Origin of the sequence: Spirosoma sp. (assembly GCF_026391055.1) — a bacterium.
Lineage (GTDB): Bacteria > Bacteroidota > Bacteroidia > Cytophagales > Spirosomataceae > Spirosoma.
This window is the reverse complement of sequence record NZ_JAPLET010000015.1, coordinates 634,385-692,055: the sequence shown is the minus strand read 5'-3', so window position 1 is coordinate 692,055 and position 57,671 is coordinate 634,385. Positions and strand designations below refer to the sequence as shown.

The following is a 57,671-nucleotide window of genomic DNA, read 5'->3' as shown; positions in this document are numbered from 1 at the left end:
AGCTCTTCTGCAACGGACCACCATCGTTGTCGGGCAAGTGCAACGTTAACGTCGTGGTGCCTTGTACAATAATGGCTGGATTCTTCGCTTTATCGCGGCTTTCGATGATTACTTTCTCCTGGAAGCCAGTCTGTTCATCGAACTCCTCGCGGTACGTAATACCATCTTCAATCGCGTCGAAGTTCAGCGTACCGGTCAATTCAGACAGGATAACGGCGTTATATGGGTCCCAGGCGCAAATATCGTCGCCCTTCTTCACCATGTCGCCATCTTTTACCCGCAGGAAGGCACCATAAGGTACGTTATTGCTGATGAGTACGACGCTCCGATCGCTTGGGTTCACAATCCGAACTTCGCCCGAACGGCCCATTACGATCGTTTGTGCATTGCCTTCATTGTCTTCCGACTGAACCGTCCGCATTTCTTCGAACTCGATCAGACCATCGAATTTAGCTTTGATAGACGCATCAACCGCAATGTTCGATGCCGTACCACCTACGTGGAACGTACGAAGGGTTAACTGCGTACCCGGCTCACCGATTGACTGCGAGGCAATAACACCTACAGCTTCACCGATGTCGACCATGCGGCCCGATGCCAGGTTGCGACCATAACACTTGGCGCAAACACCCTGACGCGATTCGCAGGTCAGTACCGAACGAATTTCGACTGTTTCAATGCTTGTCTCGTCAATCTGAGCAGCTACTTCTTCAGTGATCAACTCACCGGAAGCAAGGATCAGTAATGGTCTACCATCCTCACCCTTCAGCAGCGGATCATAAATATCGTGAACCGTAGTACGGCCCAGGATACGCTCTGACAGAGGCTCAACGATATCTTCGTTATCTTTCAAAGCCGACACCTGTAGGCCGCGAAGCGTACCACAGTCGTCTTCACTGATAATAACATCCTGCGCTACGTCGTGCAGACGACGGGTCAGGTAACCGGCATCAGCCGTTTTCAGAGCCGTATCGGCCAGACCTTTACGAGCACCGTGGGTTGAGATAAAGTACTCCAGTACGTCGAGACCTTCTTTGAAGTTCGACAGAATCGGGTTTTCGATGATCTCGCCAACTGACCCCTGCAGGTTTTTCTGCGGCTTGGCCATCAGACCCCGCATACCACCCAACTGACGAATCTGCTCACGCGAACCACGGGCTCCCGAGTGCATCATCATGTAGATCGAGTTGAATCCGCCCTGATCGGCTTCGAGTTGCTTCATAAGCGTCTCGGTCAAACGAGAGTTCACACGCGTCCAGATATCGATAACCTGGTTGTAGCGTTCGTTCTCCGTAATCAGACCCATCAGGTAGTTATCCCAAACAGCCTGTACTTCAGCTTTCGCTTCTTCAACAAGGCCTTGTTTGGCTTCCGGGATCATAACGTCACTCAGACCGATTGACAGACCACCCCGGAAGGCCATCTGGAAACCAAGTTCTTTGATTTCGTCAAGGAACTGAGCCGTGCGCGCACCACCCGAAATTTTGAAGATGAGTGCAATGATCTGCTGAAGCTTTTTCTTAGTCAGCAGTTCATTAATATAACCCACTTCTTCCGGAACAGCCTGGTTGAACAACAACCGACCCGCCACCGTGTCGATAACTTTATAAACCAGCTCCCCATTTTCGTCCCGGACTTTCACCCGGCACTTGATGTTGGCGTGCTTAGAAATTTTACCTTCGTTAATACCGATCACCACTTCTTCTGTACCGTAGAAGGTCATGCCTTCACCCGAAATTGGGTACTCGGGAGTGCTCTTACGACCTTTTGTCACGTAGTACAGCCCAAGTACCATGTCCTGCGATGGCACCGTGATTGGCGCACCGTTGGCAGGGTTCAGGATGTTATGCGACGCCAGCATCAGCAGTGACGCTTCAAGAACAGCTTCCTGGCCCAGTGGCACGTGAACGGCCATCTGGTCACCGTCAAAGTCAGCGTTGAAGGCGGTACAAACAAGTGGGTGTAGCTGAATAGCTTTACCCTCGATCAGTTTCGGCTGGAACGCCTGGATACCCAAACGGTGAAGCGTTGGAGCCCGGTTCAGTAGAACAGGGTGACCTTTCAATACGTTTTCCAAAATATCCCATATAACAGGATCTTTCCGGTCAACGATTTTCTTAGCCGATTTCACCGTTTTAACGATACCCCGCTCAATCAGTTTGCGGATAACAAACGGCTTGAACAACTCGGCAGCCATGTCTTTCGGCAGACCACACTCATGGAGCTTCAGTTCAGGACCAACCACAATAACCGAACGACCTGAATAGTCGACACGCTTACCGAGCAGGTTTTGACGGAAACGACCTTGCTTGCCCTTCAGCATGTCGGACAGCGACTTCAGAGCACGATTACCTTCCGAACGAACGGCGTTCACTTTCCGTGAGTTGTCGAACAGCGAATCGACGGCTTCCTGCAACATCCGCTTTTCGTTACGGAGAATTACTTCGGGAGCCTTGATTTCGATAAGACGCTTCAAACGGTTATTCCGAATGATAACCCGACGGTACAGGTCATTCAAATCGGACGTAGCGAAACGACCACCATCCAGGGGGACGAGCGGGCGCAACTCGGGTGGAATAACCGGTACCATTTTGATCACCATCCACTCAGGGCGGTTCTCGATACGGCCGTTGGCTTCCCGGAACGCTTCAACGACTTTAAGACGTTTCAGCGCTTCTGCTTTCCGTTGCTGTGAGGTATCCGTTGCAGCAGCGTGACGAAGCGAATAAGACAGTTCGTCCAGCTCAACCCGCGACAACAACATCTCCAGCGCTTCAGCCCCCATCTTGGCGATGAATTTATTCGGGTCTTTGTCGTCAAGATGCTGGTTGGTACCAGGCAGTTTGTCAATAATATCCAGGTACTCGTCTTCCGTCAGAAAGTCGAGCTGGTTGATACCATCTTCTGCTTTTACGCCGGGCTGTACAACAACATAGCGTTCGTAGTAGATGACCTGATCAAGTTTTTTGGTCGAAAGGCCCAGCAGATAACCAATTTTGTTTGGCAGGCTGCGGAAATACCAGATGTGCGCAACAGGCACCACCAGTTCGATGTGGCCCATACGCTCCCGGCGTACTTTCTTCTCGGTTACTTCAACACCACAACGATCGCAGATAATGCCTTTATAGCGAATCCGCTTGTACTTACCGCAGTGACATTCCCAGTCCTTAACGGGCCCGAAAATGCGCTCGCAGAACAAGCCGCCCATTTCGGGTTTGTAGGTCCGGTAGTTGATCGTCTCCGGCTGTGTTACCTCGCCGTAGGAACTCTCCAAAATAGACTCCGGCGATGCCAGACTGATCGTCACGCTGGCAAAGTCGCTGTTGAGCTTTTTGTTCTTTTTGAACGACATTGGTTGGAGATTATAGGTTAAAACGAGAAGTGAGGAGTTAGGAGTGAGAAGCGAGAAGTTGTTGCTGATGCATTACTTCTCACTTCTCCCTCCTCGCTCCTAACTCCTATTATTCAAGTGTAATTTCAAGTGCAAGACCGCGCAACTCGTGAACGAGTACGTTGAATGACTCCGGAATGTTCGGCTTCGGCAGGTTTTCACCTTTTACGATAGCCTCGTATGCCTTCGCACGACCAACCACGTCATCCGATTTTACGGTCAGGATTTCCTGCAGGATGTTCGAGGCACCGAAAGCTTCCAGTGCCCATACTTCCATCTCACCGAAACGCTGACCACCAAACTGCGCTTTACCACCCAGCGGCTGCTGTGTAATGAGCGAGTAGGGTCCGATCGAACGGGCGTGCATCTTATCGTCGACCAAGTGGCCGAGTTTAAGCATGTAGATGATACCCACAGTTACCGGCTGGTCAAAACGGTCACCCGTCAGTCCGTTATAGAGGTATGTACGGCCAAATGAAGGCAAACCGGCTTCATTCAACTCGTCAGCTACTTGTTGCTCCGTTGCGCCATCGAAAATTGGCGTTGCATACTTCCGATCCAGTTTCTGACCTGCCCAGGCAAGTACAGTTTCGTAGATCTGGCCGAGGTTCATCCGGGAAGGTACACCAAGCGGGTTCAGTACGATGTCAACTTTCGTTCCGTCTTCCAGGAATGGCATGTCTTCGTCGCGCACGATCCGGGCTACAACCCCTTTGTTACCGTGACGGCCGGCCATTTTATCCCCTACTTTCAACTTCCGCTTCTTGGCGATATAAACTTTGGCCAGCTTCACGATACCAGCGGGTAATTCGTCACCCACTTCGAGGGTAAACCGTTCACGCTTGAACCGACCCGTGATTTCGCTACGACGGTTGTTGTAGCTCTTCACCAGTTCGACAACCATCAGGTTCACCTTCTCATCGTCCGTCCAACCTTCAAGGTTCATGTCCGACAACAGGTTGGCTTCTTCCGGCACAGCGTAGCTGCTCTCATCGCGGTAGGCATTGCGATCCGGGAAGAGGTTTTCCGTAATATTCTTACGGCTAAACTTCACACCCTTGCTTACAATTTCATCGCCAAACTTATGTTTGACACCCGCGCTTGTTTTACCATCCAGTAAAGCGACCAACTTCTCAATCATACGAGCGCGGAAGTCATTCAACTCACGGCCGTATTTCTTCATCAGTGCTTTTACCTCGTCTTTGTGCTTACCCCGGTCTTCTTTGGCCGGACGAGCAAACAACTTGGTATCGATAACAACCCCTTTGAGGGATGGTGGCGCTTTTTTGGAAGCATCTTTCACATCACCGGCTTTATCACCGAAAATGGCACGGAGAAGTTTTTCTTCCGGTGTCGGATCGCTTTCGCCTTTCGGTGTAATCTTACCGATCAGGATATCGCCTTCCTTCACTTCCGTACCCACGCGAACGATACCGTTCTCATCGAGGTTACGAACCGTTTCTTCGCTTACGTTCGGAATTTCGGAGGTTAATTCCTCTTCACCACGCTTGGTGTCGCGCACTTCAAGTTCAAACTCTTCAATGTGGATCGACGTGAAGATATCTTCACGCACAACGCGCTCCGAAATCACGATAGCATCCTCAAAGTTATATCCCTGCCAGGGCATGAACGCTACTTTCATGTTCCGGCCCAGAGCCAGTTCGCCCGCCTGCGTGGCATAGCCTTCGCACAATACATCACCTTTCTTCACCCGCTGCCCTTTCAGTACAGTTGGTTTAATGTTGATGCAAGTATCCTGGTTAGTCCGACGGAACTTGATGAGGTTGTACGTTTTCCGATCTTCATCGAACGTAACCGCCATCTGGTCTTCGTCGAGGTTGTACTTAACGATGATTTTAGTTGAGTCAACGAACTCAATAACACCATCGGCTTCGGCAATAACCAGCGTCCGTGAGTCAACAGCAACACGGCCTTCCAGACCTGTACCCACAATCGGGGCTTCCGGACGGAGCAGCGGTACCGCTTGACGTTGCATGTTCGAACCCATCAGGGCACGGTTAGCATCGTCATGCTCAAGGAACGGGATCATGGAAGCAGCTACCGATACAATCTGGTTCGGAGCAATATCCATGAAGGTTACGTTGGCAGGCTCAGCCATTGGGAAGTCACCTTCAAAACGTGCTTTCAGGCGATCTACCTGGAAGTTACCTTTCTTGTCGATGCCTGCATTAGCCTGCGCAATGTAATGCGTATCTTCTTCTTCAGCCGTCAAATACATGACCGGCTTATCCATCGATACCTTTCCGTTTTCAATAATTCGATACGGTGTCTCAATGAAGCCCATGCTGTTAATTTTAGCATAGACGCAAAGCGACGAGATCAAACCGATGTTTGGACCTTCCGGCGTTTCGATGGTACACAAACGACCGTAGTGCGTGTAGTGTACGTCACGAACTTCGAAACCAGCCCGTTCCCGCGATAGACCACCAGGTCCGAGTGCCGACATACGACGCTTGTGCGTCACTTCGGCCAGCGGGTTAGTCTGGTCCATAAACTGCGACAGCTGGTTGGTACCGAAGAACGAGTTAATGACCGACGAAAGTGTCCGGGCATTGATCAGGTCAACAGGTTTGAAATCCTCATTGTCCCGTACGTTCATCCGTTCTTTGATCGTCCGGGCCATACGAGCCAGACCGACACCGAACTGTGCATATAATTGCTCCCCTACCGTCCGAACACGTCGGTTGCTGAGGTGGTCAATGTCATCGACAACGGCTTTCGAGTTAATCAGACCAATTAGGTACTTCACAATAGACACAATGTCTTCTGTGGTCAGTACTTTCATATCCGACGAAATGTCAAGACCGAGTTTTTTATTGATCCGGTAACGGCCTACATCACCAAGATCATACCGCTTATCCGAGAAGAACAAGCTTTGAATGATCTCCCGAGCGGTTTGCTCGTCAGGTGCGTCAGCGTTCCGGAGCTGCCGGTAGATTTGCTCCACAGCCTCTTTTTCAGAGTTTGAGCTATCTTTCTGCAGCGTGTTGTAAATGATGTTGTAATCGGCCATGTTCATGTCTTCCTTATGTAGGATGACTGATTTCTGACCTGATTCCGTAATTACATCAATATCATCTGCCGAGATGGCCGAGTCACGCTCCAGGAGCACCTCGTTCCGGCTGATTGATACTACTTCGCCCGTATCCTCATCCACAAAGTCTTCCGTCCACGTGCGCAGTACCCGAGCCGCTAACCGACGACCAATAGCCTTTTTCAGGTTGGCAGGCGTTGCTGGTACTTCTTCTGATAAACCGAACAGATCAAGAATGTCTTTATCTGAACCGAAGCCAATAGCACGTAGCAAGGTAGTAACCGGAAATTTCTTCTTCCGGTCGATGTACGCGTACATGACATTGTTAACGTCGGTCGAGAATTCAATCCATGAGCCTTTGAATGGAATGATCCGCGCTGAATACAGCTTGGTACCATTCGTGTGTTTACTCATCGAAAAGAACACCCCTGGCGAACGGTGTAATTGAGAAACAATCACACGTTCAGCTCCGTTAATGACAAACGAGCCTTTCTCGGTCATATACGGAATGTTCCCTAAGAACACCTCCTGCTCAATAGTCTCAAAGTCCTCGTTATCGGGGTCATTGTTTGTCAGACGCAGTTTGGCTTTCAAAGGCACCGAATACGTCAAACCCCGGTCGATAGACTCGTCAACCGAGTATTTCGGGGGATCAACCAGATAGTCGATGAACTCCAGTTTGAAATTTTCACGGGAGTCTGAAATGGGGAAATTTTCCTGGAATACCTTGAACAAGCCTTCCTCCGACCGTTGGTTGGAGGGTGTATCAAGCTGGAAAAAATCTTTGAAGGATTTTACTTGAATATCCAGAAAATCTGGATACCCAATCACTGGCTGAATCGTCGCAAAATTTTTGCGTGTACTGATTTTCGCGTTTGTCGCCAAGATTGTGCTTCGTTTAGTTGCGTAACCGATTCTCAATGAGTGCGTTGCGAAGATTTGCCACGGCACTCGGACTAAGCGGCTATTCAGGCTCCGGGTGTCACCCGACCCAAGGAGCGTAAATAGACAACATAAGGCAATAAAAATAAGTTTGTCTTTTGCAAGAGCTTAGACAAAAAGTCTCCAAACAGGAAAAGACCAGACGTTGGTCTGGCCTCTCCTGCCTGGAGCGATATGCGAAAGAGCTATCTGCTTACTTAACTTCTACTTCAGCACCAGCTTCTTCGAGTTGCTTACGCAGTGCGTCAGCCTCGTCTTTGCTTACACCTTCTTTAACTGGCTTCGGCGCAGTGTCAACCAATTCCTTGGCTTCTTTCAGGCCCAGACCGGTCAGGTCTTTCACCAATTTAACTACAGCCAGTTTAGCAGCACCAGCCGACTTCAGAACAACGTCGAACGAAGTCTTCTCAGCAGCAGCTGGAGCAGCATCACCTGCACCTGCACCGCCACCAGCTACCATTACGGGAGCGGCTGCAGCCGGTTCGATACCATACTCATCCTTCAGGATCGTAGCCAGTTCGTTAACTTCTTTAACTGTCAGGCTTACAAGCTGCTCCGCGAACGCTTTCAAATCTGCCATTGTCGTATTTCTTTTATTTGATTGTGATACAAAAGTGAAAAAATAATGTCGGAAAAATTAAGCTGCTTCCTCGCGCTCCGACAGCGTTTTGAGGATACCGGCCAATTTGTTGCCACCACCTTGCAACGCCGAGATGACGTTTTTGGCAGGCGATTGCAGCAGACCGATGATTTCGCCAACCAGCTCTTCTTTGCTCTTCAGTGCGATGAGCGTGTCGAGTTGATCAGCACCAATAAACAGGCTATAATCAATAGAAGCAGCCTTCAATTGCAGCTTGTCGTTCGTTCTACGGAACTCCTTGATAAGCTTAGCCGGTGCTTTGCCGTTATCAGCGTGAAACATCACTGCTGACTGGCCGTGCAGCACCGTATCGTTGAACGGTGTATAATCCGTATCGAGGGTCTCGAGTGCTTTTTTGATGAAGCTGTTCTTCACCACTCTGTACTCAATACCCCGCTCAAAACACATCCGACGGAGGTTGTTTGTTTCAGCAACCGTCATGCCATTGGCTTCCGTGATGTAGAAGAAGGGAGTCGACTGGAACTTTCCAGTTAATTCCTCAATAATTGCTCCTTTGTCCTCGCGCTTCATGGCTTAAATTCCGGCTACTGTGCCTTTATCAATCGTTACTCCCGGACTCATCGTGCTCGACAGGTTGATCGTCTTTACGTATGTTCCTTTGGCCGACGAAGGCTTCAGACGCATCAGCGTAGCAATGATTTCCTGCGCGTTTTCGGCCAGTTTTTCTGGCGTAAACGATACTTTACCAATACTGGTGTGAATGATACCGGTCTTGTCAACTTTAAAGTCGATTTTACCAGCCTTCACCTCACGAACGGCTTTAGCTACATCGGGAGTTACCGTACCCGATTTCGGGTTTGGCATCAGCCCGCGTGGTCCAAGCACTTTACCCAGACGACCAACTTTGGCCATAACGTTCGGCATCGTGATAATCACGTCGATGTCCGTCCAGCCTTGTTCGATTTTCTGAATATAGTCATCCAGGCCCACGAAATCAGCACCAGCTTCTTTCGCTTCGTTTTCCTTGTCCGGGGTGCAAAGCACCAGAACGCGAACCGTCTTACCCGTACCATGTGGCAATGTGGCAACACCACGAACCATCTGGTCGGCTTTACGCGGGTCAACGCCCAACCGAACGTCAATATCCACAGAAGCATCAAACTTCGTGTACGAGATCTCCTTCAGAATCTCAGCAGCCTGTTGGAGCGAGTATTCTTTAGCAGCATCGTATTTCGATTGAGCTTCTTTTTGTTTTTTCGTTAACTTAGCCATGTCTGTGTTTGCTTCGGCAAGTCTATTAGTTCTCGAAGGGCGCTGTGCCCGTCACCGTGATTCCCATGCTGCGGGCCGTACCGGCCACCTGCTTCATTGCAGACTCTACTGTAAAGGCGTTCAAATCGGGCATCTTCGTTTCCGCGATCGTCCGAATTTGGTCCCATGTCACAGAGCCCACTTTGTTGCGGTTTGGTTGAGCAGAGCCGCCTTTCAGCTTAGCTGCTTCCAACAGCAGAATCGGTGCCGGTGGAGTTTTGATGACGAAATCAAAGGATTTATCCTTGTAATACGTGATCAAGACTGGCAGCACCGTACCCATTTTATCCTGCGTCCGGCCGTTGAATTGCTTGCAGAATTCCATGATATTTAAACCCTTGGAACCCAGTGCCGGACCGATCGGAGGTGAGGGATTGGCTTGCCCACCTTTGACTTGCAGCTTTACGTAGCCACCTACTTCTTTTGCCATTGTGGTAATTGAGTTACGATCTACAACTTACGTTGCCTGGGAGTTAGTCACATAACCGATCCAGGTTCCTTCATTATAAACCAACTTGTTTTGATCGTTTGTCCTCTGAGGGAAGCATAGGACGCCCGATCATGGAATCTGACGACTAATCAGAGTTCCTTTTCTACTTGCGCGTAACTGAGTTCTACCGGTGTGTTCCGGCCAAATATCTTAACAACGACGTTCACTTTCTTCCGGTCGTCGAATACTTCTTCTACTGTGCCAATGAAGCCACCAAATGGACCATCAACCACTTTAACGGACTCTCCCTTGATGTAAGCAACGGTTGGAGCAGCTACTTCCTGCGCTTCTTCGTCAACTTTACCCAGGATGCGGTTCACTTCGGCCTGCCGTAGTGGAACAGGCACTTTCGAGGTTGTCCCAACCTGCGAATTGCCTAGAAAGCCTAATACGCCCGGCATATTGAGAATCATATCGAGTGCCCGGTTATTACCCAGATCAGCCGAAATAAGGATGTATCCAGGAAAAAAAGATTTCTCCCGAACGCGTTTCTTACCGTTACGCATTTCGTACACCTTTTCCGCCGGAATAAGAACCTGCGGAATTACTTCGTCCAATTTTTGCCGGATGATTTCGTTATCAAGGTAGGATTTGATTTTCTTCTCCTGCCCCGATACCGCCCGTATGACGTACCACTGTATGCCGCTCATTTTTTTGCCATTTGTTGCCAAGTGTCGTCAAACCTTGTTAGGCACAGTCATGAAGTGCTTTTACAACTCATGACCATTTCTTGACTACCTATGACACGTTTTTAGAATGACTGATAGAATGCGTTCAGTCCGTTCTCAAATACTAAATCTATCAGACCAACCAATAGCGCAAAAATCAGCGATGCTACCAGTACCAGCGTTGAACTGGATTGCAGATCGCTGAATTTGGGCCAAGTCACGTTGTGCTGAACTTCCTCCCAGGAGGCTTTCAGAAACGAAATAAACTTGTCCATGTTAATGTAAGGGATTGGCACGGGTGGAGAGATTCGAACTCCCATCAACGGTTTTGGAGACCGCTATTCTACCCTTGAACTACACCCGTTTGTTACTTGTCCATTCGGCGTGCCCCGAATTGGACTGCAAAAGTACGAATTTATATCAAAAAAACAAGTGCATCTCTGGTAAGAAATGCACTTGTTTTCAATTATTTACCTTAGTCGAGGATTTCCGTTACCTGACCAGCACCTACGGTACGGCCACCTTCGCGAATAGCGAAACGAAGACCTTTTTCCATAGCGATTTTGTTGATCAGACTTACTTCGATGGTGATGTTATCACCTGGCATTACCATCTCAACGTTTGCAGGCAGGGTAATTTCGCCTGTTACGTCTGTGGTACGGAAATAGAACTGCGGACGGTATTTGTTGAAGAATGGGGTGTGACGACCACCTTCTTCTTTCGACAGAACGTAAACCTCAGCCTTGAACTTCAAGTGTGGGGTTACCGAACCTGGCTTACAAATAACCATACCACGACGGATATCGGTTTTTTCAATACCACGGAGCAGAAGACCTACGTTGTCACCGGCTTCACCACGGTCCAGAATTTTCCGGAACATTTCAACACCCGTTACAACTGATTTCAGGTTTTCAGCACCCATACCCAGGATCTCAACTTGTTCGCCCGAGTTGATGATACCCCGTTCGATACGACCGGTAGCAACTGTACCACGACCTGTGATCGAGAATACGTCCTCTACGGGCATAAGGAATGGAAGATCGGTCATACGAGGAGGCAGGGGAATGAAATCATCCACACTCTGCATCAGCTCTTCAATGGTTTTAACCCACTGTGCATCACCATTCAGACCACCAAGAGCCGAACCTTGAATAACTGGGATGTTGTCACCGTCGAAGTTGTAGAAGCTCAACAATTCGCGAATTTCCATTTCAACGAGTTCGAGCAGCTCTGGATCGTCCACCATGTCCACTTTGTTCATGAACACAACGAGCTGAGGAACACCTACCTGACGAGCAAGCAGGATGTGCTCACGCGTTTGTGGCATTGGTCCATCCGTTGCAGCTACCACGAGGATAGCACCGTCCATCTGCGCAGCACCAGTTACCATGTTTTTCACATAGTCGGCGTGACCTGGGCAGTCAACGTGTGCGTAGTGGCGGTTTGCCGTTGAATACTCAACGTGCGATGTATTGATGGTGATACCACGCTCTTTTTCTTCCGGAGCGTTGTCAATCGAGGAGAAGTCCCGAATTGCGGCCAGACCCTTTTCGGCCAGCACTTTCGTAATGGCAGCCGTCAGCGTCGTTTTACCGTGGTCAACGTGACCAATCGTACCGATGTTTACGTGCGGTTTCGAGCGGTCAAAATTCTCTTTTGCCATGTTTTTAAAACGCTATTGTGAACTGTTTTTGTTATTGGATGAACTCGCTGAACGTCAATTAAGCCGGACGAGATCACCCCAATTGAGGTCTGACGCCGTTTTGGCTTAAAACTCAAAAAGACTTCACGAAGAAGCCTTGAGCCGTTACGGGGACTTGAACCCCGGACCTCTTCCTTACCAAGGAAGTGCTCTACCGCTGAGCTATAACGGCTTGTTTCTAACAGTGTAATCAGCAAAGTAAAACGGACTGTATCACGCGTGATCCTGACCCATTCATAGCTTGTTGAAGGCTATTACTTTACTAATTGAGCGGAAGACGGGTCTCGAACCCGCAACCTATAGCTTGGAAGGCTATCGCTCTACCAATTGAGCTACTTCCGCAAACTTAGTGTCTGGTTAATAGTAGAGCAGTAACTGGTACAACTTATCACTAATTAACTACTCACTAAATGGTGGGGAGTGGAGGATTCGAACCTCCGAAGGCGTACGCCAGCAGATTTACAGTCTGATCCATTTGGCCACTCTGGAAACTCCCCAAAAAGCACTGTTAAAGAACATTTTCCGCCCCGTTTCCGGTTTGGAGTTGCAAAATTACACGATTTTACGGTGTTGTCAACAGATGCGTCAAAAATAATTTACAGAACCATAAATATTATTGAACAAGTTGAGTCAACAAGGTCCCATCAGGATAACGAATATCTGTGATGCGCCATCGACCCCCTATCTGATGCATGTCCGCTCTAATTTCCTCAGGTTTAGCCTTATTCTCAAATGTTACATAGACAATAGCTCGTGTTCCACCAACAACAGCAGGCAATACCCACGTCTTTTTTATAGCCTCATCGGGTGCATTATATAGACCGTTTATTTTTTTTCTATTTAGCTTACCTGTTGTTTTCTGAGCGTCGTTCCAGATGAGTTCTGCCGTTGATTTTGTAAAAAACTGTTCGATGAGCGCCCGATCTTTTGTTTCACGCAGAGGGTTTTCTTTTTTGTTATGCTCGAAATACAGAGCTCTCACCAGACGGTCGGCCGCAGAGCGGGGTGTATCAGGTCCGGGACGTTTCGATAGGGCAGTTGCGCTATCGTCTACGGCCGTTGTACTCGGTGTGTTCGCTTCCTGTTTCGGTTTGGTTTGACAGGAAAGCATAAGTATCAGGGCAGCAAGTATAAGTTGTGGCAATTTCATGACAGGAAATGTCTGGTTTAGGTGCTTAAGCTTTTAACCGGAGAAATCTACGCAAATAAAGCCCTCATTGGTATAGTGGCTTCGAGACCTCACCGAACGATTTGCTCCTATTTACAAATAATAGACCGCGCCTGATAAAGCTGGCGCGGTCTTCTTTATTCTGCAAGTCAATTCTACCAGACCTTAATCCGGTCTTCCGGTTTCTTATACATCTTGTCGCCCGGCTTCACATTAAACGCTTCGTACCATGCATTAATGTTTGCCAGAGGTCCGTTGCAACGGTAGACTCCCGGCGCATGGGGATCGGTCATGATCAACTGTGCCTGCGTTTCGGGTAGAACATTGATCCGCCATACCTGTGCCCACGACAGAAAAAAACGCTGATCGGGTGTGAAGCCATCAATCATGCTCTTTTTACCGCTCGACTTTCCCTGTGCCGTCTTCTTAAAAGCATCATAGGCAATGGCCAGCCCGCCCAGATCGGCCAGATTTTCGCCAAGGGTCAACTGACCGTTTACTTTGATTGAGTCCAATACCTTGAAGCCAAAGAACTGTTCCTTTACCTGATCGGCCCGTTTCTTAAAGTTATCAGCATCGGTTTTGGTCCACCAGTCACGCAGAGTTCCGTCGGCATCGTACTGACGGCCTGAGTCGTCGAATCCATGCGTCATTTCGTGGCCGATCACCGCTCCGATACCACCATAATTAATGGCATCGTCGGCATCAAAATCAAAGAAAGGAAACTGTAGGATAGCCGCCGGGAACGCTATTTCATTATTGACGGGATTATAGTAGGCGTTTACCGTTGGCGGGGTCATCCCCCACTCCGTTTTATCGACAGGCTTACCCAGACGGTTAACCATGTAGTTGTACGACCATTTGCTGGCCGACTTTACATTACCGTAGTAATCGTTACGGGTAATGGTAACGCCATCGTAGTTCTTCCATTTATCGGGATAACCAATCTTACGCTTGAAAGAAACTAACTTTGTGAGCGCTTTTTTCTTGGTATCCTCACTCATCCAGTCGAGATTTTTGATGTGCTCTTTGTAGGAATCTTCGAGATTACCGACCAATGTTAGCATGCGCTGTTTGGCTTCCGGTTTAAAGTAACGCTGCACATAAAGCTGCCCAAGCAAATCGCCCAGTGAATTGTCAATGAGCCCACTCACACGCTGCCAGCGCGGTGTCTGCTCTTTCTGACCGGTCAGCACTTTCGAGAAGGCGAAGTTTTGTTTTACAAACGCATCGCTCAGGAAGGGAGCGGCCCCTTTCAAAATGTTCCAGCGCATGTACGTCCGCAGGTCTTCAATGGGCGTAGCAGCTACCAGACTATCCAGCGAGCGGAAGAAAGCGGGGCTTTGTACCAGAACAGTATCCTGCCCTTTCGCGCCGAACTTAGTCAACTGATCAGTCCAGTTGATACCAGGCGTAAGTTTATTGAAGTCGGCGATGGTCAGTTTGTTATACGTCTTGTACGGATCGCGCATCTCCACACGGGGCATCTGGGCTTTGGCTAGGGCCGTTTCTACCCGCATAACCACATCGGCATCCTGCGAAGCTTGGGTTGGCTCCTCACCAATCAGGCCAAACATTTTGGTCAGGTTGTCCCGGTATGCATCCCGGATCTTTACACTGCGGGCATCATTTTTCAGATAATAATCGCGGTCGGGCAACGTGGTTCCACCCTGACTAAACTGCGGCAGGTACTTGGAAACATTTTTACGATCCTGGCTGACGAAAAAACCAAATAACATGCCGTTGCTCTGTGTCCGCTGATAAGCCAGCTCGTCTAGGAAAGCCGCTTTGTTATTGACTTTTTCGATACGCGCCAGTTCCGGTTTGATGGGATCAAACCCACGCTTCTCGATCGTCAGGCTGTCCATTCCACTCATGTAGTAGTCGCCTACCATCTGATACAGCCGACCTTTTGTCGTAGTCTTGGCAGCCTCTTCAAGCAGGGTTTTCATGGCATCCAGACTCTTATCCCGAAGTTCATTGAAACTGCCCCACGAGGTTTTGGAAGCCGGAATAGCATTTTGACGAAGCCAGTTACCGTTGGCATACTGATAGAAGTTATCGCCGGGCTTCACCGATAAATCCATGTTTTGCGGATCAATAAATTTTCGGGGCCCCGCAGCCATGAAGGCAATAGCCAGGGCACCTGTCACTATAAAACTTACTCGTTTTGTCATTGTATCGACAGTTGAGGTTGATGAAAGGATACAAATTTAACTAAAAATAGGAACGCGGGTTGAACAGGTGTAACGGATAAAAGCAGATAAATCCGCTCTGATCCGCTACACCTGTTCAACCCGCGTTCCTATCAGGTATTTGCTTATTTGCCTGCTGTCAGTGACGATTGATATTCTTTGTATGACCCTGTTTTGTATTGATCGAATGGTTCTTTCTGATGGTAGTTCTTCCCGAAATAGGTAATGATCTGGTGGAACGTTCTTGGCTCCAAGTAACCGGCGATGGGCTGAATCAGATTAAATTTCTCATCCAGAAAGACCGTCGTTGGGTAACTCATCTGATTTTTCAGCAAGGCAGCGGCCAGTTCATGAACACCCCGGCTCCCACCACTGATGTACTTAAAGGTTTGCTTTCCCAGGGTTACATCGCCAGTTTGCTCAGCGTTGAACCGAACAGCGTAGTAATTCTCGTTTACATAATCGACAATAGCGGGTTTCGAGAAAGTTTCCCGATCCATCACTTTGCACCAGCCGCACCAATCGGTGTACACGTCTACGACAAATTTTTTCGGCTTCTTTTGCGTCAGAGCATAAGCTTCCTGAATAGTCAGCCAGTTGATGTGCCTGGCTTCGGCAGGAGGTTTGACTATGGCTGGCTCAATAGGCAAATTGGTCCGAAATGCGCTGATCGTGAGCAAAACAAAAGCTGCGAAAAAGAGAAGCAGACGATTCATTGGGGCTATTGTTAGTTTAGTAAATAACGAACGGGGATTCATAAAATTAGCAACAGGGAGCCATTTTAATGTCAAGTCCGGCAAAGGTTTTCAGAACGACTCGGGCAACCATAAAATGCCGTCCGGTTAACCCATTTTTACGGCCCGGATAACATCCCGTTTGTGTAAAGGCCCGGAATGTTTTTCCACGCTAAGCCCGGCAGATCGCATATTGCGCTGCACGTAACTCCGCGAACAGTAGGTCGTTAACATACCACCCGGCAGCAATAAATGGGCCATTTTTTCGAAGATTTCCGGTTCCCAGAGTTCGGGTTGGGCCGTTGGTGCAAACGCATCAAAGTAGATGACATGAAACCGCTCAGGTAGAACCATATCCTGTACGTTACCTTCATATTTCGTTAGCGTAAAGCTGGAGTTTATATCAACGGGCTCGTTCCAGGGCGATTCATGAAGTTGGGGTAGGTAATCGGTACCAAAAAATGCATCATAATTAAGCTGACGGGCGTCTTCTAAAGCCATTGGATAGGCGTCGATAGCGGAGTAAAACACACGCCTTTGGTGCACCTGGGCTTCACGAGCCGTCAATAAGGCATTCAAACCTGTGCCGAAGCCCATTTCGAAAATACGCAGATCGGTGTCAGGAAATTTGTCGAAGGCTGGCAGCAAACCTAGCTCGATGTAAACACGTTGCGACTCCTGATAGGCACCATGAATGGAGTGGTATGGCTTATCGAGTGCCTGATTAACGGCGGTGTGCGACCCATCGGCGGTTACCATCAGGCGAATATCTGCTTTCATTATCTGTCGTTTTTGGCCTATTTTTGCGTCTAGTTCAGTAATGACTATTGGAAGATAGCTGTCAGCAACGCGATCAGGCATTCCCCGCACTTCGAGAGCATCAACCAATTTTCACTGACTCGTATCCATTATTCATTCAAATCAACAATGATTCAACGCGTTCAAACGATATTTTTGTTTCTTATTGTCGTTGCCATGGGCATCGCACTCAGTAATCCAATCTGGGAAAAAATAGGTACTCAATCACTCGAAACAGCAAAACTAACGGCTTTACAGTATAGTCAGCAGAAAGCAGTTGCGCCACAGGCGGGCGTTCCAGCTCAATCAGTTCCTGTTACTTTCGAAGTGTCCGTCTGGTATTTAGGCCTATTGCTGGGTTTGGTAGCCCTATCTTCTCTGTATGCTATTTTTCAGTTTAAAAATCGGCTTACTCAAACGGCCCTATGTGCAGTGAACGCCCTAATGCTGACCGCCATCATGGGTATTATACTCTACCGGACGTTATACGCTGGGAAGGAATTCGGCAATCCTGCCGATCAGGGAACGTTCCTCATTGGCTTTTACGCCATTGTGGGTGCCCTGCTTTTCAATGCACTCGCTAACCGATTCATCCGTCGAGACGAAAAGCTGGTACGAGGATCAGACCGTTTGCGATAGCGATACAGCTTCAACAAATAACTACAATAGCCCGTCAATACCACAGAAAGTATTGACGGGCTATCCTTTTATAAGCATATCTACTGCCTATACCCGCTTTTGCCGTAACTTGGCCCTGCATTACAACCTCACGTCAACATGTACAAAAAGGTACTTCCATTTCTTTATCTATTTCTTACCATCTCTTTCCTGCTCAAGGCGCAGCCAACGAGTACGACTGGTGCATCAGCAAACATCGCCACCTTTACCAATGGCATGGAGCGCAACCCCGGTTTCATGACCTATTACTGGGATGCGAAAAAAGGTAAAATCTGGCTCGAAATTTCCTCATTCGACACCGAATTTCTGTACTATCCAACGCTGGCGCAGGGCGTTGGGTCCAATGATATCGGCCTCGATCGGGGCCGGTTAGGCCAGGAACACGTTGTAAAATTTCAGCGGACAGGTCCTAAAGTACTGCTCATCGAACCCAATTATGCGTATCGTGCTATTACAAACGATCAACTCGAACGCCGGGCGGTCGAAGAATCGTTCGCTAAATCTGTTCATGCGGGTTTCGATATCGTGGCCGAAGAAAACGGTAAAGTCCTGGTCGACCTGACGCCCTTCCTGATACAGGATGCCGTAGGAGCCGTGCAGGCCATTGCCCGCACAAAACAGGGTGTGTTTCGGTTCGACCCGGCCCGCAGCTCGATGTACCTCCCCCGTACGAAAGCTTTCCCACAAAATACCGAGTTTGAAACCATTATTACCCTCACCGGCGATAATCCGGGGGCTTATCTACGCGAAGTGGTGCCAACGCCCTCGGCCGTGACCATGCACCAGCACCATTCCTTTGTGCAGCTTCCCGATGCCAACTATAAACCCCGGCTGTTCGACCCGCGCATTGGCTACGGCGGCATCGAGTATTTTGATTATGCCACGCCCGTGAGCCAGCCAATCATGAAGCGGTACATTTCCCGGCACCGGCTGGAGAAAAAAGACCCGTCGGCGGCCGTTAGCGAAGCCATAAAGCCTATTGTGTATTACCTGGACCCCGGCACGCCGGAACCCATTCGTTCGGCACTGATGGAAGGTACGGCCTGGTGGAATCAGGCGTTTGAAGCGGCTGGTTATAAAGATGCGTTTCAGGTGAAGCTGCTACCCGCCGATGCCGACCCCATGGATGTTCGGTACAATCTGGTGCAGTGGGTTCACCGTTCTACGCGGGGCTGGTCGTATGGCGGCAGCATCATAGATCCCCGTACCGGCGAAATCATCAAAGGAAAAGTTACGCTGGGCTCGTTACGGGTTCGGCAGGATTACCTGATCGCGCAGGGTCTGGTGGGTGATTTTGCCAGCGCGGCCAGTCCAACGTCGGACCCAATGTTGCAGATGTCGCTCGACAGGCTCCGGCAGTTGGCTGCACATGAAGTAGGCCATACGCTCGGCTTGCCACACAATTACATCGCCAGTACCCAGAACCGGGCATCGGTGATGGATTACCCAACGATGGTCGCCAAAATTAAAGGAGCCAGCATTGACCTGTCGGATGCGTACGCCAAAGGGATCGGCGACTACGACAAGTGGAGCATCCGCTACGGTTATGAGCAGTTTTCGGCCGGAACAGATGAAAAACAGGCATTGGAAAAAGTAGTGGCCGACATGCATAAAGCGGGGCTAACCTTCCTGACCGATCAGGATGCCCGGCCCGAAGGCTCGTCGCACCCCGGTACACACCTCTGGGATAACGGCGCCAATGCCGTCGATGAACTGAAGCGGGTATCCGATGTTCGTCGGATAGCACTGGCGAATTTCTCCGAGAAGAAAATCCCGGTTGGCACCCCCATGGCGACTTTGGAAGAAGTATTCGTTCCCATGTACATGTTCCACCGGTATCAGGTGGAGTCAGCGGCTAAGGTTGTAGGCGGACAAACCTATACCAATGCGCTGCGGGGCGATGGACAGCCGGTACTTTCAGCCGTTCCGGCAGCCGAGCAGAAACGGGCGATCGATGCACTGATGGCCACTATCGACCCGGCTTTTCTGGCCGTACCGGCACCGGTGTTAGCCATGATTCCCCCTCGCCCTTTCCGGTACGACCCGAATCCGCGTGAAGTTTTCAAACGTCGGACCGGCATTACGTTCGACCCGATGGGACCACCCGAAGCTGCGGCTGGCATGACCCTTCGGATGTTATTAAACCCCGAACGCTGCGCCCGGTTAGCCAGCCAGCAGTCAATTGTCAATGGTACGTTACCAAGCCTCGATCAGGTCATCGATCAGTTGATCACAACAACTTACCGTAGTTCTGCTTCCTACCGCCAGACGCTTAAAGACTTTACCTATACCGGTGCCATCCGTCGGATGCTCCAGCGGAAAGTACTGGAAAGTTTGATGCAGTTAGCCGTGGATAAAGACCTGGACGGCGCCGTACGGGCATCAGCCCATGAGGGAATCATGCGTATAAAAAGCCAATACGCAGGAAAACCATCCATCAATTTACCCGCCCGAAGCTCCTTGTCAACAGAAGCCTCACCGGGTGCTACCGGCGACTATTTATACTGGCTAATAGCCCAGTACGAAACAAACCCATCCTCCATTCCGGTAGCCGCAACACCCGCTCCGCCAGACGGCGCTCCTATCGATCCAGGCCAGGAATGGCTCGCGCCCGAATGCGACTGGAAGTAGTCGGTAAAGAAAAAGACAGTTTAGTATAATTTAAAGAAAGGCTATAACCTTCAGACGAAGGTTATAGCCTTTCGGCGTTTATAAACAGCCGTTTAGGTGATTTTAAAAAAAATTGATTTTCACGAAACAAATAAAATCTATCTTTGTTAGAAAATTTGAAAGACGTTAGAAAATGAGCGTTACTGACCGCCGTATCCGGCAGAAAGCCGAGATTCGCCAGCGAATATTAGATGCCGCCCGCCAAATTGCCCGCGAGAAGGACTGGAATGCCGTCACGATCCGAAGCATAGCTGACGCCATAGACTACACGCCCCCGATCGTATACGAGCATTTCGAAAATAAAGAAGATGTACTGCTCAACATTGTTAAGGAGGGACATCTCGAAAACCGTCGGGTGTTCGATGCTATTCTGGATATGGACTTAAACCCGGAAGAGAAAATTGTCCGGCTGTCGATGCGTCAGTGGGCGTTTGCCCATGAGCAGCCCGAAGTGTACCGGCTGATGCATAACCCCGAACGCATGGAGCAGCAGCGGGAGATGGTTCGTGAAGGCATGGAAGAAGCCAAAGAGAAAATCGAAAGCCTTTTCAGAGCCGTTAGCCAAGATACAGAGATCATCGGCGAAGTCATCTTCAGCTGGTTCTGCCTAATGCAGGGATACATCAACCTGATCACCAGCATTCAGCCGCAGCAGGGAGCCAAACTTCTTGAAGATGTACACGACCCGAAAATGGTAGCCCTCTTTAAACAACCAGACCAGTTATTTGAACGCGCTATCCGCCGATTTATCCGAAGCTTATAATTCCATTTTTCACTAGATATAGATTCCCAAACAGAATGAAAGGCATGAAGCAAACTACCCTGATGCTGCTGATGCTGAGCGCACTGGCTACGTGGGCCAACGCACAGACGGCACCCCCGGGAGGGTTTACGCTCGCTCAGTGCGTTGAGTACGCACGGGCTAATAACCCGAATATTAAAATAGCGCGGGTCAATGAGCAAATATCGCTGGCCCAGACACAGCAGGTTATCGGGCGAAATCTCCCACAGGTGGGGATATCCGGATCCGTACTCGACAACGTTAAAATTCCGGTGCAGCTGCTACCCGGCGAGTTTTTTGGTCAACCCGGCACCTTCTTACCCGTTCAATTCGGTACCCAGTATAGCTCCACGCTAACCGGGCGAGTAGACCAGAAGCTCTTCGACCCTTCTTTTGGACTGGCCCTGAAAGCGGCTAAAATTTCGACCCAGGTACAGGCACAGGCTACGCTACAGGCAGAACAAACCCAGGCTTATAACATCGCCAATGCCTATTACCAAACCCTTGTCATTGATTTACAGAAACGCCTGACCATTCGCAACCTGAACTCGTCGGATACGCTGTTGCAGCAGGAACAGGTTCGGTTAAAGAATGGTACAACCCGCGAGATTGACTTTGGGCGTATCCAACTGAATCGCAACAATTTACAGTCGCAGTTGGAGCAGTCGAACCGCAGTTACGAGCAGGCTATCAACCAACTGAAGTACCAGATGGGAATGCCCCTCAGCGAAACGCTAACCCTTCAGCCACTGGAGATTGAAAAGGAGTTACAGGTGAATGAGTTGCCCGCAGCCGACAGTCGTTTTTTCGAGAACCGGCCCGATTTCCGGCAGTTGGTTTTGAACACCCAGTTGCAGGACCTTAACAGGCAATCGAACAACCGGGGGTATTTTCCGTCACTGGGACTATATGGCACTTATGCCACCAACGCCCAGCGACAAACGTTCAGCTTTTTCGATGGAAGTCTGCCCTGGTTCAAAAGCTCGACTATTGGTCTGACGCTCAACTGGACGCCCTTCGATGGCAACCAACGTAAATATCGGGATCGGGAAAATCGGCTGAACCTGGAAACGCTGCGGCTCCAGCAGCTTCTGGCGCGCGAGTCGGCTCAGTTGAGTTTGAGTAACGCACAGGTCAGCTACCAAAATTTGGTCATCGACATCCAGCGCGAACGCGATAACATCGAACTAGCGCGCAAAATCCTGTCCGTTACTGAACTTGAGTACAAGGAAGGCATTGCGACATCCGTCACACTGATTGACGCTAAAGATGCTCTGACTACGGCTCAGAACAATTTGGCTAATAGACTCATTAGTCTGTATCAGGCACGTTTAGATTACGAAAATTCACAGGGAACTATTCTTCAATACGTCACTCAAAAATAAAACCAGTTACCATGAAACGACTATTAATTATTGGAGCGGTAGCTGCCCTGATTGCGCTGATTGCTTTCCGATTGATCAACAACAAAAAAGATATTGACGCGGCAAAAACGTCGTCCGTTCAGTTTCAGACAACGCCCGTTGTCGATGTGACGCCCGTTTCCTTTGAGCGCCTGGACCAGAGTCTGTCGCTGTTGGGAACCGTAGCCGCTCAGAACGAAGGCGATATCATTGCCGAGACACGGGGGAAACTCCAAAACTTTAAGCTGGTACTGGGCACCTATGTCAAAAAAGGCCAGCAGGTGGGTTACGTGCAGGATGACGTTCAGGGCATTGTGGTTCAGAACAACCAGACGGCCGTAGAAAATGCCAAACGCGAAATGGAACGTTACGAGCGTTTGCTTAAGGGCGGAGCTGTCACCCAGGAAACCTACCAGAAATACAAAGACCAGTACGCTACGGCCTTGCTGAACGAAAAACAGCAGCAACGGGTATTGGGCAACGGTGCGGTGGTGGCCCCCATCAGCGGCTATGTGTACGACAAGAAAGTGGAGAATGGCGAATATGTTGCCGTGGGTGCGGTGCTGGCATCGGTCATCAACCTTCAGGACTTGAAACTGGTTGTCAATGTACCGGAGCAGGCCGTTTACCAGCTTAAACTCGGCGACAAAGCCCGCATTACGGCTCAGGCTTTTCCGGGCGTGACTTTCTCCGGAACGGTGCATTACATCAGCCCGAAAGGCGATGCCCTGCATAATTACCCGGTTGAACTTTACCTGACGAATAACAACAAAAACCAGCTTAAAGCGGGAACACTGGCCAACGCCAGCTTCACCTTCAAACAGGGAATTGCCGGTTTGTTCATCCCGCGCCGGGCACTGGTTGGCGGTGCCGATAGTGCCAGCGTGTATGTGGTGCAGAATAACGTAGCCCGATTGCGTAAAATCCGGCTTGGCTACGATAACGGCGACCAGTATCAGGTGCTGGAAGGGCTGAAGCAGGGGGAACCCGTGGTAATCAATGGCCAGCTGAATTTGAGTAACGGTGCTAAAGTAACGGTCAGCTCAGGGGCTGCCGGGGCGAGTAAATCAGACACATCCGTAGCGGTCAATCCGTAAACCCTAAAACGAACTAGTACATGTCAGTAACTGAAATAGCCATAAAACGCCCAACGCTGGTTGTCGTGGCTTTTACGGTCCTGGGTCTGTTAGGCATTATATCCTATAAAAGCCTCAACTATACCCTTCTGCCTAAATTCGACGCGGCCGTTGTAACCGTCATTACGACCTATCCTGGTGCAGCCGCCGGTGAGGTAGAGAACTCGGTAACCCGTAAACTCGAAGATGCGGTATCGTCGCTTGAAAACCTGAAAAACATTAGCTCAACCAGTCAGGAAGGACTTTCTGTTATTCAGATTGAGCTGAGCGCCAGTGCCGATCCAAACCAGGCTTTGCAGGATGCCCAGCGAAAAGTCAACGCCGTGTTGTCGCAGCTACCGGATGAAGTAGAGTCGCCAACGCTGCAAAAATTCTCAACAGACGACGTTCCCGTTATTCGGATGGGAGTTCGGGCCAATCTGGAAGCGACCAAGCTCTATGACTTGGTCGATGATCAGATCCGGACGCAGCTGACGAAGGTCGACGGCGTTGGTCAGGTGACCTTAACGGGTGGACGCGAGCGCGAAATCCGGATCAGTGTTGATCCTAACAAGTTGAAACTGTATAACCTTTCGCTGGCGCAGGTAACGCAGGCGGTCAACTCGGCCAACCTCGACTACCCAACCGGTCGCATAGAGACGGATCAGGCGCAATACGCGATTCGGCTGGCCGGTAAGTTTACGGACATCAACCAGATACGGAATGCGGCTCTTATAACATCGACGAACGGCACGCAGGTGGCATTACAAGATGTAGCCACGGTGATTGACGGCGTTTCGGACGCCACAACAATCAACCGCATCAACGGGCGCGAATCCATCGGTATCTCTATCCAGAAACAAACCGACGCCAACGCAGTGGCCATTAGCCAGCAGGTACGGGGTATTCTGGGTAGCATCGAGAAAAAGTACGCTAACATCGGCCTTAAGTTCGAAGTCACCAGCGACTCATCGACCTATACGCTGGCATCGGCCGACGGGGTTATTTTCGACCTTGAGTTTGCCGTTGTGCTCGTAGCGCTGGTGATGCTGCTATTCCTGCACAGTATCCGGAACGCCTTTATTGTGATGGTATCGGTACCAGCGTCGATTATTTCGGTGTTTGTGCCGATGTATCTGCTGGGCTTTACCCTCAACCTGATGACGCTCATGGCGCTGTCGCTGGTAGTTGGTATTCTGGTCGATGACTCCATTGTGGTTCTGGAAAACATTTACCGCCACCTCGAAATGGGCAAAGACCGGCGAACGGCCTCGCTCGACGGACGGAATGAAATTGGCTTTACGGCCCTCGCTATTACAATGGTTGACGTAGTGGTGTTCCTGCCGCTCGTTTTCGTACAGGGACTGATTGCGAACATCATCCGGGAGTTCTCGCTGGTCGTCGTTTTCTCCACGCTGATGTCGCTGGTCGTATCGTTCACCATTACGCCCCTGCTGGCTTCGCGATTCGCTAAAGAAACGGACCTCAGCGGTCGTAGTCCCGGTAAGCGGTTCCTGGCCTGGTTCGAGCGGCAATTTGACTCACTCAAGCACGGCTACGCCCGACTGCTAGTCTGGGGCCTGGGTCATAAGCGCTGGGTGTATCTTACGGCCATTACGTTGCTGATCGGCTCATTCGGTCTCGTAGGCGGTGGTTTTATTGGTACTACCTTCTTCCCACAGAGTGATCAGGGCGAATTTATCGTACAGATCGAGGGAGAACCGTTCAACAGTCTGGCCGAAACGAACCGCATCTGTCAGGTTATCGAGAGGCAGCTGATGCAGAACAAACTGGTTACGAAAGTCAACAGCAACGTTGGGTATTCCAGCTCGGCTTCGGGTGGTGGTCTGGGATCGACGCCTTATCATAAAGCCGAGATTACGGTTACCATCGTGCCAAAAGGAGAGCGGGCGATTTCTATCGAACAGTTTGCCGCTCAGACGAAAGCCCAGATCATGAAAACGCCCGGCCTGAACGTGAAATCGGCACCGGTGGGCATTACGGGTGGTGCCAACGCAGCCCCGATTCAGATTCTGTTGTTAGGCAACTCACAACAGGATCTACAACAGGCAGCCGCTGTTGTGAAGCAGGTGGTGAAATCGGTGAGCGGCACAACTGACGTTGAGCTTGCCGTCGATGACCCAAAGCCCGAACTTAAAGTGAATCTGGACCGTCGCCAAATGGCGCAGTACGGTGTTTCGGTGGCCAATGTGGGGGCTACGCTCCAAACGGCCTTCTCGGGAAATACAGACAGTAAGTACCGGGTTGGCAGCCGCGACTATGACATACGGGTCGAACTCAACAAGTTCAACCGCCAGAGCAAGGATGATGTCGGTAACCTGACCGTGCCGGATGGACAGGGCAAATTGATCGAAATCCGTCAGATTGCTGATCTTGAATTGGGTACGGGAGCCACACAGTTGACCCGCTACAACCGGGTAGGCTCGTTGTTTGTCAATGCCAACGTGGTTGGCCGCCCAACGGGTACCGTGGGTACAGAAATTGACAACATACTCAAGACCAAGCAACTACCGGGTGGCGTAACCTACCAGCTCAAAGGTGATTTGGAGCGGCAGTCGGATGCATTCAGCAGCCTGGGTATTGCCCTGGGTCTGGCGATCACGTTCGTGTATCTGCTGATGGTAGCCCTGTATAACTCGTATTTCCGGCCGTTCGTTGTCCTGTTCTCCATTCCAATGGCCATTATCGGGGCCTTCCTCGCCCTGGCGCTGGCCGAGCAGGCCATCTCCTTCTTCGTTATGCTGGGGATGATCATGCTGATTGGTCTGGTAGCCAAGAACGCGATTCTGCTGGTCGACTTTGCCAACCAGCAGAAGGAAGAAGGCAAAAGTACCGTCGATGCCCTCGTAGAAGCAGGTCGCGAACGAATTCGCCCCATTTTGATGACAACCATTGCGATGGCCATTGGTCTGTTACCGATGGCGCTGGCAACGGGCGACGGTTCAGAATCGAAGAATGGTCTGGCCTGGGTAATCATCGGTGGTCTGATCAGCTCCCTGTTGCTGACGCTGGTTCTGGTGCCAACAGTTTATCTGACGTTTGAGAATGCTTTTAACGGTATGCGTCGGCTCTATGGCCGGATAACGGGTAAAAAAGACAAGCCGGTATCGGCAAAACACGCTGAAGTATAATGTAAGTAATGAACTGGAAGAGCCGCCTGTGTTATAAGCAGGCGGCTCTTTTTTTGCCAATTTCTAAGCGTTTTCAGGCAGATTAGCTACCCCTACCCTAAGTTTAATTACAATTTAACTGCTACACGCCTTCTGTTCCGGGTAACGGCGATAGCTTTGTTTATTACCATAGTTACCGATACATGAATACATCTATGAAACCTGTTTGGGTAAGTGCGTTGCTGTTGTCAAGTCAGTTAGCCTTTGCTCAGCAGTCCACCACCTTGCCCGCCGACACAACGAAGAAGCCAACACCATCAATCATCGTCTCTGAAAAAGCCAATCAGGCACCCGCCCCAAAGCCGGCAGCAGAGAAGAACGAGTTGAAGTACAACCTGAACGAATCGGGCTCTCATTTTTTTAAAGCGACGTTTTTAAACCAGACCTGGCTTCAGTTCAACCAAAGCAACCCCGGCTCAACGGTAATTGGCGTACCTAAAGACAACACCCTGTCTATTGGCCTTCGTCGCACCCGGATGCAATTATTCGGCCAGATCAGCGACCACGTCTTTCTGTACCTCCAGTTCGGAATGAACAATTTCAACTACCTGAATGGCGGCTTTAACCAGACCGGCTCATCGAACCGGAAAATTCAGGCTTTCTTCCACGATGCCGTGAGTGAATACGTGGTCTGGAAAAATAAAGATTACCTGAAAATTGGGGGTGGATTAACGATTGTCAACGGACTATCCCGCTTTTCATCCCCCAGTGTGAGCAGTATCATGACCATGGACGTACCCGTGTTTGCGCAGGCTACCGTCGACCAGACGGATGAGTTTTCCCGAAAGCTAAGTCTTTACGCCCGTGGTCAGGTTGGTCATCTCGACTACCGGGTTGTCATGAGCGATCCGTTTCCTATTCAGACAAACGGTGCTGCCCTGCCGACCTACGGCCCCAATTCTATTTTTGCGCTAAAAGGGCATAACAAGCAGTTTCAGGGCCTGTTCATGTGGCAGTTCCTCGACAAGGAGACGAATCAGGTTCCGGGCTATATTACGGGCACTTACCTCGGTGCCCGACGCATACTTAACCTCGAGGCCGGTTTCATTACCCAGAAAAAAGCAATGGTTCATCTGGCAGCACCGGGCGATACGGTTTATGAGAACATGAACTTATGGTCGGTAGCCGCGTACATGGACAGGCCGCTGAACAAAGCGAAAGGAACGGCCATCAACGCATACCTTGGCTATTTCCATACCGATTACGGCAATAATTACCTGCGTTTCAACGGAGCACTTAACCCCGCCAGCGACATTGCAGCGGCCCAGCGCCCCGGTGGCTTAGGCAACACCCAGGGCAATACGTTTCCAATGTTCGGCACGGGCAGTGTGGTATACGGCCAAGTCGGCTATCTGATGAGACGAGATTTATTCGGCGCGGGCAACGGCACGCTGATGCCTTATGTACAGGCTCAGCTAGCCAACTACCAGCGCGTTACCAATACGCTCGGCGTGTATAACGTCGGCCTGAACTACCTCATTAAAGGCCATAACGGCAAGTTCACGCTCGACTACCAGAACCGACCTTATTATGAACCCTCTTCATCTACGTCGCCACTCTCAGCCGGTGGCCGACGCGGACAATTGACGCTGCAATACCAGATTTTCATTTAATTGGCTATTGAATATCAGGCTGGCGGCTTTGTGACGGCAAGACCTAAAGTAAAAATTCCCCGCCGATGTTCTGGCGGGGGATTTTTACTTCATCGGCGATCAAGCTAATTTTTAAAATCCTTATCGTAAGGTAACTGCCGTGAAGCCTTACGCATTATTGTTGTAATGATGGTACCGGTATTGCTGCCAAACCCACGCGAAAGCGTTTTGTCGTATTTCCAAAGCAGTTCACCTGTTTTCCCATCGTTGATACTGATGGTTGCTTTTCCCGTATTTGTTGGGCCGCCATAACCAATGGTAAGCGCCATAGCCACAGCTGCCCCATTTGACATAGGTTGGGTGCTTTCGAACGTACCCGAAACGATGGCGTCAACGTTTAGTATCTTGGCTAATTCTTCAGCCGTAAATCCTGACAAGGTTTCGTAGGTAACAGCATTCCGTTCCAGTAAAGCATTGGTTCGTGCGGGGTCCTGCACATCAATGTTGAGGTCGTTACTTTCTTTTCGCTTTAAAAAGTATGAATGAACCGCGCTTTGTACGCCTAGTCCTTCGCGCTTTTCAAGCGCAGCGACACCTGCTGGTCCCCCGTTTTTTTCGACCTCTTTAGGTCGCAGTTGAAGGGCTGTTTTGAAAGGCAGAATCGCTAGCACTTTATGATCTTTGGCCAGCGTGCTGAAATTTGAATTGGTGTAGATTTCGCGGGTTTGGGCTATGCTGGCCACAGTTGTCCCTAGAATAAAAGCGGTTGTAATAAGGTATTTCATGAGGAAGAATTTTTTGAAAACCGATGCATAGTTAAATGTAACCGGTCCGTAAGACCATCGGTATTCTCATGAAAAGCCATTTTCGTGTGTTGAATCGCTAAAAAACAAAAACCGATCGTTCTGACCGGTTTTTGTTTTTTAGCGATGAAGGCGGGCTATCGACTACACACCAATGTTCAGCGTGCTCAGTACACCATGCATGTTCCGAACGACTAGCGCCATTCTATTCAAGTACTTGCTATTGGCTTTTGAATGGAACAATAAAATTCATGATTTTATTTTTGTCTTCGGCAAGCAGCGTGAACGTGCTGTCATTAAACCGAACAACTCGAAACGCGCTACTTTCGAAATTGCGAATTTTAGCTTCAACAAAGAGTTGACTCCCTTCCTCATAAACACGCAATATCCGTATATCAGTCTTAATATATTCAAGAGAATACTCCGCCTTATAAATAGCCATTCCCTTAAGCAAAACGATCTGCTTATCAGACACAAGAAAGTCAGCACCTGATAATCTGTCAATTAACTCCTGCTTTTTTAGCAGATTATTGGAGTAGGCAACGCCACTATATATTGTTTCAGCAGCTTTTGCTGACTGGAAGTACCCGCCATAACGATTGCCCTCTGTTTTCTGATAAGCCATGTAGATTAAGTTAGCTCCACGCATGACAGCTTCCATTTTCAGTTTATTCAATGCCCGTTCTTTTACTCGATCAACATTTGAATAAGCAGTACCACCACGAGAGGAAGAGCTGACTTCACCTATTTTATAAAGCCCTTTCAGTTCGCCCTCGACCTGTGTGATAGTCACCTTACCATAATCTTCGATACCGTCAATTTCTATTAAGGGCGACGATTCAGAAAAAACCTGTGTTCGCCCAGAGCGGAAGACCACTTTTTGTATTGTATTTTTATAAAGAGAATTTACTATTGTCTCGTTGGGATAAGTAAATTGAATAGCATCTGGAGTGACTTCCTTAACAGAACAGGCAATTTTTTCTTTATTCGTGTAGATAGTGTCGAGTTGGCCTTTTGCAAGACTAGCATGAAGACTAATATAAATGAATAATAAGTACCGCATATTAAAACGTTTAAGTGTGTGGCTACAATTAATCTTGACCGTAAAGAAGGCTAATAACGCGTAATAAGCAATATTGATGACCTAACTTGTCATAAAAAAGCGCTTTGCACAAATTTATGCAAAGCGCTTTTTTATGACAAGTAGTTACCGACTACACCCCAATATTCAGCGTGCTTAGTACGCCATTCATGTTCCGAACGGCGTCGGCCGATTTGTTGAAGGCGGCCTGCTCTTCGTCGGTTAGTTTGTAATCGATGATTTCTTCCCAACCATTACGGCCCAATACAACCGGAACGCCAAGGCAGATATCCGACTGTCCGTATTCGCCTTCCAGCAAAACGCAGGAGGGAATGATCCGCTTCTGGTCGCGCACGATGGCTTCCACCATATAAGCGCCAGCGGCACCCGGCGCGTACCAGGCCGATGTACCGATCAGGCCGGTCAGTGTGGCACCGCCTACCATCGTATCAGCAGCTACTTTCTTCAGCGTATCCTCATCCAGGAACTGGCTTACCGGCACACCGGCTTTCGTAGCCAGACGTGTCAGCGGGATCATGGTCGTGTCGCCGTGACCACCGATAACCGATGCCTGTAAATCGTTGGGCGAGCACTCCAGTGCCAGCGACAGGTACGTTTTGAAACGAGCCGAATCCAGCGCACCACCCAAACCAATAACCCGGTTCTTTGGCAAACCTGATGCTTTCAGCGCCAGGTAGGTCATCGTATCCATTGGGTTGGAGATGATAATGAAAATTGCATCGGGCGAGTATTTCAAAATGTTTTCGGTAACGCCTTTTACAATACCTGCGTTGATACCGATCAGATCTTCACGGGTCATGCCGGGCTTACGGGGCAAACCTGAGGTGATCACGACAACATCGGAACCGGCCGTTTTCTCATAATCATTGGTAGAGCCCGTCAGCTTTATATCGCAGTCGAGCAAGGTTGACGCCTGAAGCATATCCAGCGACTTACCTTCACTGATACCTTCTTTAATATCTAATAAAACGACTTCATGGGCGAGTTCCCGGCGGGCGATGTTATCGGCGCAGGTGGCTCCAACGGCCCCGGCGCCTACTACGGTAACTTTCATACAGTATTCGGAATTAAAGGGTTAACAAACGTTCGCAAAAGTACGTCTCACCATCAAGACAAACCACAATGCACCAATTAAAACTTATAGTCCGTTCCAACGTTTATTAATTATTCAGTGAATTATTTTTGTTAAACATTCACTATAATTTGCGTTGTCGGTTAGCTGCTGACACGAACCACACGAATAACAATGGCAAACAAAAGTCTTATTTCGAGGATTTTAACCTCTATTTTCTTTAAACGCGCTAACGTCGGCGCTGTTCGCTATGCCCGTAACTCCCGGAGTCTATATCAGTTAATCCGGGATGCACTGAACAAGAGCGGTGGCTTGTCGGGCAGCAACATAGCTGTCTTTCGTGAGCAACTGGGTATTGTAACACGTCTGCTGAAAGCTTATGCCTCGGGTGAGTATCGCCAGTTGCCCTGGAAGACCCTCATCCGCGTTATTGCCGTACTTATTTATTTTGTGTCGCCCATCGACATTCTTCCCGACTTCCTGCCAATTGTGGGGTTAACGGACGATATAGCCCTGATGCTCTGGCTGTTCAGCGGCATAAAAGATGATATTGAGAAGTTCCGCCAGTGGGAACAAACGACGGCCGCTACGGGAGAAATGACGACCCAGCCGGTCAAAACTATTAAGATTGGGTGAGTAAAACGGGGCAAATTTTCCGTTTAAGGTTTACAATAGCGTTGTTCTCATTTAATACCGGGAACATTGTTCAGGTAAATATCCGGCAACCGGATGCAACTTTAAACAGTAATTACAAAACCAAACGGAGGATTGCTGCGTAAGTTTCACTGAGTTTTAATAGATTGTACGAGAGAGTTTTGTTAATTTTGCATACATTCAAATCCCAGGTAACATGATTTCGGCAAACATTTTGGCATTTATGGGTTTGGGCGGTCAGGAAATGATTTTTATCTTCCTGGCATTGCTCCTGTTGTTTGGCGCTAAAAAGATTCCCGAACTCGCACGGGGACTTGGTAAAGGCATCAAAGAATTCAAAGACGCTACCAAAGACGTTCGCGAAAATATCGAAGAAGGTCTGAAAGAGTCGGAGAAATAATCCGCTTCATTTATAGACAGACAATTAAGCTGCCCCAAACCGGAGCCGCTTGGTTGTCTGTTTCTGCTTTATAGGGTTTTCAAGTCATATCCTCTGTTTTGACACTATACCGTAACTTCTCCACTGTTCAGGCCGACCTTCATAACGGCTCCCTTACCTGCCAGCAACTGGTAGAGCAGTACCTCGTCCGTATCGACGAGAATAGTCATCTCAATGTATTCACCGAAGTATATGCCAGCGAAGCCCGTCAACAGGCCGAAGCTGTAGATCAGAAACTAGCCGCCGGAACAGCCGGTCGGTTAGCCGGTATGGTCATTGGCATAAAAGATGTACTGAGTTATACTGGCCACGGTGTCCGGGCTGGCAGCAAAATTCTGGAAAATTTCACGGCTCAGTTTACGGCCACGGCTGTTCAGCGCCTGCTTGATGAAGATGTCATTATCATTGGCCGGCAAAACTGCGATGAGTTTGCGATGGGCTCATCAAATGAAAATTCCTCGTTTGGCCCTGTTCTTAATGCTGCCGATACCAGCCGCGTACCGGGCGGGTCGAGTGGCGGATCGGCGGTAGCGGTTCAGGCGGGACTTTGTCTGGCCAGCATTGGTTCCGATACTGGCGGCTCGGTTCGTCAGCCGGCCGCATTTTGTGGGGTTGTGGGCCTTAAACCAACCTATGGCCGCATTAGCCGGTGGGGCCTGATCGCCTATGCCTCCTCTTTCGATTGCATCGGCCCGATTGCCAATACCGTTGAGGATGCGGCTCTTTTGCTCGAAATCATGGCCGGTCCCGATGCGTTCGACAGCACCGTTTCGAGCCAGCCCGTTTCGGCTTACTCACGGGCAACCCTGCCAGATCGACCGCTCCGTATCGCTTATCTGCGCGATGGCATCGAAAGCTCGGGCGTCGATCAATCCATTCGGGAAGCGACCCGGACCAAGATTGATGCACTTCGGCAGGCCGGTCATACGGTAGAACCCGTTGATATATCGCTTATTAAATACCTGCTGCCGACGTATTATATCTTAACTACGGCCGAAGCCTCTTCCAACCTATCCCGCTTTGATGGCGTGCGGTATGGTTACAGAAGTCTATCCAACGACACACCAGCTTTGGACCTTTTGTCGTTGTACAAAAAAAGCCGCACTGAAGGATTCGGCGCTGAAGTTCGTAAACGCATTCTGCTGGGCACATTTGCGTTAAGTGCCAGCTATTATGATGCGTACTACACCAAAGCCCAGCAGGTTCGCCGACTAATTCGTCAGGAAACCGAACAGCTTTTTGAGCAATACGATTTTTTACTATCGCCCACCACACCGACACCCGCCTTTCGATTAGGCGAAAAGACTGGCGGAAGCGCCAACGATGACCCACTGCAAATGTACCTCGCCGATATTTTTACGGTGCAGGCTAATGTAATTGGTTACCCGGCCATATCTATTCCAGCCGGAGCAGATGCCAACGGGTTACCAATTGGGATACAACTGATGGCTCCACCTTTTGCAGAGGAAGCTTTAGTAGCTCTGGCAAAAAGTATGTAACACGGCTGGAAAGACGCTTTAATTGCTCAAAGCAAGTTTCCGGCAGGACGGAAGACCGTCTGCATTAAAAACGTAACTGAACGAAACCTATATGAACTACCTGAACCGTAGCCTGCTGATATTTGGGCTGATGAGTATGGTGCTGGTTGGCCTGACTACAGGCACCCAAGCCAAAACTCCGATTCAACTGGACAGTACAATCGTCAAGAAAGACACTATTGCCCTGGTACCAACGGTGCCCGACAGTTTGTTACGTGAGCGACTGGCCAAGTTGCAAAAGTCCATTCCATTGAATTATCACAAGGCTGTACAGGCTTATGTGGACTATTTCACGTTCCGTAAAGCCAGCACTACCAAGACAATGCTGGAGCGAATGCCGCTTTTTTTCCCGCTCTATGAGCGCATGCTGGCTCAATATGGTCTTCCGGATGAACTGAAATACTTATCCATTGTCGAGTCGGCTCTGAATCCGCGGGCCATTTCGAGGGCTGGTGCCGGAGGTCTGTGGCAGATCATGCCCGGCACCGGCCGCGATCTACGCCTGTATCAGGATGATTATGTAGATGAGCGGATGGATCCCGTTAAAGCAACCGAGGCTGCCTGTAAATACCTGCGCGATCTATACAATATCTTTGGCGACTGGGAACTGGCGATGGCCGGTTATAACTGTGGTCCTGGTGCCGTTAAACGCGCCATGCGCCGGTCGGGAGGAGATTCGTTTTACACCATTTACGATGCACTGCCGAAAGAGACCCGCGGATATGTACCGCAATTCGTGGCGTTTACCTATTTGATGAACCACGCTAACGATCACGGTATTGTGGCTGAGAATTACGAGTATCCCATTCCCCACGATACCATTCAGGTGAGCGGTTACTTCAACCTCGAAACCTTTGCCAAACACAGCACTATGCCGCTGGCCGATCTGCAAAAGATGAATCCGGCCATCACAACGACCATTTTACCTGACTATACAAACCGATACCCGCTGCGAGTACCACGGGAGCAGTACAGCTATTTCACCAGCCGCAGACGTGCTATTCTGGATTCCGCAAGCCGACGTCCAAATGTCATGGAACACATCCTGCTGGCAAGTGCTGAAGACGTTCGGTATGGCACCGATTCAATGGGTGCCTGGAAGGAACTAAGCAGAAACCCACTGGCGCGAATACGCCTGGAAGAAACGCTGACAGAAGAGATGCTGGCAGAGCGGGGAAAAGCGGGCGCGAAACTTGCCAATGCAGAATCGGCCGACGAACCCGAAGAAGACATCGAAACGGTGGTGTTGCGTAAGCCCCAAAAGCAAACCTACGTCGTTAGAAAAGGCGATAACTTATTGCAAATTGCCAACCGGTACAACGTTGAACCTTACGATCTTAAACGCTGGAACCATTTACGGTCTACGAGTATCCGGCGTGGGCAGAAACTGGTTATCCTGAAAGAGGTTGCCGAAACCCGTGCTGAGCGCCTGGCCGATCAGGGAACAGCCAAAAGCCGCAAAAAAGCCGAAGTATTGGCGAAGTCGAAGCATTACAAACCCCGCTACCATCGGGTACAAAGTGGCGATACCCTCTGGAACATCGTTCAGCGGTACGATCTGACTATCGACCAGCTTAAGCGAATGAACCACATTCGAAGCAATTCATTACGCCCCGGCCAGAAACTCATTGTGGGTTAAGTAAGCTCACTCCAACCGAACTAACCCACGACCTTTTACCCAAAAGTCGTGGGTTTTTCGTATCTTTACTCTACGATAACTACCTTAAAAACAAGCTTTTCCAGCTCACGAATGATCGCTTACCTAGACGGAACTCTGTCCTATAAAGAAGCTACCCATGCCATTATTGACGTCCATGGCATCGGCTATTTAGTACATATATCACTCCAGACATACACAGTGTTACCCGGTGGTGGCGACCGGATTAAACTCTTCATTCATCACCTTTTCCGTGAAGATTCACAATCCTTATATGGCTTCGCGAATGCGGATGAGAAAAGCTTATTCCTTGACCTGATCGGTGTGTCGGGCGTTGGCCCGAATACGGCGCTGGGTATGCTGTCGGCTATGCAGCCGGGCGATTTACGACTGGCGATTCTGGGCGAAAATGTCCGAGCGGTACAAGCCATCAAGGGCATTGGTGCTAAAACAGCCCAGCGTATTATTCTGGAACTGCGCGATAAGATGAAACGGGCAGGCGTGGTACCCGATGGGCCATCGTATCGCCAGCAACCGGCGGCTAACCCCATTCGGGAAGAATCGCTGGCGGCTTTGGTAGCCCTTGGTTTCCCCAAGCCAACCGCCGAAAAGAGTGTAGACGATGCCCTGCGAGCCGATCCAACGCTCAGCGTTGAAGATGTAATCCGGCGGGCATTGCGACAGCCTTAAACGTCTAGGTATAAGTAACATAAAAAGCGGAGGACGGCATTGCTGCTTTCCTCCGCTTTACTGTGTAAGTGAATGGGTAAATGAGTTTTGTACTTTCCGATAAAAGGGCCTTAGTTTACACCGGCAGCCTGCTTCTGCTTTTCTTTTGCAACAGCTTTCAATTCCTTGGCCTCTCCTTTTATTACTTTCTTCTCGGCTTTCTCCATTTTTCTATCCGCTTTGGCCATCCGGGTTTTAGGGTCCGAAATCCCTTTGACTTCCAGCCCTTTATGGGTCCGGGCTTCCATCTTGTATTCTTGTGCTTTAGCCACTTTCTTCTCAGCCTTCATCTCTTTCTTAGCAGCTTTTCCCTCCTGAACGGCCTGGGCATTGGTGGGTTGAGCTATTGCCAGCAGGGCGCAGGCAGCGGCAGCGATGATCAATTTTTTCATAACGTTTACAGTTTGTGTAGTAAGAAAACGAACCAAAAAGCAGTTCTGTAATGTCAAACCAGCACTGTATAAATATGTTCATCAGCAGAATAAATAAGTATTTATCCTACAAAAACTATAGAAATTAAGTATAAATTAATAAGTACTTGACAAACAGAACATAATCGACAAATAGTAGCAATTAAAAAAGCCCGGCTATTCAATAGCCGGGCTTTTCATTTTAATCCTATCTTAATTTAGAGGGCTCCCTTTCAAATTTGTTTCGAGGTAGGTTGTGTATTGCTGATAGAGCAACAATTGTGTACCCGAACTATAGGCAACCCCATGCGCACCGGGCGGATAAATGCGCAGGTCGGCATCCTTGCCAGCGTCCTCGAGGGCGTTCATTAGCTGGAACGTATTTCGAACGTGAACATTTTCGTCCATTGTCGAATGGGCAATGAACATTTTCCCGGCTAGGTTTTTAGCGTAAGACGTCACGGCACTGACTTTGTACTTTTCTTCATTTTCGGGAATCAGGCCCATATACCGCTCGGTATAAATGGAATCGTACAGACGCCAGTCGGTAACGGGGGCGCCAACCAGCGATACTTTAAAGACGCCGGGGTGGGTCAGCATCGTGTAGCTGCTCATGTATCCACCGTAGCTATGCCCACGAATGGCCATCCGGTTTCCATCTACCCACGATTGTTTGGCCAGATACGCGGCTGCTTCGGCGAAGTCAAGGCTCTCGTATTTACCTAGTTTTTCGTAAACGACTTTCTCAAATTCGCGGCCATAGCCCCCGCTGCCCCGGTTATTGACCCCCACAACAATGTAGCCCGTTTGAGCCAGCCACTGGTGCCAACCTGTTGTAGAAAACTCATTGTACACCGACTGCGCTCCCGGTCCACCGTAAATATCCATTACTACCGGATACTTTTTGTTAGGATCAAAGTCTGCTGGTTTGATGATCGAGATGTCAATCTGCTGCCCATCGGTGGTGGTAAAATGAGTCAACTCCTTGGGCGAATAGCCATGACTGGCCACATAATCTGACACCTTTTTGTTCGTTTCAAGCGCTTTGATCAACTGGCCTTTTACATCCCGCAGTTCGACCTGTGTAGGCGTTGATATATTCGAATACCGATCAATGAAATACTGACCGTTGGGCGAGAAGTTGACCGCGTGCTTACCCGGTACAGTTGTCAGCCGACGCTTGTTCTTGCCATCGACGTCGACGACAAACAACTGCCGCTCCAGGGGCGATGCCTCGGTTGAGGTGAAATAAACTTTCTTTGTTTTGGGATCGATGTGATGAACATAGCTCACCTCCCACTTGCCGCTGGTTACGGCATTGAGCAATTTGCCGGTATAATCGTAGCGATACAGATGTGCGAATCCATCCCGATCCGATACCCAGTAGAACTCCTGCACACCCGCCGGGAAATAGATCAGGTGATTGATCCCAGCAAAAAAGTCGAACACATCGACCCAGGTGGTCGACTTTTCTTCCATGATCTGCCGGGCTTCTCCTGTGCGGGCGTTTGTCATGAACAGCCGCAGGTGGTTCTGCTTCCGGTTCAGGTGCATCAGCGCCAGTTGGCCCTCCTGCGACGTCCAGTAGATGCGGGGGATATAGCCATCTCCTAAATCTACCTTCATCCACTGTTTTGCTTTATTGGCGATTTCAATGACACCAATCCGAACGGCTGGATTTTTGTCGCCTACGCGCGGGTAGGGCAATGAATCGAACTTTTCGTCAAAGCCTTTGTAATCAGTCAGTTTGTAGATAGGAACTTCCCGCTCGTCGGACTGCCAGAAGGCAATAAACTTGCTGTCCGGCGACCAGTCCCAGGCCTGCGCGAGGCCAAACTCTTCTTCGTAGGCCCAACCGAAGCGTCCGTTGTAGAAAGCGGCTTTGGCATCGTCGGTAAGCTGGGTCTCTTTTTGGGTGGCAAAATCGAAAACAAACAGGTTACCGCCCCGCTCGTAGCCCACTTTACTACCATCGGGAGCCAACTCGGCGGTTTGGGCGTCTTTGGCCACGAGCTTCAGGCTCTTGTCGGCTACGGCATATACGTAATAATCCGAAATACCCGACCGCCGGTAAACGGGCCGAAAGTTCGACTGAAACAGAATGTTCTTTGAATCCTTTGACCATTGAAATGAGCCGTAGGTAAAGGCTTTATCGGTGCCGGGAAACTTGAGCTGGCTCCCGTCAAAAACCACTTCTTCCTTCTGGTCTTTTGGGGAGAGCGTCTTTATAGTGCTTTGTCCGTCAATAAAGGAAAACTTGCTACCGCCTTCAATCCAGTTAACGGAGCGCGGCCCCGACGAGCCATTGAGCTGTCCTCCCGAAAAAATAGCCTGCTGAAGATTAGAATACGGCTGTTTGGCAGACTGTGCCGTTGCCAGATGGGTAAGCAGGATGGTTGCCCCAAGCAACCATCCGGATAGTTTGCGATTACTCATGAAGTATATAGAACTTATCAAAGAGTCAAAGCTACTAAAATTTAGGATTTGATGCTGATGCGACCGCTGCTCCTCAAAAGACATCTTGCGAACTCGTTTTGTGAGTATATTTCGATTTACAAAATACCAGTTTATTCATTTACCAATTTATTCTCCTATGACAAACAAGTACTTTCTTGTTGGCCGACACATGCATTGCTTATGGATGCTGGGGCTAACCTTGCTGCTTTGTACGAATGTTTTTGCGCAGAGCACTCGATACACATTGAAAGGACGGGTTACCGATCCTGAAAAACTGGCTATTCCTGGCACGACGGTTGTCCTTGTTGGCACTACAGTTGGTACGACCACCGATGCTGAAGGCAACTACACGCTTCCGGTTACTCTCAAGGCTGGTCCGATCATCCTTGCCTTTACGTCGATCGGTTATGAAACCCTGCGCCAGAATGTTACATTGGGCAATGCCGATGAAGTAACCGTGAACGCGCAACTTGTGGCGGCTGCAACAAACCTCGACGAAGTGGTGGTTACAGGCTCCACGCTGTCGGCTCCCAAACGCGAGTTAGGCAATGCCATCAGCACCATTAAAGCAGCTGATTTAACCCAGAGCGGCTCGGGTAACCTGATCAATTCCTTACAGGGTAAAGTGCCGGGCGCACAGATCACGCAGAACTCCGGCGATCCAGCGGGGGGTATCAGCATCCGTCTGCGCGGTATCAAATCACTGGTCGGCTCATCGGACCCACTCTACGTTGTAGACGGGGTGATTGTGAGTAACGCCAGCACCAACGTATCGCAACTGGCACTATCCAATGATGTGGGCAACGCCAACGTTGGCCAGAACCGACTGTCGGATATTAACCCGGACGACATTGCGACCATCAACGTCGTGAACGGCGCGGCTGCGGCTGCTCAATATGGTTCACGGGCGGCCAATGGTGTGGTGATCATTACCACTAAGCGCGGCCAGAGTGGCAAGGCGCAGGTTAGCTTTACCACGTCGTTCAACATCAACGAACTGCGGAAAGGGGTTCCCGTGAATACCTATGGCAAGCAGTTTGGGTTTGCGTCGCTTCGGCTGTATCCCATCGGAGTTATTTCGGCGGCTCAGATAGCAGCTAATCCGGGGACAACCACAACCAGTATTTACCGCGACGGAACCAATAACCTACTGGCGACCAACCTCGTCGATGTTCAGCGGTATAACTATTTCGACCAGATTTTCCGGACGGGCTACGGCACCGACAATAATCTGTCGATCTCGGGCGGACGCGACAACACGCAGTATTATGTGTCGTTTGGCTACCTCAAAAATCAGGGCATTATCAAGGACACGGATTTTACCCGGTATAACCTCCGCGCTCGTGTCGATCAGCGACTGGCTAACTGGGCCAAGATTTCGGTGGGTATCAGCTATTCGAATAGCCTCTCTAACGAGAAGGCCAACGGTAACGTATTCTACAGCCCCATCAACTCGGTCAACATCACCAACAACATCTACGACATCACAAAGCGCGATGCCGCCGGTAACTTACAGGCTGTTGAACCAACGCGCGTAAACCCACTCTCGACCATCGAAGATATGAAGTTTTCGCAGTCGGTGAGCCGGACAATCAATAGCCTTCAGCTGAACCTGACGCCATTGAAAGGTCTGACCATCGACTACATCGTGGGTGTCGATGCCTATTCGCAGTTCGGAAAAAACTACATCCGGCCTTATCCGTATCAGGCGGTTTCGGGTCTGCCAGCGGCCCGCTATCCGTTTGGATTTGCGGCCACGGCGACCAACCAGGTACTGCAATTCAATAACGACCTGAACGCTCAGTACGAAAACCAGTTCAGCGAGAAGTTCAAACTGAACGCGGCCATCGGCTATAGCTACCAGTATTATCAGGCCGATTACTCGGTTAATAGCGGCCAGAACCTGTCGCCGTTTATCGAAACGGTCAGCGGAGCAAGCAACACCACTTACGCTGTCCGATACGATCTGGACCGCTTTAGCCTGAGTGGTTTGTTTGCACAGGCTACGCTCGGCTATAAAAATCTGGCCTTTGTTACGGGTGCCGTCCGTCGCGACCAGTCGTCGAAATTCTCACCAACGCAGACCAACCAATATTATCCTAAAGTGAGCGGCTCGTTCATCGTGTCGGATCTTGATTTCTGGAAAAATCTGTCGTTCAGCAATGCCTTCAACAGCCTGAAACTACGGGCTAGCTACGGCGAAGCCGGTAACCTGTCGGGTATTGGTTCGTATGCCCGTTTTTACCAGTTCAGCCCGGTGGGTTTCCTGGGTAAGAACACGGTGGTACCCGGTACGCAGCTCGCCAACCCCGATGTGCAGCCCGAACGCATGGCCGAACTGGAAGGTGGTGTCGACCTGTCATTCCTGAATGGCCGGATTGGTCTGGGCGTAACGGCTTACAACCAGAAAATCACCAACCTGGTCGTGAACCGGACACTGGCCCCCACCACGGGCGGTACCAGCATCGTGAACAACGTGGGTTCGATGGAGAACAAAGGGTTTGAAATTGTGCTGGACGCGACACCCATCAAAACAAAAGACCTGAACTGGGATGTGACCTTTATTTACAACCACAACCGGAACAAAGTTCTTGATCTGGGTGGTCTGCCCATCATCAACCCCGATGCCTCCTCGGCGTCCGGAACACCTGTTAACCTGATCGTTGGCCAACCGGTGGGTGTTTTCTACGGTACGGGCTATGCCCGCAACCCGGACGGCTCGTTGCTGTTGTCGCCCTCGGGATTCCCACAGTCAGAACGGGCTTCGTCGCAGGCGAATGGTGCCGTTGATTACGTACCTGCCCGTAATTTGGATGGATCGTTCGATGTTACCAAGCCATTAGCCAACGTGATTATCGGCAACCCGAACCCAAAATGGACGGGCTCCTTCAGCACCAATCTGTCGTATAAAAAACTGAATTTGCACGTACTGCTGGATATGGTTCAGGGTGTCGATGTGTTCAACGCCGACAAACGGACCCGGCAGGGTGTAGGTCTGGGCGACTTTGCCGAACAGGAGCTGCGGGGAACGCTGAAGCGGGGTTATATCTTCGGTATTTACAACACGCAGGAGTTCCGGGTCGATCCGGGTTCGTACACCAAACTGCGCGAAGTATCGCTCAGCTATACGCTGCCAACCCTTATCAAGTCGATCAGCCGGTTAACGGTATCAGCGGTAGGCCGCAACCTGTATTCGTGGGATAAATACACGGGCTTCGATCCGGAAACCAACGCGGGTGGCAACAACGACCTGTTACGCGGCATCGACTTCGGAAACGTTCCTATTCCACGTACCTACCAGCTTAAACTATCAGCGACATTTTAATTTAGTTGATGAGTCAGTGAGTGTAATTAATGCCGTCTGTCAGTAACTGATATGTCTTACACGTATTCCTCGCCGACTGATCGCTTATCATTTATAACTATGAAAAAAATAGTCATTCCCATTCTTCTCACGGGCCTTCTGCTGACGCAGGCTGCCTGTAATAAGGAGTACCTGAACCCCAGTACCATCAGCCAGTCGCAGGCGGTTAGCTCGCCGGATGGTCTGATGACCCTCGCCAACGGGCTGCAGTACCGTTATACCACCGGGGGCGCGTTGAGTGTACTGTATGCCAGCACCGCAGGAGCGGGCCTAACTACCCGTGAACAAGCAGTCCTAAACGTGGGTAACCTCGACGAAGCCAACCTTGCGACCGGTGCCGGTAACGTGAGTAACATTAACAGTGTGGTGCGGAATCTGTGGACGCAGAGCCATCTGGTACGGTCCAATGCCGAACTGATTCTGGCTAATACGGGCGTTGTGTCCGATGCCGGTACAAAGAGCGGCATTATCGGTTATGCGTCAATTTTCCGAGCGTTGTCATTAGGGACACTCGGTATGTTTTTCGAGCAGTCGCCGGTTACAACGGGTACGAACGTGCCGTTTGTAACTCGGGCGCAGGTGTTCAAGGAAGCTATTTCAACCCTCGAAACAGCCGCAACACAACTGCCCAGCGCACCCGTTTCCGCTGACTTTACGGGTAAGATCGTAACGGGTATAGACATTCCAAACACGATTCAGGCCCTGATTGCACGGTATGCGCTGTTTTCCGGCGATTACGATAAGGCGCTGGCGGCTGCCGCTAAGGTGGATCTAACCAAAAGATCGGTCTTTAACTTTGACGACAACACCCGCAACCCGCTGTTCGAATATACCTTCGGAAACCTGAACGTGTTTCAGCCAACCAATGCCAATCTGGGTCTGCCAGCGACACTGGCTCCCGATGCAGCCGATAAGCGAATTGCGTTCCTGACAAAGCCGAGCACCAACACGGCTGTAGCGCCGGTAATTGCCACTGCGTTTTATACCGCCAACAATGCGGCCGTTCCCGTTTATCTGCCGGGTGAAATCCTGTTGATTCAGGCGGAAGCCTACGCTCGTAAAGGTGATCTGGTCAATGCCGTAGCGTCCTTGAACAAGGTACTGACAAAAACAGCGACTCAGGATGCATTTGGTTTGGGCGCGGCCTTGCCCGCTTATGCAGGTGCGCAAACGGCCGATGCCATTCTGGCAGAGATTTACCGAAATCGCCAGATTGAATTAGCCTATCAGGGTTTCCGACTGGAAGACAGCCGCCGGTTTAATCGGCCGGGGCCAGGAGCAACGGGTGCCGAGCGCAACCGAAACTTTTTCCCCTACCCGCTGACGGAGCGTAATAACAACACCAATACACCCGGCGATCCGGCGATTTAACCTAAAAGGAGTAAAGGGAAGAGAGGGATGTTGAAGAAGTCCCTTTCATCCCTTTGCTCCTTTTTTATAACTTAACCGGCAATCCCGTTCGTGTCGATTCGTAGATAGCCTGAAAAAGAGCGACTACGTTACGGCCTTCTTCGCCCGTTACAGCGGGGGCACGACCTTCCTGGATGGCGTCGCAGAACTCGGCGATTTGCAGACCGAAGTAGTAGACAGTAGCGTCGATGGTGTTGAAGAAGGCGGTATCTTCTTCGATAAACTTAGCTAATTGGGTTTCTTCGCCGGGCACCGTCCAGAGGTCATTGACCGGCGGGTCGGTAATGCTCGACATACCGGCAATAAACAGGGCTCCACCATCGGTCTGAACACCTACCGATGCACCATTCTGGCCGTGTACGTGTACTTTCCCGAAAATTCCCGGCTTCTGCGAGTTACTGACGATGATGTTGCCCAGTCCACCATTCTTAAATTTGACAATGGCCAGTGCCGTATCATCGACCTCAATATAGGGGTGGTTAAGGTTACGCCAGACACCAAAGACTTCGTCGACTTCGCCCATGTACCAGAGCAGTAAATCCAGTTGGTGGGGCGACTGGTTGACTAGTACTCCTCCCCCTTCGTCGGCCCAGGTGCCGCGCCAGGCGTCACTCTTGTAGTAGTTTTCATCCCGCCAGCCGAGCATCTGAACCGTGCCGAGTACCGGCTTTCCTATTTTTCCTGAATCGATCGCTTCCCGAATACGCTGGCTGGGGGCATAAAACCGCCGTTGGCTGATAACGCCCAGGTGCCGGTTGTTGCGTTTGGCGGCTTCCAGCATTGCATCGCAATCTTCGAGCGACGATGCCAGCGGTTTCTCCACCAGTACGTGCGAACCGGCATTCAAGGCCGCTACCGTTGGCTCCCGGTGGCCGGGGTGGGTGGTGCAGACCAGACAAAGGTCGACGTTCTCCCGGTCGACCATGTCGTAGACATCGCTATAGGCACGAATGCCGTACTGATTAGCGAAGTCTTCCGCTTTCTGATAGGTTCGACCGTAAACGGCGACCAGTTCGGCGTTAGGTATTTCCAGAGCGGCTTTGGCGTGCAGATGCGCCACTTTGCCGGGGCCAATAATGGCAATGCGTATGGGTTCAGGCATAGTTTTAAAACGTCTTCCAACGAAATGCGTTTTTGGTAGGTCTCCTACTCAAACGAAAATTTAATTATATGAAACATAGGCGGTAAGCGCACTGTTAACAGCGATCATTTCCGGTTCATGCCAGAAAACACACCAGACAGCCCGCCCGATTTGCTGTACAATCAGTAGCACCTCATCCAAACTTGTAAACGGGATAGCAACGTTTGGCAGACCCCAGATACCGCTGCCTATTACACAAGGAAATATCGACCGGACGGGCAGCCCGAAATTTATACCCCCTCTTCTTTTTTGTGACAACTAAACTGGAGACTATCCTTCAGCTAACCGATACTGTCCTCGAATTGAGTAATGGATATTCCGTAAGGCAATATGAAGCGGCTAATTGATTTCCTACGGTTTCAGCACCACCTTTATCAAGCCTTTCTCTTTGTTGTAAAGTCGTTTGAACCAGTCGGCCCCTTCCTCCAGCGGCACTTCGGCGCTTAGAATAGCTTCGACATTAACGCGTCCGGACGAGATCAAGGCCAGGGCCGCTTCGTATTCGCCGTTGATGGCGCAGGAACCCTGAAGCCGCAGCTGCCGGGTTACAATGGCCTGTAAGGGCATCTCAACGGTTGGTGCCAGATTCCCGACCAGCGTTACTGTGGCTCCTTTCCGAACGCAGTCGATAGCGGTTTTGACGGTTGGACCGGCCCCTACAACTTCAAAGGAAACGTCGGCTCCACGTCCGTGCGTCAGGTCCTGCACCTGTTTGGCCACGTCGCCACTTTTCGCGTTAATAATGTGGGTTGCTCCGAGTTTTTGAGCTAATGCGAGTCGATCATCGTCCAGGTCGATAGCGATGATGGTACCGCAGCCCGCCAGTTTCAGCACCTGAATAACGAACAGGCCAATCATACCCGACCCGACAACCACAGCCGAATCATTGACCTGAATGGGCGTCAGGTTAACGGCATGCAATGCCACGGCTACCGGCTCGACCAGCGCAGCCTGGGTGAAACTAACATTATCGGGAACGGCATACAAAATATGCTGGGGTATGGCCACGTACTCGGCAAAGGCACCATTTCGTTTGAAATCGGGTGTCGATACGCCTACGACTTCGCGGCCATCGCTCAGGTTGTATTGTCCCCGGCGGCTGTACCAGTCGTCGAGTACGTACACCGTCGAGTCAAAGGTGACGCGGTCGCCGGTAGCCCAGTTTTTTACCTCGCTGCCTACTTCGGCAATAATGCCGCTGGCTTCGTGTCCCATCACAATGGGCGGAATACGTCGGCCACTGCTGCCATCCATACCGTGTACGTCGGAGCCGCAAATACCCACGGCCTGCACGCGCACCAGCACCTCGTTGGGACGGATAGAAGGCTTGGGCACATCCTGTAAATCAAACTGATTGTATTCTGTAAGAACGAGTGCTTTCATAGTAGTAGAGCGGGTGATCGGCTGTTGCCATGGAAACCCGCATTTGGTACATAAACTGGTTTTGCCAGTTATAAAAAGCGGGCTCCCGCCCGCTATACTTACTGTTTTTGATAAATCTTCACAAAGGCATCGGCGGGGATCTGCTCAACCTCGCCCTGCTGTAAGTGGGGGTTAAGTTCGTAGGTAACGACCTCGTCGATAAAGTCGGGCAATTCGCCGAACAGTTTGCCGGCGGCTGCCGATGTGTATTTTTTTTTGACCCGAACCAAACGCAGGTCGGGGTCTTTGCCCCAGGCAGCGTTGTCTCCTAACACTAACTGAATTTTGGCCCAGTCGTTGAAGAAATACTCCTGCAACAGCGGAATAATGCGATCGCGAAAGGCCGTACAAAGGTCAGCATACGTTTCGATACTGGTCAGGTAGGCGTGTCCAATCTGGTGGTCGCGGTCGAGCAGATACTCGATGCGTTCGTTTATTGTTCGTAGTAATTGGGCCAGATCGACACCGTCAACAACACCCAAAACGCTGGGGTCGGGCACCACCTCCCGAAATGAAAACCGACGGCGCAGGGCAATATCAAGCAGCGCAATCGACTTGTCGGTGGTGTTCATAGTGGCCACCACGAACAGGTTCGACGGTACGCCAAACCGTTCTTGTGAGTACGGCAACGTCAGCCAGAGTTCATTTTCGGCGCCCAGCCGTTTGTCGGTTTCGAGCAGGGTGATCAAATCGCCGAACACGCTGGCGACATTGGCCCGGTTGATCTCATCAATGAGCAAATAATGCGGAGGAGCTTTTTTTAGCTTCTGCTGGCGGGTCTCTGCCGAATCGTTCAGGCAGTCGGCCAGCGTAGCATACCCGGCCTGTTGAATGGCCGACATACAGGCTTTATAAAAAATACCCTTCCGAATCCGGTAGCTGATCTGCCCGTTGATCACCTCCGGGCGAATGCCCTCCACAAACTCTTCATAGCTATAGGCCGGGTGGAAGGTAATGAGGCTGGCACGGTCGCTTGTTTCGCGCAGATAGGGCTGCAACGCAAAGGTTTTGCCCGTTCCCGGCGGTCCATACAGGATGAGGTTGTGGGGCTGGTTGTTTAGCTCCGGTTCGGTTTCGTATTCGGCTTCCGGCTCTTCGGCAGTGTAGTCGTTCAGTCGTCGGTCGCCAAGGGTAGGGTCGTCGGCGAGCCGGATTACTTCGCTCAGGAAGGCTTCATCTTCAGCGGCCCGGTACACATCGGCATTATGGCGGGCGGAGTGCGGCCCTCGTTTACTCGTCTCAACCAGTTCGAGCAGGCAGTCTTCCCAGCAGGTACGCAAAACGGGCTGATAGAGCAGATGTACGTTCGACTGCCCGATGATAGCCGCTACATAATCGGACTTTTCGGTGATTGGCTCAAAGACTAGTTCCTCAAGAATGGACAGCCGTTCCTGGCAGGATTTCTTGACAGTAAGGTGATACTCTACCTCACTGCGACGCTGGCGCTGGATGCGCAGGGCCTGAAAATAATTGATGTGGGCTGTAATAGCGGCTTTTTCCTGCCGCACTACGAAAGCCAGCCGGGCGTCGCCGTTGGGCAGATTGACGATGTCGATCAGTTCCTTTAACAACCCAAAAAATCGCCGGACAGCTTCGGGGTGACCAATGTCACGGATGCGTTCAATGAGAGGTTGCTGCTGGGTATCGGTCAACACAGGAAAGAGGAATTGGCGTTTACGAAGCTACGAAATTTTCAGTGGTTTACGGCTTTCGTCTCGTTGTAGCCGATGTGGTTGTTGAGGTAATCCACTGTAAGACGGCCCTTTTGAAAGGGTGCGTTACTGATTACGCCATCACAAATAATGCCCAACGACCCATGCTCAACGGGCGACAAATAGGTGGATTTCCGACTGAATGATTGGCCGTTTATCTGAAACGTAAAGTTCTTCACATAACGAAACAAGCCTATTTTCATTTTACCAATTCCAAAGGCTGCCCCTGGCCTTTTCTTTGTTTTATATACGCCAAGCTTAGCGGCCCCTTTTTCCCGCAGATCAACATTATTACACCCGGAGTCAAAATACATATTCAGCAGATTACCCGATTCGGAACGAACGACCAGTACAGGATGCCCTATACCAAACAGATTCTTTTCGGCCGTCGTATCTAAAACGGGTCGACGAATCATGAGTGTCCAGGTACTAAAATCTGCTGTATAAGTAAGGTTTTTGAGAATATCCCAACCCAGAAGACCATCCGCATGCATCGTTTTGAAAACGTTATCTTTCGCCGTGTAGATTACAGGTACATGTGTTAACCGAACATTGCCAAATGACAGGGAATCTAGCAGGCCAACAGGTGCTTTAACCTGTGTGCCAACCGAGTTTAAAACGTTTATGTCCGCTAAAGGCTTTAGTCCTAACTTTTGACTAAGCGACTGAGAAATAACAGAAAAATTAGCACCCGAATCAAGCACAAGTCGTACAGGCTTTCCATTAAGGAGGACGGTGGCGACGACATAGCTATGCTTCCGAATCGTGACGGGAATCAGTAAACTATCGGTAGAAAAACTGATTTGCATGGCCGGATATGCAGCTAATGCCTTAGCCAATTCATAAAGTTCTGGCTTCTCTTTAATCTGATCTGCAAATCTCACATACTCACTATATTTACCCTGGTAGAAGTAAAGTTCGCTCAGCAAGTGAAAACGGGCGGGAGCGCTCAATGGGGAGGCAGTCTGCAAAGCTACTTTCTTCATCAATGCCTCGGCCTTATCAAACCGATGGTAGAGGCTATGCTCAAGCGCGTTGATGCAATCGCGGGAAATAGAATCTAACGATGTGTAATCAATGGCCTTGAACTCAAAGTTTTCCAGAGCCGTTGTCGGGTCTTTGTAAGAAGTAGTCTGTTGCGAAAAAACAGAAACGGAAGTCAGCAGGAAGCACATCAGATATAGGCAGAATCGCATAGAGGGTGGTTACGGCTAGAGCAGATTTACAGTGAGACGATTGAACGCTTCTACGTCACCTCGTTGTCAAGGCAGCTTAGCGTAGTACCGACTACACCAGTCCATAGCTGGCGCGAGCATTGGCACTTTAGCTGGCGCGAGCATTAGCTCGTGCTTTTTGATAAAGTCAGTATTTACTAACGCAAGCGAACCGGAACGCCGGACCGGCTTGCTAAATAAACAGGCACGGGCAAATGCCCGCGCCAGCCACTCATATCTCTACGCCAGATAACTACCGATACTCACCACACCGGCGAACACGCCCGAGGCCGTTACTCATGAACAATATAATCGTTATTAGTCAACTCAATAAAGGTATGCACAAGGAACAACCCATCAAGGGTAGCCCTATTACCTCGAAATAAATCCAGTAATTGGCGATTTTTTATGTTACCAGTAGTCAACAGCAATAATCTGGGAGGCTGGCCGAACAGAAGATAACTATCCCTAAAATCGGAATCTTTTGTAATGACAATTCGATTTTCACGAGTGGCTAGTTGGCGAATAATAGTATCACTTGTCTCGTCTTTATCCGGCAATTCATCCGTATGGATTACATCATATCCTTTTGCGCTCAGTATCTCAGCCAGCAAATAAGGTAATTGAGCATCAACCAGATATTTCATACGACTACCTGATGAATACTTTTCACCCGGGTAAGTCGACTGGCAAAGGCCAGACAAGCCCGAATATCATCTTCTTCCAAAGCAGGATAATCGGCCAGTATCTCCTCGTGAGTCATTCCGGCCGACAGAAGATCAAGGATCAACTCAACCGGGTACCGACGATTGCGGATTGTTGGCTTACCGTGACAAATGTCGGGATTTAACGTGATTCGTTGAAGCAACGCATTTTCCATACCGTTCTTTTTCCTACCAAGATAACAATTCTTACGCCAGATAACTACCGATACTCACCACATCGGCGAACACGCCCGAAGCCGTTACCTCTGCTCCTGCGCCGGGGCCTTTGATTACTAAGGGGCGGTCTTTATAACGCTCCGTCGTGAACGAAACGATATTGTCCGCACCGGTTAGCTGATAGAACGGATGCTCCACACCGACCGGCCGCAAACCAATCGTGGCTTTGTTGTTCTCGAAGCTGGCGACAAACCGTAGCTTTTCGCCCTTCGTTTCGGCTTCGGCAAGCAGGTTTTCGAAGTAGTCGTTGTTGCGCTCCAGTTCCTCAAAGAAGGCCGGAATGGTGGGCGCAGCCAGACAGGATTCGGGCAGCAGGGTGTCGATGGTGACGTCTTCCGGCTCCAGTGGGAAACCCGCTTCACGCGCCAGAATCAGGATTTTCCGGGCTACGTCAAGGCCGCTCAGGTCGTCGCGCGGGTCGGGTTCGGTGTAGCCTTTCTCTTTGGCTTCGCGAACCACGTCGGCAAAGGAAATGCCGGGGCGGAAGGTATTGAAGATGAACGATAACGTACCGGACAAAATCGCTTCGATCTTCAGGAAACGGTCGCCCGCCGTCATCAGCCCCTGAACGGTGTTGATGATCGGCAAACCAGCGCCCACGTTGGTTTCGTATAGAAACTTGACACCCCGGTTCAGGGCTGTCCGCTGCAACCGGCGGTACTCGCTGTACGAGCCCGAGTTCGCCACTTTGTTCGGCGTTACGACCGAGATGTTGGCGTCCAGCAGCGACTCGTAAAACTGCACAATGTCTTTGTCGGAGGTGCAGTCGATGAAGACCGAGTTGGGCAGGTTATAATCTTTGATCTTCTCGACAAAAGCCGGTAAGGATGTGGTTACACCATCGGTCAGCAGCCGTTCGCGCCAGCCGTCCAGCGATATACCTCGTGTGTCGAGCACCATCTTTTTGGTGTTGGTCATGCCCACCACGCACACCTTCAGCAGCTTTTCCGAACGCAGATATTCCGACTGGTTATAAATCTGCTGCAGCAGCGTTTTGCCGATCAGACCCGTACCCACCAGATACAGGTTCAGCACGCGGGCTTCGGACTGAAAGAAGATGTTATGCAGCGAGTTGAGCGCCTTGGAGAGGTTATTCTTGTTGATAACCACCGAGATATTGATCTCCGACGACCCCTGCGCGACCGCCACAATGTTGACCCCGTTTTTGCCAAGTACCGAAAACAGCTTCCCGGCAATACCGGAGCTTTTCTTCATGCCCTCCCCCACCGTGGCAATAACCGACAGATCACGCTCGATGGCGATGCTGTCGATGTGCCCGTGGGCAATTTCGGTGGCAAACTCTTCATCCAGAATGTTCTTGACATTTTCGGCACCGCGCGGGTCGATGGCGAAACAGATGGAGTGCTCCGACGACGCCTGCGAGATCAGAATAACGCTGATCTTGTGAGCCGCCAGCACACCAAATAACTTGGCTGATACCCCCGCAACGCCGATCATTCCGGAGCCCTGCACGTTCACCAGCGCAATGTCGTCGATGCTCGAAATACCCGTGATGGTGTACTGCCGACGTTCGGCGGTGCGGCTCACCACGGTACCGGCATGGGTTGGGTTGAAGGTGTTGAGCACCCGAACCGGAATATTGCGGGCAAAAGCCGGTTGCAAACTTGGCGGGTAGATCACCTTGGCACCAAAGTGCGATAGTTCCATCGCTTCGGCGTAGGTAATAGTTGGGATATTGAAGGCATTCGGCACCTTGCGCGGGTCGGCAGTCATCATACCGTCAACATCGGTCCAGATATCAATTACCTCCGCGTTCAGGGCTGCACCCAGAATCGACGCCGTATAATCGGACCCGCCCCGACCCAAAGTTGTGGTTTCGTTTTTCTCGGTTGAACCGATAAAGCCCGTCACCAGTTGCAGGTCCGACGTTTTGGCAAAATGCTCCTGAACAAGCTGGTTCGTCAGGGTATAATTCACCTCGGCCTGTCCGAATTGGGCATCGGTCTTAATAATTTTGCGGGCATCGCAGAACTGGGCCGGAATGCCCCGGCTTTTTACACATTCGGTAATGATCGTTGTAGACAGCCGCTCGCCGAAACTGGTAATGAGGTCATGCGTACGCAGCGAAAGCTCACGAATGAGCGACACGCCCCGCAGCAGATCCTCCAGCTCGTTGATGATTCCGCGAACGTGCGCAAATACTTTGCTCTGTTCTTTAATGGGAATCAGGGCTTTTATGACGTTAAAATGGCGGTCTTCAATCCGGCGAACCAGTTCCATATAATCCGTCTCACCGGTTGTGGCCATCCGCCCAATCTCGATAAGCTGGTTGGTGATGCCCCCCATCGCCGAAAATACGACCGCTATCTGGTCGCCGTTCTGCCGATGGTTTTCAATGATCTGGATAACTTGTTTGATACTGTCTACGGACCCAACCGAGGTACCGCCAAATTTAAGAACCTGCATTTGTACTGGTGAATGAGTGAAAGAGCGAATGACCGGGCTGGCGTTCCGGCGAAAGAGCGGCTCATTAATAAAGGTGACTACTTTATTTACGAAACTTAATCAGGAAGCCGTTGATGATGGTGGTATTGTAAAGCAAAGATAATACGGTGCGCTCATTTCCGGGCTTCTACCAACAGAAAAGGCACCCCGCAAGGAGTGCCTTCCCAACACAAAACATCTTTCTGCAATTACGATGCAGTACTAAACGACTTGTTTTCGTTAATCGTCAGTAACCCCAACCCGATAGTCAGGGCATCTTCGGCCAGCGCAACGACCGGATCGGGCAGGTCTTTTTCGTGCGTCAGCCAGTGGCGCAGATGAAAAAAGGCAAACGAACCAACAGCCGCGCCCACAACGCCTAAAATAGCGCCATACGCTACCGGTTGCCCGTCGGCCTCGGCCAGAGCCGCGCCCGACGCAGCCCCGGAGATTAACCGAACAGGCAACTGAGCCGCCGAAATACGGTCGGGGGCGTTCGGAACTTTGTCGCCAATCAACTCCCCACCTGCCAGCAAAGCCAGCGTCGTTGCAGTTTTGGGCGAGGTCAGGAAACTAAACGTTGAATCCGACAAGGGATTGGGAGTTTCGTGAGACAGTTTATGGCTCACAAAAGCAGGTGCCGACATAGCCCGCATACCGGCTACGATGCCTATCTGAAAGGCACTCAAATAAGTTTGATTCATGGTCATTTGTCGTTGAGTATAGGAGTCAGAACTCGAATACCCGGCCTTTGTTTGTAAGGTTACTTTTTACGACAACTACCCTTGAATGTGTAGGTCCACATACCCGCACAAAACTACCCGTATAGTAAATATCTTAACCCACCAGCACGAGTTCATAGTCCTAATCAGCAATATAGCAGGTTGAAAAAGCCGCGTGTTATGCCTTGAAAACAAAGCATAAGACAGGCATCGGAAAAACTTTACCTTGACAAAAAAACACTTTACCTACTCATCTTGTTGATCTGCCAACTTACTTGTAAGAATTGCATAGCAGCCTGATTATCTTCTGTTTAGCAAAAATTAAGTGTATGAGCAGCTACAGATATGTCGGCAAATTGGGTGGTCAAGTCAGTTGATTTTCTCAGAGTACGGGAATTTAGCTGATTAAGAACGGTGCGTCTTTTTTTGAAGGAGACGAAATCCAACAGAGCCAGGACACCGTAAATGTTTTCGAACCGTCTGATAAGCCTGCGGTTATGTTGTTACTACACTTAATTTATTACGTTATGAATAAGCAACAGAATGAAACTGGCCTGACTATGTTGCCCGGCCAGTTGGAGCCGGTACGAGTAGGTCGCCGGTTGTTTCTTCGCTACGCGGGTGCTTTTGCCGCAGGGGGCGCTATCCTGGCTTCCTGCAAAGAGGGTGAAGAAAACCCGACCACAGTAATGGCCCCCGTCGACCTCGGTACGGGTGACGTTGGCATCCTGAACTATGCCTTTGCTCTTGAGCAGCTCGAAGCCGCTTTTTACACGCAGGTTGTCGCTAAACCTTATACCGGCATGACCGATGCCGAAAAAGCCATTCTGACGGATATTCGCGACCACGAAATCATTCACCGCGAATTTTTCAAAGCGGCAATCCCGGCCGCCAGCCGCATTGGCGATCTGGTACCCAATTTCAGCAGCATCAACTTCAGCGACCGGGCCAGCGTGCTTGGCACTGCCAAAGCGTTCGAGGATTTGGGCGTAGCCGCTTACAATGGGGCTGGGACATTAATTACAGACGTGAATTACCTGGCACTGGCGGGTAAGATTGTATCGGTAGAAGCTCGTCATGCAGCAGCCATCCGCGACCTGCTGAACCCAAAATCGGCTGATTTTGCCGGCGACGATGTGGTAGCGCCTACTACCGGTCTGGATGCGGCCACCCCGCCTTCTGCGGTGTTGCCAACTGCCCAGAAGTATGTACGAACACCGATCACAGCCACCAATCTACCCAAGTAAACCACACGCAACGCTATGAACTTATTCAATTTAATAGCCGATATCGAAAAAGCAGACCCCGAAGTTAGCGAGCGTTTCAACTTCTACTCGCGCCGGAATCTGCTCAAATTTGGTTCAAATCTGCTGGCTGCCGGTATTCCAACGGTGGTGGCTGGTAGTCTGAACCAGGCTTTTGCCCAGACTACAAGTGCCCCTTCGCAGGCCGCTATTGACACGGCGAATTTCGCCCTCACGCTTGAGTATCTGGAAGATGAGTTTTACCGCACCGGCCTGGCTACGGCGGGACTTGTTCCAGCCAGCGATCTGGCCGTTATCAACCAGATCAGCAAACACGAAACGGCACACGTTAATCTGCTGAAGACCACTTTGGGCGCGGCTGCCATTGCCAAGCCAACGTTCAAGTTTCCGGCCGGTACGTTCTCGACCTACGCCACATTTCTGGCTACGGCACGGGCACTGGAAGACACGGGCGTTCAGGCTTACAAAGGACAGGTAGGAACACTGGTCAACGACAAGCTCATTTTACAGACTGCTCTGCAAATCCATTCGGTAGAAGCGCGCCATGCTTCGGAGGTTCGCCGGATGATGGGCATGAAAGGCTGGGTTTCCGACCCAACCCAAACGACGTTTACGCAGGCAGGTGTGAGCCTGAAAACGCTGCCGAACGTGACTGGCATAACTGACGACAATTTCCGCGGTGCTTTCGATGAGCCTCTGACCAAACAGCAGGTCATGGCCATTGCCGCATCGTTCTTATAAAAAAACATTAAGTATAGGGAGGCCGGGAAACCGGCGAGGGTGGCGAAAGGTATCGGAGGTTTTCTCTGATACCTTTTTTTTGTCCTTTTTCATCCGTCCGTTTTTTCGTTGCTTGCAGATAAATTCGCCCCTGATGGCGACCTCTGTATGAAATTCGTTCGTGTTTTCCTGAAAGTCCTGTTGGGACTTGTTGTATTTATCCTTCTCTTTCTGGCCGTAAGTCTGGCCCCGGTCGATGAGACGCCGTACCAGCAAATGCCTTATTACACCCAGACAAAAGAACGTCTGGCTAAGCTTCCGGCCATTCCAGCGGCCACCACACCGCTGCGGGCCGGTTGGGCCAAGTCCAGCATTACGCCCCCCTACGCCACGCCTACCGGTGGTTACGGTGCCCGGCGCGGTAAGCATTGGCACATTATTGCCGATTCTATTTTTGCCCGCGCCATCGTGCTTGATAATGGCGGTACGAAAGCCGCACTCATTGGTCTGGACTTGCTCATTACACCCCCTACCGTAGTTGAAGCGCTCAAAAAACGACTCCCCGAAGTGGGATTGCAGTGGGAGAATATCTATGCAGGGGCTATTCACTCGCACAACAGCATCGGCGGTTGGGCACCGGGTATTGTTGGTCAGCTCATAGCGGGCGGGTATGATGAGAAACTGGTCGTTCGTATTACCGATGGAATCATAAATGCCATCCGGGCGGCCCAGCAGAATATGGCTCCTGTACAAGTTGGCTTTGGGCAGGTTGATGCCAGCGACCATATTTATAACCGCATTGGGTTCTCCGGCCCCACCGGACCGCTCGACGGCATGGTGCGCCTGCTGAAACTGAAGAAAGAAACCGGCGAATCGGCCCTGCTGTGCACCTTTTCCGGTCATGCGACCCTCTACGAAGATGCTATGTGGAATTACCTCAGCCGCGATTACCCCGGTTCGCTGGTCGACCGCCTGGAGAAGAAATCGGCCGACTTCGCCGTGTTCATGGCGGGGGCGGTGGGCAGTACCGGCCCGCAGGCGCGTGGTAAAACTGACTTTCAGGAAATTCGCAACTATGCCGGTGACCTGGCTTTGCGCATCGAACGAACCGTTCCGCAAATCCAGACTAAAGCCGATAGTACGCTGGGGATTCTGACGCTGCCGCTCGGTTTGCGCGAACCGCACCCCCGCGTTATTGGCAACTGGCGGGTGCGGCCGTGGCTGTTCTACGCCGTTTACGGCGATTACCCATCCGACCTGAAAGCCCTGCGCATTGGTCAGACGGTTCTGCTGGGCACCCCCTGCGATTACTCCGGCGAATTTGTGGCCGATTTCAAACCGCTGGCTGCGCAAAAAGGCGTTAACCTCATGATTACCAGCTTCGATGGCGGCTACATTGGTTACGTAACCCCCGACAAATACTACAACCGGACCACGTACGAAACCCGCGACATGAACTGGTTCGGTCCGTATAACGGGGCGTATTTTGAGGAAATGATGATGGGGTTGTTGAAAAGAATATAGATAGACTTTATGACCTGTCAGCCTAATACCTCAACACTATGACCTTTCGTTTAACCTTTTTCATCGTTCTCTTTCTCAGTTTTTTCTCCGGCCATGTCTACGATGAACCTTCCGCCGTTATCCGCATCAACTTGCTCGGCTACCGACCCGATAGCCCGAAGGTTGCCGTTTGGGGAAGCCTGATCGACAGACAGATTGAGAGGTTCGAACTGGTCGATGAACAGACGAACGGGGTGCATCAACAACTACCGGCCGGGCGGGCGTTTGGCGGATATGGGCCGTTTAAACAATCATATCGGCTCGACTTTTCGGCGATTCAGAAACCCGGTCGGTATTACCTGCGCACAGCCGACGGTGCTCGATCGCCGGGGTTTCGGATTGGCGACGATGTATATGCGGGTGCGGCCGATTTTTGCCTGCGCTACATGCGCCAGCAACGAAGCGG

Annotated in this window: 44 protein-coding genes, 4 tRNA genes and 2 pseudogenes (2 of these 50 running past the window's edge); 19 read left to right on the top strand and 31 right to left on the bottom strand. The window is 50.4% G+C overall.

Annotation, left to right across the window (positions count from 1 at the left end):
• From rpoC to mnmD, 17 genes are all read right to left on the bottom strand, one after another.
• Nucleotides 1-3,352, bottom strand: partial view of a DNA-directed RNA polymerase subunit beta' gene (gene rpoC, locus NT073_RS08345; RefSeq protein WP_297371600.1) — the 5' portion only. The gene continues 1,016 nt to the left of window position 1, outside the view; the window shows 3,352 of its 4,368 coding nt (coding positions 1-3,352); it begins with the start codon at nt 3,350-3,352; the stop codon falls past the left edge of the window.
• A 109-nt stretch (nt 3,353-3,461) separates the two neighbouring features.
• On the bottom strand, nt 3,462-7,331 hold the full coding sequence (gene rpoB / locus NT073_RS08340) for a DNA-directed RNA polymerase subunit beta (protein WP_297371597.1): 3,870 nt from the start codon (nt 7,329-7,331) through the stop codon (nt 3,462-3,464).
• 250 nt (nt 7,332-7,581) lie between these two features.
• Nucleotides 7,582-7,968 (bottom strand): 50S ribosomal protein L7/L12, encoded by a 387-nt coding sequence (rplL, locus tag NT073_RS08335; RefSeq protein ID WP_297371594.1) that lies wholly within the window; start codon nt 7,966-7,968, stop codon nt 7,582-7,584.
• 57 nt (nt 7,969-8,025) lie between these two features.
• Nucleotides 8,026-8,559 carry a 50S ribosomal protein L10 gene (rplJ, locus tag NT073_RS08330; protein WP_297371592.1) on the bottom strand — a complete coding sequence of 178 codons (534 nt, stop codon included), beginning with the start codon at nt 8,557-8,559 and terminating at the stop codon, nt 8,026-8,028.
• A 3-nt stretch (nt 8,560-8,562) separates the two neighbouring features.
• Nucleotides 8,563-9,261 (bottom strand): 50S ribosomal protein L1, encoded by a 699-nt coding sequence (gene rplA / locus NT073_RS08325; RefSeq protein ID WP_012928964.1) that lies wholly within the window; start codon nt 9,259-9,261, stop codon nt 8,563-8,565.
• 25 nt (nt 9,262-9,286) lie between these two features.
• The gene (gene rplK, locus NT073_RS08320; protein ID WP_012928965.1) at nt 9,287-9,730 is read right to left on the bottom strand and encodes a 50S ribosomal protein L11; all 444 of its coding nucleotides are present in this window, start codon (nt 9,728-9,730) and stop codon (nt 9,287-9,289) included.
• A 149-nt stretch (nt 9,731-9,879) separates the two neighbouring features.
• Nucleotides 9,880-10,440 (bottom strand): transcription termination/antitermination protein NusG, encoded by a 561-nt coding sequence (nusG, locus tag NT073_RS08315; protein WP_097126694.1) that lies wholly within the window; start codon nt 10,438-10,440, stop codon nt 9,880-9,882.
• A 101-nt stretch (nt 10,441-10,541) separates the two neighbouring features.
• Nucleotides 10,542-10,733: a preprotein translocase subunit SecE gene (secE, locus tag NT073_RS08310; RefSeq protein ID WP_012928967.1), complete on the bottom strand. Its 192-nt coding sequence runs from the start codon at nt 10,731-10,733 to the stop codon at nt 10,542-10,544.
• A gap of 15 nt (nt 10,734-10,748) precedes the next feature.
• Nucleotides 10,749-10,822: transfer RNA gene (locus NT073_RS08305), tRNA-Trp, on the bottom strand.
• 111 nt (nt 10,823-10,933) lie between these two features.
• The gene (gene tuf / locus NT073_RS08300; protein ID WP_012928968.1) at nt 10,934-12,121 is read right to left on the bottom strand and encodes an elongation factor Tu; all 1,188 of its coding nucleotides are present in this window, start codon (nt 12,119-12,121) and stop codon (nt 10,934-10,936) included.
• Nucleotides 12,122-12,260: 139 nt separating this feature from the next.
• A tRNA-Thr gene (locus tag NT073_RS08295) sits at nt 12,261-12,332 on the bottom strand.
• Between the two features lie 97 nt (nt 12,333-12,429).
• Nucleotides 12,430-12,502: transfer RNA gene (locus NT073_RS08290), tRNA-Gly, on the bottom strand.
• A 69-nt stretch (nt 12,503-12,571) separates the two neighbouring features.
• Nucleotides 12,572-12,657 (bottom strand) — tRNA-Tyr (locus NT073_RS08285).
• 116 nt (nt 12,658-12,773) lie between these two features.
• Nucleotides 12,774-13,310 carry a hypothetical protein gene (locus tag NT073_RS08280; protein ID WP_297371583.1) on the bottom strand — a complete coding sequence of 179 codons (537 nt, stop codon included), beginning with the start codon at nt 13,308-13,310 and terminating at the stop codon, nt 12,774-12,776.
• 173 nt (nt 13,311-13,483) lie between these two features.
• Complete coding sequence (locus NT073_RS08275; protein ID WP_297371580.1) at nt 13,484-15,505, bottom strand: M13 family metallopeptidase; 2,022 nt, start codon at nt 15,503-15,505, stop codon at nt 13,484-13,486.
• A 143-nt stretch (nt 15,506-15,648) separates the two neighbouring features.
• Nucleotides 15,649-16,239: a DUF255 domain-containing protein gene (locus NT073_RS08270; RefSeq protein WP_297371577.1), complete on the bottom strand. Its 591-nt coding sequence runs from the start codon at nt 16,237-16,239 to the stop codon at nt 15,649-15,651.
• A gap of 126 nt (nt 16,240-16,365) precedes the next feature.
• Nucleotides 16,366-17,037 carry a tRNA (5-methylaminomethyl-2-thiouridine)(34)-methyltransferase MnmD gene (mnmD, locus tag NT073_RS08265; protein WP_297371574.1) on the bottom strand — a complete coding sequence of 224 codons (672 nt, stop codon included), beginning with the start codon at nt 17,035-17,037 and terminating at the stop codon, nt 16,366-16,368.
• Between the two features lie 147 nt (nt 17,038-17,184).
• On the opposite strand from mnmD, the gene NT073_RS08260 reads away from it, so the two are divergent.
• Both NT073_RS08260 and NT073_RS33340 read left to right on the top strand, forming a co-directional pair.
• The gene (locus NT073_RS08260; RefSeq protein ID WP_297371571.1) at nt 17,185-17,694 is read left to right on the top strand and encodes a DUF4293 domain-containing protein; all 510 of its coding nucleotides are present in this window, start codon (nt 17,185-17,187) and stop codon (nt 17,692-17,694) included.
• A gap of 138 nt (nt 17,695-17,832) precedes the next feature.
• Nucleotides 17,833-18,663: pseudogene (locus tag NT073_RS33340) on the top strand (DUF5117 domain-containing protein); the annotation flags it as partial.
• A gap of 171 nt (nt 18,664-18,834) precedes the next feature.
• Here NT073_RS33340 and NT073_RS33335 read toward each other — a convergent pair.
• A pseudogene (locus NT073_RS33335) lies at nt 18,835-18,939 on the bottom strand (hypothetical protein); the annotation flags it as partial.
• 120 nt (nt 18,940-19,059) lie between these two features.
• On the opposite strand from NT073_RS33335, the gene NT073_RS33330 reads away from it, so the two are divergent.
• The 6 genes from NT073_RS33330 (at nt 19,060) to NT073_RS08230 (ending at nt 28,506) form a co-directional block, all read left to right on the top strand.
• On the top strand, nt 19,060-20,364 hold the full coding sequence (locus tag NT073_RS33330; RefSeq protein WP_366107234.1) for a zinc-dependent metalloprotease: 1,305 nt from the start codon (nt 19,060-19,062) through the stop codon (nt 20,362-20,364).
• Nucleotides 20,365-20,536: 172 nt separating this feature from the next.
• Complete coding sequence (locus tag NT073_RS08250; RefSeq protein WP_297371566.1) at nt 20,537-21,166, top strand: TetR/AcrR family transcriptional regulator; 630 nt, start codon at nt 20,537-20,539, stop codon at nt 21,164-21,166.
• Nucleotides 21,167-21,210: 44 nt separating this feature from the next.
• Nucleotides 21,211-22,569, top strand: coding sequence for a TolC family protein (locus NT073_RS08245; RefSeq protein WP_297371563.1), 1,359 nt, complete (start codon nt 21,211-21,213; stop codon nt 22,567-22,569).
• A gap of 11 nt (nt 22,570-22,580) precedes the next feature.
• Nucleotides 22,581-23,684 carry an efflux RND transporter periplasmic adaptor subunit gene (locus NT073_RS08240; protein ID WP_297371560.1) on the top strand — a complete coding sequence of 368 codons (1,104 nt, stop codon included), beginning with the start codon at nt 22,581-22,583 and terminating at the stop codon, nt 23,682-23,684.
• Nucleotides 23,685-23,704: 20 nt separating this feature from the next.
• Nucleotides 23,705-26,854 carry an efflux RND transporter permease subunit gene (locus NT073_RS08235; RefSeq protein WP_297371557.1) on the top strand — a complete coding sequence of 1,050 codons (3,150 nt, stop codon included), beginning with the start codon at nt 23,705-23,707 and terminating at the stop codon, nt 26,852-26,854.
• 182 nt (nt 26,855-27,036) lie between these two features.
• Complete coding sequence (locus tag NT073_RS08230) at nt 27,037-28,506, top strand: hypothetical protein (protein ID WP_297371555.1); 1,470 nt, start codon at nt 27,037-27,039, stop codon at nt 28,504-28,506.
• A gap of 104 nt (nt 28,507-28,610) precedes the next feature.
• Here the strand turns inward: NT073_RS08230 and NT073_RS08225 are convergent, their stop codons facing one another.
• The 3 genes from NT073_RS08225 to mdh form a co-directional block, all read right to left on the bottom strand.
• Nucleotides 28,611-29,270 (bottom strand): hypothetical protein, encoded by a 660-nt coding sequence (locus tag NT073_RS08225; protein WP_297371551.1) that lies wholly within the window; start codon nt 29,268-29,270, stop codon nt 28,611-28,613.
• Between the two features lie 238 nt (nt 29,271-29,508).
• On the bottom strand, nt 29,509-30,351 hold the full coding sequence (locus NT073_RS08220; RefSeq protein WP_297371549.1) for a hypothetical protein: 843 nt from the start codon (nt 30,349-30,351) through the stop codon (nt 29,509-29,511).
• 151 nt (nt 30,352-30,502) lie between these two features.
• Nucleotides 30,503-31,444: a malate dehydrogenase gene (gene mdh, locus NT073_RS08215; RefSeq protein WP_097126681.1), complete on the bottom strand. Its 942-nt coding sequence runs from the start codon at nt 31,442-31,444 to the stop codon at nt 30,503-30,505.
• A gap of 192 nt (nt 31,445-31,636) precedes the next feature.
• Here mdh and NT073_RS08210 point away from each other — a divergent pair, with 192 nt between their 5' ends.
• From NT073_RS08210 to ruvA, 5 genes are all read left to right on the top strand, one after another.
• Complete coding sequence (locus NT073_RS08210; RefSeq protein ID WP_297371545.1) at nt 31,637-32,098, top strand: YkvA family protein; 462 nt, start codon at nt 31,637-31,639, stop codon at nt 32,096-32,098.
• A gap of 214 nt (nt 32,099-32,312) precedes the next feature.
• On the top strand, nt 32,313-32,516 hold the full coding sequence (locus NT073_RS08205; RefSeq protein WP_012928982.1) for a twin-arginine translocase TatA/TatE family subunit: 204 nt from the start codon (nt 32,313-32,315) through the stop codon (nt 32,514-32,516).
• Nucleotides 32,517-32,614: 98 nt separating this feature from the next.
• Nucleotides 32,615-34,054: an Asp-tRNA(Asn)/Glu-tRNA(Gln) amidotransferase subunit GatA gene (gatA, locus tag NT073_RS08200; RefSeq protein WP_297371542.1), complete on the top strand. Its 1,440-nt coding sequence runs from the start codon at nt 32,615-32,617 to the stop codon at nt 34,052-34,054.
• Nucleotides 34,055-34,145: 91 nt separating this feature from the next.
• Nucleotides 34,146-35,732: a lytic transglycosylase domain-containing protein gene (locus NT073_RS08195; RefSeq protein WP_297371540.1), complete on the top strand. Its 1,587-nt coding sequence runs from the start codon at nt 34,146-34,148 to the stop codon at nt 35,730-35,732.
• 111 nt (nt 35,733-35,843) lie between these two features.
• Nucleotides 35,844-36,440: a Holliday junction branch migration protein RuvA gene (gene ruvA, locus NT073_RS08190; RefSeq protein WP_297371538.1), complete on the top strand. Its 597-nt coding sequence runs from the start codon at nt 35,844-35,846 to the stop codon at nt 36,438-36,440.
• Between the two features lie 110 nt (nt 36,441-36,550).
• On the opposite strand, the gene NT073_RS08185 is transcribed toward ruvA, so the two are convergent.
• Nucleotides 36,551-36,871, bottom strand: coding sequence for a hypothetical protein (locus tag NT073_RS08185; RefSeq protein ID WP_297371536.1), 321 nt, complete (start codon nt 36,869-36,871; stop codon nt 36,551-36,553).
• A 231-nt stretch (nt 36,872-37,102) separates the two neighbouring features.
• Entirely contained in the window at nt 37,103-39,325 is a 2,223-nt protein-coding gene (locus NT073_RS08180; protein ID WP_297371534.1) for a DPP IV N-terminal domain-containing protein, read from the bottom strand.
• 205 nt (nt 39,326-39,530) lie between these two features.
• Here NT073_RS08180 and NT073_RS08175 point away from each other — a divergent pair, with 205 nt between their 5' ends.
• Nucleotides 39,531-42,671 carry a SusC/RagA family TonB-linked outer membrane protein gene (locus tag NT073_RS08175; RefSeq protein WP_297371673.1) on the top strand — a complete coding sequence of 1,047 codons (3,141 nt, stop codon included), beginning with the start codon at nt 39,531-39,533 and terminating at the stop codon, nt 42,669-42,671.
• A gap of 99 nt (nt 42,672-42,770) precedes the next feature.
• Nucleotides 42,771-44,081, top strand: coding sequence for a RagB/SusD family nutrient uptake outer membrane protein (locus tag NT073_RS08170; RefSeq protein WP_297371532.1), 1,311 nt, complete (start codon nt 42,771-42,773; stop codon nt 44,079-44,081).
• 64 nt (nt 44,082-44,145) lie between these two features.
• On the opposite strand, the gene NT073_RS08165 is transcribed toward NT073_RS08170, so the two are convergent.
• The 8 genes from NT073_RS08165 to NT073_RS08130 all read right to left on the bottom strand — a co-directional run bounded on the left by NT073_RS08165 (nt 44,146) and on the right by NT073_RS08130 (nt 53,699).
• On the bottom strand, nt 44,146-45,222 hold the full coding sequence (locus NT073_RS08165) for a Gfo/Idh/MocA family oxidoreductase (RefSeq protein ID WP_297371530.1): 1,077 nt from the start codon (nt 45,220-45,222) through the stop codon (nt 44,146-44,148).
• Between the two features lie 390 nt (nt 45,223-45,612).
• On the bottom strand, nt 45,613-46,644 hold the full coding sequence (locus NT073_RS08160; protein ID WP_297371528.1) for a galactitol-1-phosphate 5-dehydrogenase: 1,032 nt from the start codon (nt 46,642-46,644) through the stop codon (nt 45,613-45,615).
• 98 nt (nt 46,645-46,742) lie between these two features.
• Nucleotides 46,743-48,338, bottom strand: coding sequence for an AAA family ATPase (locus NT073_RS08155; protein ID WP_297371526.1), 1,596 nt, complete (start codon nt 48,336-48,338; stop codon nt 46,743-46,745).
• Nucleotides 48,339-48,376: 38 nt separating this feature from the next.
• Nucleotides 48,377-49,591 carry a retropepsin-like aspartic protease gene (locus NT073_RS08150; protein WP_297371523.1) on the bottom strand — a complete coding sequence of 405 codons (1,215 nt, stop codon included), beginning with the start codon at nt 49,589-49,591 and terminating at the stop codon, nt 48,377-48,379.
• A gap of 311 nt (nt 49,592-49,902) precedes the next feature.
• A complete protein-coding gene (locus tag NT073_RS08145; protein ID WP_297371520.1) occupies nt 49,903-50,256 on the bottom strand; it encodes a DUF5615 family PIN-like protein in 354 nt (117 codons plus the stop codon).
• Nucleotides 50,253-50,489, bottom strand: a complete 237-nt coding sequence (locus NT073_RS08140) for a DUF433 domain-containing protein (protein ID WP_297371511.1) — start codon at nt 50,487-50,489, stop codon at nt 50,253-50,255. Before NT073_RS08140 ends, NT073_RS08145 begins: the two co-directional genes overlap by 4 nt.
• A 31-nt stretch (nt 50,490-50,520) precedes the next feature.
• Nucleotides 50,521-52,977 (bottom strand): bifunctional aspartate kinase/homoserine dehydrogenase I, encoded by a 2,457-nt coding sequence (gene thrA / locus NT073_RS08135; RefSeq protein ID WP_297371508.1) that lies wholly within the window; start codon nt 52,975-52,977, stop codon nt 50,521-50,523.
• Nucleotides 52,978-53,204: 227 nt separating this feature from the next.
• Nucleotides 53,205-53,699, bottom strand: coding sequence for a DUF4126 family protein (locus tag NT073_RS08130; RefSeq protein WP_297371505.1), 495 nt, complete (start codon nt 53,697-53,699; stop codon nt 53,205-53,207).
• Between the two features lie 545 nt (nt 53,700-54,244).
• Between NT073_RS08130 and NT073_RS08125 the strand changes: the two genes are divergently transcribed.
• From NT073_RS08125 to NT073_RS08110, 4 genes are all read left to right on the top strand, one after another.
• Nucleotides 54,245-54,964: a ferritin-like domain-containing protein gene (locus NT073_RS08125; RefSeq protein ID WP_297371503.1), complete on the top strand. Its 720-nt coding sequence runs from the start codon at nt 54,245-54,247 to the stop codon at nt 54,962-54,964.
• Nucleotides 54,965-54,979: 15 nt separating this feature from the next.
• Nucleotides 54,980-55,723 (top strand): ferritin-like domain-containing protein, encoded by a 744-nt coding sequence (locus tag NT073_RS08120; protein ID WP_297371500.1) that lies wholly within the window; start codon nt 54,980-54,982, stop codon nt 55,721-55,723.
• Nucleotides 55,724-55,870: 147 nt separating this feature from the next.
• On the top strand, nt 55,871-57,226 hold the full coding sequence (locus tag NT073_RS08115) for a neutral/alkaline non-lysosomal ceramidase N-terminal domain-containing protein (protein ID WP_297371496.1): 1,356 nt from the start codon (nt 55,871-55,873) through the stop codon (nt 57,224-57,226).
• Nucleotides 57,227-57,264: 38 nt separating this feature from the next.
• A protein-coding gene (locus NT073_RS08110; RefSeq protein ID WP_297371493.1) for a glycoside hydrolase family 9 protein crosses the window boundary here: on the top strand, nt 57,265-57,671 show its start. 2,158 nt of this gene lie beyond the right edge of the window; 407 of the gene's 2,565 nt are visible here — the first part of the coding sequence; the start codon lies at nt 57,265-57,267; the stop codon falls past the right edge of the window.

Bases quoted from the DNA above. Each gene is read 5' to 3' on its own strand.
- rplL (WP_297371594.1), bottom strand. From the start codon at position 7,968: ATGGCAGATTTGAAAGCGTTCGCGGAGCAGCTTGTAAGCCTGACAGTT.
- rplJ (WP_297371592.1), bottom strand. From the start codon at position 8,559: ATGAAGCGCGAGGACAAAGGAGCAATTATTGAGGAATTAACTGGAAAG.
- rplA (WP_012928964.1), bottom strand. From the start codon at position 9,261: ATGGCTAAGTTAACGAAAAAACAAAAAGAAGCTCAATCGAAATACGAT.
- rplK (WP_012928965.1), bottom strand. From the start codon at position 9,730: ATGGCAAAAGAAGTAGGTGGCTACGTAAAGCTGCAAGTCAAAGGTGGG.
- nusG (WP_097126694.1), bottom strand. From the start codon at position 10,440: ATGAGCGGCATACAGTGGTACGTCATACGGGCGGTATCGGGGCAGGAG.
- secE (WP_012928967.1), bottom strand. From the start codon at position 10,733: ATGGACAAGTTTATTTCGTTTCTGAAAGCCTCCTGGGAGGAAGTTCAG.
- tuf (WP_012928968.1), bottom strand. From the start codon at position 12,121: ATGGCAAAAGAGAATTTTGACCGCTCGAAACCGCACGTAAACATCGGT.
- NT073_RS08280 (WP_297371583.1), bottom strand. From the start codon at position 13,310: ATGAAATTGCCACAACTTATACTTGCTGCCCTGATACTTATGCTTTCC.
- NT073_RS08275 (WP_297371580.1), bottom strand. From the start codon at position 15,505: ATGACAAAACGAGTAAGTTTTATAGTGACAGGTGCCCTGGCTATTGCC.
- NT073_RS08270 (WP_297371577.1), bottom strand. From the start codon at position 16,239: ATGAATCGTCTGCTTCTCTTTTTCGCAGCTTTTGTTTTGCTCACGATC.
- mnmD (WP_297371574.1), bottom strand. From the start codon at position 17,037: ATGAAAGCAGATATTCGCCTGATGGTAACCGCCGATGGGTCGCACACC.
- NT073_RS08260 (WP_297371571.1), top strand. From the start codon at position 17,185: ATGATTCAACGCGTTCAAACGATATTTTTGTTTCTTATTGTCGTTGCC.
- NT073_RS33330 (WP_366107234.1), top strand. From the start codon at position 19,060: ATGTTGCAGATGTCGCTCGACAGGCTCCGGCAGTTGGCTGCACATGAA.
- NT073_RS08250 (WP_297371566.1), top strand. From the start codon at position 20,537: ATGAGCGTTACTGACCGCCGTATCCGGCAGAAAGCCGAGATTCGCCAG.
- NT073_RS08245 (WP_297371563.1), top strand. From the start codon at position 21,211: ATGAAGCAAACTACCCTGATGCTGCTGATGCTGAGCGCACTGGCTACG.
- NT073_RS08240 (WP_297371560.1), top strand. From the start codon at position 22,581: ATGAAACGACTATTAATTATTGGAGCGGTAGCTGCCCTGATTGCGCTG.
- NT073_RS08235 (WP_297371557.1), top strand. From the start codon at position 23,705: ATGTCAGTAACTGAAATAGCCATAAAACGCCCAACGCTGGTTGTCGTG.
- NT073_RS08230 (WP_297371555.1), top strand. From the start codon at position 27,037: ATGAATACATCTATGAAACCTGTTTGGGTAAGTGCGTTGCTGTTGTCA.
- NT073_RS08225 (WP_297371551.1), bottom strand. From the start codon at position 29,270: ATGAAATACCTTATTACAACCGCTTTTATTCTAGGGACAACTGTGGCC.
- NT073_RS08220 (WP_297371549.1), bottom strand. From the start codon at position 30,351: ATGCGGTACTTATTATTCATTTATATTAGTCTTCATGCTAGTCTTGCA.
- mdh (WP_097126681.1), bottom strand. From the start codon at position 31,444: ATGAAAGTTACCGTAGTAGGCGCCGGGGCCGTTGGAGCCACCTGCGCC.
- NT073_RS08210 (WP_297371545.1), top strand. From the start codon at position 31,637: ATGGCAAACAAAAGTCTTATTTCGAGGATTTTAACCTCTATTTTCTTT.
- NT073_RS08205 (WP_012928982.1), top strand. From the start codon at position 32,313: ATGATTTCGGCAAACATTTTGGCATTTATGGGTTTGGGCGGTCAGGAA.
- NT073_RS08195 (WP_297371540.1), top strand. From the start codon at position 34,146: ATGAACTACCTGAACCGTAGCCTGCTGATATTTGGGCTGATGAGTATG.
- ruvA (WP_297371538.1), top strand. From the start codon at position 35,844: ATGATCGCTTACCTAGACGGAACTCTGTCCTATAAAGAAGCTACCCAT.
- NT073_RS08185 (WP_297371536.1), bottom strand. From the start codon at position 36,871: ATGAAAAAATTGATCATCGCTGCCGCTGCCTGCGCCCTGCTGGCAATA.
- NT073_RS08180 (WP_297371534.1), bottom strand. From the start codon at position 39,325: ATGAGTAATCGCAAACTATCCGGATGGTTGCTTGGGGCAACCATCCTG.
- NT073_RS08175 (WP_297371673.1), top strand. From the start codon at position 39,531: ATGCTGGGGCTAACCTTGCTGCTTTGTACGAATGTTTTTGCGCAGAGC.
- NT073_RS08170 (WP_297371532.1), top strand. From the start codon at position 42,771: ATGAAAAAAATAGTCATTCCCATTCTTCTCACGGGCCTTCTGCTGACG.
- NT073_RS08165 (WP_297371530.1), bottom strand. From the start codon at position 45,222: ATGCCTGAACCCATACGCATTGCCATTATTGGCCCCGGCAAAGTGGCG.
- NT073_RS08160 (WP_297371528.1), bottom strand. From the start codon at position 46,644: ATGAAAGCACTCGTTCTTACAGAATACAATCAGTTTGATTTACAGGAT.
- NT073_RS08150 (WP_297371523.1), bottom strand. From the start codon at position 49,591: ATGCGATTCTGCCTATATCTGATGTGCTTCCTGCTGACTTCCGTTTCT.
- NT073_RS08145 (WP_297371520.1), bottom strand. From the start codon at position 50,256: ATGAAATATCTGGTTGATGCTCAATTACCTTATTTGCTGGCTGAGATA.
- NT073_RS08140 (WP_297371511.1), bottom strand. From the start codon at position 50,489: ATGGAAAATGCGTTGCTTCAACGAATCACGTTAAATCCCGACATTTGT.
- thrA (WP_297371508.1), bottom strand. From the start codon at position 52,977: ATGCAGGTTCTTAAATTTGGCGGTACCTCGGTTGGGTCCGTAGACAGT.
- NT073_RS08130 (WP_297371505.1), bottom strand. From the start codon at position 53,699: ATGAATCAAACTTATTTGAGTGCCTTTCAGATAGGCATCGTAGCCGGT.
- NT073_RS08125 (WP_297371503.1), top strand. From the start codon at position 54,245: ATGAATAAGCAACAGAATGAAACTGGCCTGACTATGTTGCCCGGCCAG.
- NT073_RS08120 (WP_297371500.1), top strand. From the start codon at position 54,980: ATGAACTTATTCAATTTAATAGCCGATATCGAAAAAGCAGACCCCGAA.
- NT073_RS08115 (WP_297371496.1), top strand. From the start codon at position 55,871: ATGAAATTCGTTCGTGTTTTCCTGAAAGTCCTGTTGGGACTTGTTGTA.